Here is a 57671-nt window from a genome sequence, read left to right on the forward strand (position 1 = left end):
AAATATATATATCCAGCCTGGATATGAATTTTCTGTAAAGTCCGGCGGTTTTTTTATGGTCAGAATACGCCTTTGCCGGATGCAGACTGTTTGAGTTCGGAGATGGTTTTTCGGAATACGGGATGAAGCAGGCCACCCGCTATTTCGCTCAGCGGAGTCATGACAAACGCTCGTTCCGTCATCAGCGGATGCGGAAGTACAAGTTCCGGAGAGTTAAAAACAATGTTGTCATACAGAAGCAGATCAATGTCTATCACCCGGTCGGAATAAACGCCCTTCACGGACTTTTTGCTGCGTCCCATCGCTTTTTCTATGTCTTGTGTGAGGTGCAGTACTTCCAGCGGGGGGAAAGCCGTTTCTACGCATGCCGCTGCGTTCAGAAAGCTGTTTTCCGAGTCGAATCCCCAGGGGGCGGTTTCATAAAAAGAAGAAAGGGAAACAACTTTCCCTATCTTCTCTTTTATTGCTTCTATGGCTCTGAGCATGTTTTGCTTTTTGTCGCCCAGATTGGTGCCTAATCCTAAATAAACTTTTGACACGTCACCGTCATTTATCGAGAATCAACATAGCGTCCCCATACGTGCCGAAGCGATAGTCTTCCTTGAGCGCCACATCGTAGGCATGCATGACAAGTTCGTATCCTCCGTATGCACATACCAGCATCAGCATGGTGGAAAGCGGCATGTGGAAGTTTGTAACCATGGCGTTAGCTACAGAGAATTCGTAAGGAGGGAAGATGAACTTGTTGGTCCACCCTTCGAACTCTTTCAGATGGCCGTCTGTGCCCACCGCCGTTTCGATGGTGCGCATGACGGTAGTTCCTACGGCACACACCTTGTTTCCCCGGTCTTTGGCCTCGTTGACAATCCGGCAGGCTTCGGCATTGACAAACATCTGCTCCGAATCCATCTTGTGTTTGGTAAGATCTTCCACATCGATGTCGCGGAAATTGCCGAGCCCGGCGTGCATGGTGATGAAGGCAAAATCTATTCCTTTGATTTCCATGCGCTTCATCAGCTCGCGGCTGAAATGGAGTCCGGCTGCAGGAACGGTTACTGCCCCTTCATTTCTGGCGAATATGGTCTGGAAACGTTCTTCGTCGAGCGGTTCTGCCGGACGGTGTATGAATGGAGGCAATGGCGGTTCTCCCAAGGCATAGAGTGCTTTCTTGAATTCGTCGTGCGGCCCGTCATAAAGGAAACGGAGCGTGCGTCCGCGCGAAGTGGTATTATCGATAACTTCGGCTACCATCGAGTCGTCGTCGCCGAAATAAAGCTTGTTTCCGATACGGATTTTCCGTGCGGGGTCTACCAGTACGTCCCACAAGCGGAGTTCTTCGTTCAGTTCGCGGAGCAGAAATACCTCGATTCTGGCTCCCGTCTTTTCCTTGTTTCCGTACAAACGTGCAGGAAATACTTTTGTGTCATTAAAGATAAAAGCATCCTTGTCATCAAAGTAGTTCAGAATATCCTTAAAAATGACATGTTCTATTTCGCCTGTTGACTTGTGTACAACCATCAGGCGCGATTCATCCCTGTACTTTGCCGGGTAAAGAGCGATTTTCTCTTCCGGCAGCTTGAATTTGAATTGTGACAGTTTCATCTTCTTCCTTTCTTTCCTTAATCGTTTATAACATCTATTTCTTGTTGGTTGAGCCATTGCTCGAAGTCGTCCACCTTCATGCAGTTTTCCAGCTTCACATCACCCACACGTGTGCGTATCAGTCCGGTCAGGTGCGCTCCGCTTTCAAGCGCTTCGCCGATGTCGCGCGCCAGTGCCCGTATGTAGGTTCCTTTGCTGCATACCACGCGTATCTTTATTTCGGGCAGGTTGCATTCCAGCAGTTCAATTTCGTCGATGACAAGAACTTTAGGTTTCAGTTCCACTTCATCACCTTTTCTTGCCAGGTCGTAGGCACGCTTCCCGTCGATCTTGCATGCTGAGAATGCCGGCGGAATCTGCTCGATTGTGCCGACAAATTTTTTCAGCGCTTCTTCCACCGCTTCTTTTGTGATGTGCTCTGTAGGGTATACAGCGTCTATTTCTTTCTCAAGATCAAACGACGGTGTGGTGGCACCTAGCTGAAGGGTGGCGATATATTCTTTGGTATGATGCTGAAACTCTTCGATGCGCTTCGTTGCTTTTCCGGTACAGATTATCATCACGCCGGTTGCCAGCGGGTCGAGCGTTCCTGCATGACCGACCTTTATCTTTTTTACTCCCAGCTTTCTGCTGATATGGTATCTTATTTTATTGACAACCGCGAACGATGTCCATCGGTACGGCTTGTCGAAATACAGCACTTCTCCTTCCTTGAAATTCATCAAACCAATTCTAAATTATAACCCATTAATATCATGGCAAGTATTATTCCTCCTACGATAATCCGGTACCATCCGAAAGCTTTGAATCCGTATCTGGTGACAAAGTTGATGAAGAATTTGATGGCCAGCATCGCCACGATGAAAGCTACTACGTTTCCTACTATCAGCGCAGTGAGATTGGAGGTTATGATTTCAATGCCTCCGTCCATGAAAAGTTTGGCCATTTTATATACGGTGGCCGCAAACATGGTAGGAACTGCCAGGAAGAATGAAAATTCTGCCGCGGCTTTCCGTGTGAGCTTCTGTGCCATACCTCCTACGATGGTGGCCATGGAGCGTGACACGCCCGGTATCATTGAGATACATTGGAAAAGTCCGATGATGAAGGCGCGCTTTTCGGTCATTTGGGTATTTTCTTTTCCGTTTCCGAATATTTTGTCGCAGAACAGCATGAATACGCCTCCCACGATCAGCATGACTGCTACTACCGTTACGCTTTCAAGCATTTCGTCGATGAAGTCGCTGAAAAGCAGACCAAGAACGGCCGCCGGAATGAAAGCTACCAGAAGTTTCCAGTAAAAGTCATACTTGTGGAGAAAACGTTGCAATGCGCCGCTTCCTTCGGGAACCGGTGTGTGGTTCAGCCGGAAAAAGCGTTTCCAGTAAAGCACTACAACCGACAGGATGGCACCGAACTGGATGATAAAGGTAAATGCCTTTACGAACTCGGTGCTTTTTACTCCCAGCATGTTCTGTGCTATAATCATGTGTCCGGTTGAAGATACCGGAAGAAACTCGGTCAGTCCCTCAACAATCGCAATGATGATTGTCTGCAATAAATTCAAATCCCCTTCCATCATTTATCTGTTTTATTCGTTGTGTCTATATTGTCTGTTGTTTTGTCCGACGGTTTGCGCAGGATTCCGTAGATCATCGAGATAAATCCGATGAAGCATACGGCTGGCGCTACTTTGATGCGGCGTGCACTGAATATGTCCGGCTGAAAAGTAGTTTCTGTTGATCCGGGACCTGACATCAGCAGAAAGCCGATGATAATGACAATCATCCCTGCCGCAAGCAGGATGAAGTTTGTCTTGTCGAAGGCAAATTTTTTTCTGTCCATATTGTTTCTTGTTTTTATTGTTTTCTTTTGGAGTGCGTCTTGAATTTATAAGTTGTAAAGGTCGCCCACCTTCATCCTGAGGTATTTGTTGATGGAAAAGTAGGCGCAGAGCGAAGTGATGGCGATTCCGAACACGAACACCGCACCCATAACGGTCAGCATTACCGCAGGGGTGATGATTTCCAGCAGTCCCCTTTCGTATTTCACCAGAAAATAAGCCATGCCTATCAGCAGCGCGTCAGCCATGGCCGAGGCCAAAACTCCTATCCATATGTGTCTTGTCATGAAAGGCCTGCGGATGAACGACCAGCTTGCTCCCACCAGTTTCATGGTATGGATGAGAAAACGTTTGGAATAAATGCCCAGTCGTATCGTATTGTTGATGAGCGCAAACGAGATGAAGGTCAGCAGCGCGGCCAGTCCGAGAAGAAAGAAACTGATTTTCTTGATGTTCCGGTTCACCGAATCCATCAGTTCTTCGGGATAGTTCACTTCCATCACCTTCTTGTTTGCAAGCAGTTCTTCCTGAATCCATTTCAGGCTGTCGGTGTTGGCATAAGCTGAGTTCAGCTTGATTTCGATGGATGCCGTGAACGGATTGTATCCCAGAAACTCGGCCGGGTCGGTTCCCATCGCTTCCGTCTGTTCCTTCAGAGCCTGCGCCTTGGATATGTATGTGGTCTGTTTGACGAAAGGCTTCTGTTCGAGTTTCTTCTGGAAGCTGATGATTTCCGGTTCTTTCATGTCGTCGCTGAGCACAACAGAGCAGGAAATGTTTTCGCGCACGTATACAGAAAGGTTGTTTGCGGTCATTACAAAGAAGACCACCATTCCGAGCAGCATCAGCACCAGCATCGTGCTGATGCATGAAGTGATGAACTGCATGTCGAAAAATGTTCCGTTTTTTCTGCTCATACTTATTTCTTTCTAAATACATAAATGATAGAGCTGCTGCGTTCTTTCGTTGCCAGCGAGCTGAACAATCCTTCTGTTCCGCTTGCCATTCCTTTCAGGAAAGGCAATGCACTTTTCTTGTATTTTTCACTCAGCATGGACACATAGAATGCGTCGAGCGGCATCGGGAGGAATTTGGTAAGAATAAAACCATGTTTGGCTCCGAATTGTTGCATAACGGCCGGAGAAAAATGCCATAAATGCCGCGGCACATCGTATGCTGCCCACATTTCTTTGTATTTTTTTGCGTCGAACGAGGTCGGGTTCGGAACAGCCACCACCAGTATGCCTCTGTCTTTCAGAATGCGGTTCAATGTTTCCCATGTTTCATTGAGGTGTTCCAGATGCTCCATGACGTGCCAGAGCGTAATGACGTCAAACGACTTGTCCTCTTTCTGCTCCAGCGTTTCGGGAGGATCTATGTCGAGGCCGAAATGTTCTTTGGCGAATGCCCGTGCCTGGGGGCTTTTCTCGATGGCTGAAACCCGCCAGCCTTTTTTCTTCATATAATGAGGGAAGTAGCCCGTGCCTGTGCCTATGTCGAGCAGGATTCCGCGGCTCAGCCCGCTGTGCCGCTTGATGAGGCGTGCCTTGCGTGCGAGCATAAAGCGGCGCACCCAGTGATAGATACGGTTTGTGAGGCCCTTGTTCGTGTCACTGTGTGAAATATAGTCGGGTGATTCGTAGTAGCGTCCGATTTCGTTTTCGGCAGGAAATGATTGCGTGAACAGAAAACCGCACTTCTTGCATCGCCAAATGTCGAATGATTCCCCCGTGGCATAATGATCTATGCACGTCATTTCCTTTTCAAAATGATTCTCTCCGCAGAGCGGACATTTGTCTATATTTCGTAGATTCACTTTAATCCCTAATTTCTTGCAAAGAAACAAATAAAATGAGCATGGGTCGTTTTTCTTTAAAAGTTTTTAAGAGATTCGGTGGTTTTCAGCAGGTTTTTATTATCTTCGCCCTCATTATTGAAACAGATATTGATATGATATGGGAAATAAAAAACTGACACGCTCGAACAACCGCATGATTGCGGGAGTTTGTGCAGGAATTGCGGATTACTTTAACTGGGACATAACGCTGGTGCGTATCGTATATGTGCTGCTTACTTTCTTCACGGTATTTTCCGGAGGCATTGTCTACCTCGTTTTGTGGCTGATCATGCCGGAGGCCCCTCGGAGCGTGGAGTAAGAAGTTGACCCGGGAAGTCTTCCGGCCTGGCCGCCCAAGTCGGTTGACTTGCCGGCACAAATTGAAAAGCTTCCCGGGTCAGAATTTTTGGTCATTCGGTTATCTCCACGCCTTTCAGTGTAGCCGAACTTGCTTCGGTAATGCGTACCTTCACGAAGTCGCCGATACGGTGTGTGCCGCGGTCGAATACAACAACCTTGTTTTGTTCGGTACGTCCGAAGAGCTGTTCTTTCGAGCGTTTCGACACTCCTTCGGCAAGCACTTCGAATGTCTTGCCTACATCTTTTGCGTTGCTTTCTGCCGAAAGTCTGTTCTGAAGTTCGATGAGTTCGTTCAGCCGGCGGATTTTCACATCCTCCGGAACATCGTCCGGCAGGTGTTTAGATGCGTATGTGCCCGGACGTTCAGAATATTTGAACATGAAAGCGGAGTCGTATGCACACTCGCGCATGAGCGAGAGCGACATCTGGTGGTCTTCTTCCGTTTCCGAGTGGAATCCGGAGAAGATGTCTGTGCTCAGACCGCAGTCGGGAATGATGCGCCGGATGGCTTCCACCCGTTCCAGATACCACTCACGGGTATATTTGCGGTTCATCAGTTTCAGAATGCGCGAGCTTCCGCTCTGTACGGGCAGGTGGATGTGTTTGCATACGTTAGGCATTTCTGCAATCACGCGGAGCGTTTCGTCGCTCATGTCTTTAGGATGCGAGGTGGTGAAGCGGATACGCATTCCGGGCACTGCCATGGCCACGGTTTGCAGCAGAGTAGGGAAGTCCACCGTTTTTCCGTCCTTCTCGAAATGATAGGAGTTTACGTTTTGTCCGAGCAGCGTCACTTCCTTGTAGCCTTTTCTTTCGAGATCATGAACTTCGTTCAGGATGCTTTCCACATCACGGCTCCGTTCGCGCCCCCTTGTATAAGGAACGATGCAGTAGTGGCAGAAGTTGTTGCATCCACGCATAATCGAAACGAAGCCCGAAATATGGTTCCCGCAGATGCGTGAAGGGATGACGTCGCGGTAGGTTTCGCTTGTCGACAGCTCTACGTTGATGGCTTTTTCTCCGTGTTCTACCGATGCGATAAGGTCGGGGAGAGTGAGATAAGCGTCGGGGCCGGCCACAAGATCTACATGATAGTTGTCGATCAGGTTGTTTTTCACGCGTTCGGCCATACATCCCAATACTCCCACAATCAGATTCTTGCGCTTTTTCCGGAGCGAATGGAAAAATTCCAGGCGGTTCAGAATTTTCTGTTCCGCGTTGTCCCGGATGGAGCAGGTGTTCAGAAATACGGCGTCGGCTTCATCAAGCGAATCGCATGGAGAATATCCCGCCATCTGCATGATGGAGGCAACTACCTCGCTGTCAGCCACATTCATCTGACATCCGTAAGTTTCGATAAACAGTTTCTTGTTTTCGTTTTCAGTCGCAGATTTAAAGTCTGTTCCTGTAGTTTCTTTTGTCATACTGTATTTATATTAAATGATTCGGCCGCAAAGATACCTGTTTCTTGGTTAACTTCCATGAAAACGGTAGGAGATAATGGATTTTATTCGTATCTTTGACCGGAACCTCATATGATTGGCCTTATGGATTTTATAACGATATTGGTATTCATGCTGGTCATGGCGGCTGTTTTTTATCAGCGTGTGACCGACAACATCCAGAAGAAAGCTGCGAAGAAAAAAACAGCCTCTCCGCATCAGACCTTTCAGCCTGTTCAGGAAAAGCCGTTTGTGCAGACCGAAGGGGAATATTCTGTACCATCATACATATCTGTGGAAGAAGGGCTGAAAAATACTTCTGTACGGAAAAAGAAAGAACGTAAGAAACGGAATGAAATGCCGGCGGAAAGAAAGGAGCAGGGCAAAGAGAAAGGCAACGAAATACATCCGTTGCCGTCCTTGAAAAATGCTTCCGAAGCGCGCCGCGCGTTTATCTATTCCGAAATATTCAATCGCAAATATGATTGAAGATCCCTTACCTGAATAACTTTGACTGATAACACTAAAAACACATTAATACCATGAATTTCAATTTTATTTCGGCGGTTGAGGCCGCCCATGTGATAAAGAACGGGGATATTGTCGGACTTAGCGGGTTTACTCCTGCGGGAAGTCCGAAAGCTGTGATGGCAGAGGTGGCGAAAATGGCGGAAGAAAAGCATGCGAAGGGCGAGGAGTTTCAGATAGGATTGATAACTGGAGCCTCGACGGGCGATTCGTGTGACGGGACGCTTACACGCGCCCATGCCCTTAAGTTTCGCGCTCCTTATACAACTAACGCAGATTTCCGCAAAGCGGTAAACAACGGAGAAATCAATTATACTGACATTCATCTTTCGCAAGTGGCTCAGCGTTTGCGCTCCGGCTTTCTGGGTCATGTGAACGTTGCGGTGATCGAGGCCTGCGAAATAACAGAAGACGGACGGGTATATCTGACCGCCGGTGTGGGCATCACGCCAACTATTGCGCGTTTGGCCGATAAGGTGATTATCGAACTGAACGCGGCTCATAGCAAGAAACTTATCGGCATTCACGACCTGTATGAAATGGAGCGTCCGCCTTACCGCCGTCCGATTCCCATCGTGCGTCCGAGCGACCGTATCGGTCTGCCTTATGTCCAGTTGGATTTGAGCAAGCTGGTAGGCATCGTTGAAACGAACATGCCTGACGAGGCGCGCGGATTTCATGAGCCGGATGCCGTTACTGAAAAGATTGGCCAAAACGTGGCCGAATTTCTGTCGGCAGACATGAAGAGAGGAATCATCCCTTCTACTTTCCTTCCTTTGCAGTCGGGAGTAGGAAATATAGCCAATGCCGTGCTGAGCGCATTGGGAAAAGACCAAAGCATTCCGCCTTTTGAAATGTATACGGAAGTGATTCAGAATTCTGTTATCAAGCTGATAAAAGAAGGCCGGGTGAAGTTCGGAAGCACCTGCTCGCTGAGTGTGACGAATGATTGTCTGGAAGATATCTACGATAATATGGACTTCTTCCGCCATAAGCTGGTTCTCCGCCCGTCCGAAATATCCAATTGTCCGGAAGTTGTACGCCGCATCGGTGTAATAACCATGAATACGGCTATTGAGGCCGATATTTATGGCAATGTCAACTCTACGCACATCTGCGGGACGAAAATGATGAACGGTATCGGAGGCTCGGGTGATTTCACACGCAGTGCCTACATATCTATTTTTTCTTGTCCTTCAACGGCGAAAGGCGGGTGTATCAGCTCGATTGTTCCGATGGTTTCTCATCTTGACCATAGCGAGCACTCGGTCAATGTGATCATAACTGAACAGGGTGTGGCTGATTTGCGCGGAAAGAGTCCGATGGAACGTGCAAAATCCATTATTGAGAATTGTGCGCATCCCGACTACAAGCAGTTGCTTTGGGATTACCTGAAGATTTCTACCAAAGGACAGACTTGCCATTGCCTGTCGGCTGCATTGGGAATGCATCAGGTGTTCCTGAAGAAAGGGGATATGCGTCTGACCGACTGGGCTGACTTCCCTGCATGATTTTTTGTTTGAACGCAGAAAGGCAAAGAATCCCGGATGCCCGTCTTTCTGCGTTCAAACAGTTTTCAGTTCTCTTTAAATGCTTCCATGATGGCTGTAGGACGGCCGTTTTCTGTAAAGGCTCCCAATACATACGGAGTAGGCTTGCATTCGGGTTCCCAATAGAATACGCCCTTGCAATGTCCGTCCGTGTTGTTTTTTGCCTCCCGGATAATCCGGCTCAGTATTTCTTTTCCTTCTTCCGGTTTGGCTGATTCCATTCCGGTTTCCACTATCATTACGTCACATCCATATTTTCGGCTCACTTTGCGGATATTGTCCATGCACCGGACAATTGCTTCATCGGCCGACTTTACATGTTTGTACATGATCGACCAGTATGGATAAAGCGACATGCCGATCATATCCCATTTTCCTCCGTTGGCCTTCAGACCGTCGAAGATGTAATTGTACAGATCGTTGTTGAAGCCGTTGTCCAGATGGACAATGGCAATGACATCAGGAAAAACAGACTTGGCGGCATCGTATCCGGCTGTAGTCAGTCCTGCATATTGTGCCATCTGTTTGCTTGCACGTCCCATTTCCCAAAGAAACCCGTCGCTGGTTTCGTTTCCTATCTGCACCCATTTGGGAGTGATGCCATTGTCTTTCAATAATTGCAGCACTTCTTTCGTATGAGAGGCGAGCGCTTTCTTCATGTCTTCGTATGAAAGTCCTTTCCATGCTTCGGGTACATTCTGTTTGGCAGGGTCGGCCCACCAGTCGCTGTAATGAAAGTCGACCATCAGATCCATTCCGTTTGCCTTGGCGCGTTTGGCCAGAACAAGCATGTCTTCTTTGCTGCTCCATCCGTCTTTGGGATTTACCCATACGCGCAGACGGATGGCATTCAATCCCAGTTCTTTCATCAATGCTGTACATTCGCGTTCTTCTCCCTTTGAATTATAGAAACGATGTCCTTCTGATTCAAGTTGTGTAGTCCAGCTTATGTCAGCTCCTTTATAGAAAGTGTCCTCCACAATTTTCCCTGAAGAAGAGGAGGTCGTTGCGGTTGCTTGCGGGTATTCTGTCTTTATTTGGATCTGCCCGGCTTTAATGCCTTTGGCGGTAGCCTGTAGTTCCATTATACCGGCTTCCTCTTCGGCCTGTACGATGATTGTCAGCATCCCGTTGAATGCGTGCATTTGCGGGAGATGGAAAAGGTCGAGGCAAGCCGGATCACCATTGGCAGAAGCCCGGTATTTTCCCTTGCCTTTTACCTTGAAACTAACCAGCCTTCCGTCGGTAGGGCAGAGATTGCCGTTCTTGTCCACAATCCGCAATGTGACATATGCCAGATCTTTTCCGTCGGCTTTCAAAGTACTCCGGCTGCTTGTCAGTTCGATGTGATGAGGTTTTCCGGCCGTGCGGACTATTTTTTCGGCTACAGCCTTTCCTTTATCGTCGTAAGCCACCACTTTTACTTCTCCCGGAGTATAGGGTACGTTCATCCACATCAGGCGGTACCGGCGTTGCAGCCAGAGTGAATCTTTTCCCTGCAAAGCCTTGCTTTCCTCACGGGTGAGTTTGTGCTGTTTGCCGTAGCTTTTTCCATTGACGAAGAGTTCAGCTTCAGGATAGCTGGTGTATACAAATACAGGCGTATTTTCTCCTTCTCTTCCATGCCAGTTCCAGTGAGGCAAGACATGCAGGGTGGGCGATTCTTTATTCCAAAGACTGCGGTAAAGATAGTAGCGGTCTTTGGGCAGACTTGCCAAATCGATGATTCCGAAAAGTGAACTGTGGCTGGGCCAGGCATCGGTATCATAGGGAGAAGGCTCGCCCAGATAGTCGAATCCTGTCCATACAAATTGGCCGATGGTCCAGGGATAGTCGTCTGCCAAGGCGAGGTCTTCATCCGGGACATTGCTCCATGAACAATGTTCCAGGTCGTATCCCGTTGACTGGTGGTCGTCGTATATGGCTGTATGTTGTTTGATAACCGGAAATTTGTATACGCCCCGTGAACTGACCGTTGAGGAAGTTTCGGATCCCAGCACCAGATTTTGGGGCAGACGGTTATAGGCTTCCTGATAGCGGTGTGCACGGTAATTGAATCCGGGGATATCTATCATGGCAGCAAATCCATTGTCAAGCACACAGCTCACCTGATCCATTCCGCAAGTGACAGGGCGTGTGGGATCTTCCCGATGACAGATGTCCTGCAAGAATTTGGCTACTTTGTAGCCTTCCGGACTGCATTGGGTGGGCACTTCGTTTCCGATGCTCCACATTACTACACACGGGTTGTTGCGGTAATGATGCAACATGTTGATCATGTCTTTTTCCGCCCATTCGTTGAAATAGCGGTGATAGCCATTCTCGCATTTGGCGATGTCCCATTCATCAAAAGGTTCAATCATCATCATGAATCCCATTTCGTCGCAAAGCTCAACCAGTTCGGGGGCAGGCATGTTGTGAGATGTGCGGATAGCGTCGCATCCCATATCCTTCAGCATGACAAGCTGGTGGCGCAAGGCAGAAACATTGATTGCCGCTCCCAGCGGACCCAAGTCGTGGTGATTGCATACCCCTTGAAACTTGCGGTGCTTTCCGTTGAGGTAGAATCCCTTGTCGGCAATAAATTCGATGGAGCGGATTCCGAAACGGGTGGCATAGCTGTCGAGCAATGTTTCTCCTTTATAGATTTTTGAAACAGCACGATAAAGTGCAGGTGATTCGGGCGACCAGAGTTTCGGCTTTTCTACAATGAAATTCTGTGTGAAAGGTTGTCCGTGGTTGATATACCCTTTATTTTTCTTGGTGGCAACCGTTTTTCCTTCAGGAGAAATGATGTCCGTTATAACCGTCAGCTCCATGCCTTCCGCGTTTTCGATGGAAGTTTTCAGGCAAACCGAGGCGTAGTCTTCTGCAACATGAGGAGTTGTAAGCTGCGTTCCCCATACCGGCACATGGATTTTCCCGGTTGTTATAACGTGTACATTGCGGTAAAGTCCGGCTCCCGGGTACCAGCGTGATGATTGCGGACGGTTCTCCAGTCGGACAGCAAGCACGTTGTCTTTTCCATTCCCGTTGAGCAGAGAAGTGACATTGCAATGGAATGAGTTGTATCCCAACGGCCAGAAACAAGCCTCTTTTCCGTTTACATAGACACGCGCCTCACTCATGGCTCCGTCGAACACCAATGTGGTCTGTTTCCCTGGTTCTGAATTGAACGTTGTGCGATACCATCCCACGCCTACATACGGCAGTCCTCCCGTGCGTCCGGTTTTGACAGAAGCCTGCGTTTCGAAGTTTTGTGTTACGGCTACGTTCTGCAAGTCGTTGTTCCTGTCGAAAGGGCCGTAGATGGCCCAATCGTGAGGAACAGTAACTTCTTCCCATTTATCATCGTTGAATCCAACGGTCTGCGCGTTCTCTATATCTCCTTTCGTGAATTTCCAGCCTTTTTCCAAAGTCTGTTCCGAGCGCTGTGCGAATGTTGTACAGACGCATCCCAGAAAAAAAGCTGTCGCAAGCAGAAGTTTTTTGTGCTTCATGGTTTTAAAGTTTGAGTTGGTATAAAATTACGGAGAAACGTTCAGTTTTTCAATCCCTTTTAAATGCGTTCAATGAAGCCATCGGACGTCCGTCATCATCAAACATTCCTTTGTGATAGCTTTTCCAGCCTCCATAGCATTGGGGTTCCCATGCGAATACGCCCAGACAACCTTCTACTTGTTTTGCTTTGGTGATGAAGTCTGTGTAGAATGCTTCGGCTTCTTCGTAGTTCCATGGAATGCCGATTTCGCACATCATGACTTTTGTGCTGTATTTTTCGATGAGCGCTTTCATGTTGGCGATACAGGCATCGTTCTGTTGCATCCAGGTGTTTCCGTTTTCATCAATGGGATTCCACTCCGTCAGGCCGTTTGTATCGCTTGGGTCTTCGCCCGGATAGAGCGACATGCCGATGATATCCCATTTGGCATTTGCTGCTTTCAAGGCATCAAACAGCCCGTTGTAATATTGTGGCCGGTTGCCTTTGTCAATATGGATGATAACCTGTGCATCGGGGTATACTGTCTTTACCGCATCATACCCCGCATTGATGAGTTGGGCGAAGCTGGCGGCATTGCTATAATCATAATCCGTAAATCCGTCGTTCCAAAGCATTCCGTAACGGGTTTCATTGCCTACCTGTACCCATTCTACATCAATGTTCTGGGCTTTCAGTGCAGACAGGACATCTGTTGTATGGTCTGCTACAGCCTGTTTCAGTTCGGTAAGCGAATAGTTTCCCCATGCCACCGGTTTCTTTTGGTCACCCGGATCCGCCCATTCGTCGCTGTAATGGAAGTCAATCATCAGGCGGTAGCCTAACTGACTTGCTCTCCACGCCTTTACCAGTACGTCCTGTTTGTTGCACCATCCGTCGGTTGGATTTACCCACACGCGCAGGCGGACGGAATTCATGCCAAGTTCGCGGAGCAGTTCCATGCATTCGCGTTCCACTCCCGTAGAGTCGTAGAATCTGCGTCCGCTGGCTTCCATCTCGGTAAGCCAGCTTACGTCAGCTCCGCGTGCGAAGCCTGTCATGTCATAACCTCCCGTCGGGTCCGTGTTTTCCGGCTGTTCCGGGAAGGTCGGGTTATCATCATCGTTGCAAGAAACGGTTGTCAAGCCGCAAAGGAGGATGAAACTCATCCACCAGGTTTTTATCTTTTTCATAATGTAATTCTGTTTTTAGTTGTTTTCAGTATAACTCCATGTCATAGTGGTGAGATTGACTGTAATGGTAAGATTCGGTGTTACTCCCCATTCGTATCCGTAGATCCAAAGCGGACTTCCGAAACTGTTTGCTTCGAGCGATGTGCCATTCTGATTGGTTTCGCTCCATGTCGTTCCGTAGAGTGTTCCGTCTTCGCCAACGAACACAAAGTCAAAATCATAATAGCTGTTGAACGTGCCTGTAAAGATATTTTCTGAAGTTTCTTCTAGTTCAATGACCAAGTCACTTATTGTCCATGTATCTCTGTTGAATTTGTACATTGACATGTTGCCTGTGCCGGTTCCAACCGGTTCGTATCTCCATGTCATTTCGCTTAGGTTCACTGTGATGGAAACGGCTCCAGATCCGTCAAACCAGATATTCCATTTGTCATCGGCAGAAGAAAGTTTCGAGTTGTCGGTCGGATCGCATCCGTACCATACCCCGTTCGTTCTGTCCACTATGTTGATTTCACTGCGATATTCGCCGGAATATGTTCCGGTATAAATACCATTCGCACTATCAGTAAGACGAAGAGTTGTCATGAAGGTTTCGCTTCCATCATTAGAATAACATACAACATCCAAGGTTTCCGGATATGTCACAGGGATCTCTGCTCCACCTGCTTCAACCGTCACTGTCCAGTTTGTCGGGTCGGACAGATTCAGACGAATTGTACATTCTCCTGCCTGAGGAACTTCCACGTTGATGCTTCCTGCCGTTTCTGCAAGCGACAAACTTTCACCGTTCATAGCGAAAGCAATAGATGTTGATTGTCCTGAATCTGTTCCGGTAGTAGCATTGAACAGTTCCCCTTGTCCGGAAATAGTTATTGTCCGGCTTTCAGCTCCATCTGCTGTGAAGGTTGCCAGCCATTCATTGCTGCTTTCATTCAACGTCATGGCTACGTCCTCACCCGCAAGGCCGCTGACCGTGAGCGAAGAAACATGAAGCGCACTCCATTCTTCATCTTGTGTGTTGACTGTTACATAGTAACATCCGCTTGCATTGGGGTACCACATATTCCATTGGGTAGATTCATTTGAAAGAACGAAGGGCTTTCCATCTTCACCGATGTTTCCCCAAACCATTCCGTTTCCTTCGCGCATATAGAAGTTCTCCCAAGCATTAGCCACAATAAATCCTGAGTAAATGCCGTCTGCATTTGCCGAATAAAGAGTTTCGCCAGTAGCATTTTTGCTTGCGTCCAATATGATTCCTGTATTCATATCCATTTCATACGGAGTGACATTCACTTTCACCACATTGCTGTATGCAGAAGGTATATTGGTTCCCGTTGCACTTCCCAAACGGAAATAGATGGCATTCGACTGGCCGATTGTTGCACCTACCGTATTTGCGATTGTATTCAATTCTGCTCCTGTAAAGGCGTGTGACAAGGAAGTGGTTTCTGTTTCAGACACAGTACCGGAAAAATCTTCCGACAAAGACGCTTCAAGGCTGGCTACTACTTTGGCAGCCGTTCCTACATTTTCATCGCTGATTACGATTGTTTGGTCTGTCCATGCGAACGAGAGAACGATTTGCTGCGCAACGTCTGCGTTTAATGTCACATCGGTTGTGGATGCGATCAGTTCGTTGCCGCTCAAACTCTGCAAATAGATCTTGTCGCCGTCCTCCTCACACGATGTAAAGGAGAGCAAAGTTGCGATTACGGCAAACAGGTATTTTATCGTTTTCATTGTAACTTTGATTTATACGGTTAATAATTTTCGTTATACAGATTCGGATTTGCCGTAAGTTCAGTCGACGGGATGGGGTAGATGTTGAATTTGCTGTCCACTGAAGTCCCGCTTGACGAGCCTCCTTTCCATTCCCAAAGCTTGTCGGCTGTAGTGAATCGGTTGAAGCGTATCAGGTCTGTACGGCGTGTGCTTTCCCAATAAAGCTCGCGGCAACGCTCATCAAGATAGAAGTCGGTATTAAGGTCGGCTTCTGTCACGTTCTCGCTGGTGTTGCCGAACGCACGTTCACGCAATTCGTTCACATATCCCATTGCTGTTGTGGCGTTTCCTCCTTGTCCGCCTCTGGCAACGGCTTCACCATACATTAAATATACGTCTGCCAGACGGAAGAGCGGATAATCAGTGTTTGCACCGTTTTCTGCCGTATTTGATGCGGATTGGCCGTCATCGGTCAAATTGGTCCATTTCGTTACCAGCCATCCGGTTGACTGGTCGTCCATGGCCGTTACTTCCTGCGTCTGTCCTTCCTTGAAAAACATGCCTCTTCGGTCGTCGGGGTCAAACACCTCTGATGCCGTCTGACGGATTCTCATGTTTCCCCAGCCGTTGGCAGCACCATAGTCAGCCGGCTGCTGTGCGGTAGAAGTATTGCTGATTGCTCCGCACACCATATAAGTTCCCGCTCCCCATGAAACCGTAGTTGTAGCGTCAATCGGGAGTGTGAAGATGATTTCGTTGGTGCGCAAGTGATTGTCTGCATTGAAAAGCTTGCTGTAGTCTGTTTCCAGCGAGTATCCTTGAGCTATGGCATTGTTGCAGGCCGTGATGCATTCCGTGTATTTGGCTTCGTTGATATACACTTCTGCATTCAGATACATCTTTGCCAGCAAGGTATAGGCAGCACCTTTCGATGCACGTCCGTAGGGGCAGTCGGCTCTGTCGAGCAACAAATTCGAACCTTCAGTGAGGTCGGTAAGTTCATCCTCAATGAAGTCGAAGATCTGCTGCGCCGTATAGCGTGGAGGAATATAGCTTCCCACCGGATCATTTTCCGTAACGAAAGGAATGTTGCGGAAGAAGTCCATTGCGTGATAATAGAACAGAGCGCGGAGGAAACGGGCTTCCGCACGGTATTGGCGGATTGTGTTCTGATCTTCCGCGCTGAACGAAGCGATGCTTTCTTCCGTAGCGTTGCGCAGGAATTCATTGCAAAGCGCGATGTTGTAATAGATGCGGTAATACATGTCCGACACCCATGAGTCGTTTGCATCCCACGAAAGGTTGTTGATGTCAGTCAGGTTCTCGCCGCTCAGCCACGTATAAGCCACTTCGTCGGTGCAGACTTCCTGCAGGTTGAAGAAGCAGCGCGAATAGTCCTGGCCGTTATTGGTAGACAAGTCTGCACTTCCGTTTTTTTCTTGTCCGTTGGTCACCATGGACGTATAAATTTTCGCCAATACCTGGAAATAGCTTTCCGGAGTGTGGTAGATGCTTTCGGAGGTGGTTTCCGTATGCGGATACTGGTTCAAGTCGTCCACGCAAGAAGGAGTCAGTACCGCTGTGCAGCAGATCAGTGCTGTGTATAATATCCTTTTCATTTTAGTATCGTTTGCTATTGTTGATATTTGACCGTTGACAGCTAACAGCCAGCTGTCAGCAGCCGGTTATCAATTGTTGATTATCGGTTAGTTTAAAAATTGAGTCCCAGATTCAATGAATAAGTCCTTGGGCGCGGATAGAACGAGTTGTCCATTCCGTTGGGCACTTCCGGGTCTACGCCGCTGTATTTGGTAATGCAGAACACATTCTGGATCATTGCGCTGACATTAAGGCTGCATCCTTTGAATATTTCTCCGAAGTTATATCCCAAAGTCAGGTTGTCCATTTTCAGGAACGAAGCGTTTTCTACATAATAGTCCGACAAATACTGGCGTGTCTGGAATCCCGTTTCAAGATAACTTGTCGAGAGGTTGTTCAGCTGGTAGCTGTTGTAGCTCATTGTTTCAAACGCTCCCGTGTTCATAGCCATGCCGTTGTATACGTAGTTGCCGATATTGGCGCGGAAGCTCATGCCCAGATTCCACTGTTTCCAGCGGAGCGAAGTGCTGAGTCCCATGATATAGTCGGGAGCCGGCGAATGGTAGCGGTATAAGTCGTCCGAATTAATCGTGCCGTCATTGTTGAGGTCGGCATACGCGCCTTCAATTGGCTTTCCGGTTTTTTCGTCATAGAGCTGCTTGTAGACGTAGAACATGTAAGGTTCGTAACCTTCGGTTAATGTCTGGAACTGGTAGCCGTCGATAGAAGGTCCTACCGGTGTATTGGTTGCTTCGCCGCCCTGTACAAGCGAGAGGTTCTTTACTTTCATTTTCTGCCAGGTCATGTTGAAGCTGATGTCCCAGGTCAGGTCATCGGTCTGTATGGGAGTAGCGTTCAAGGAGAATTCGATACCTTGGCTGTCCACATTTCCCACGTTGGTGGTAATGGTTTTGTTGAAGGTAGATCCTGCGGCCGCGGGAACTGTGGCGATCAGATCTTTTGTCTGGCGGGTATAATAATCGAAGCTACCGGTCAGACGGTCATCCAGAAATCCGAAATCAAATCCGACATTCCATGAAGTAGTCGTTTCCCATTTCAAGTCTGAAACGTATGCTTCCGGACGGTAAGTGTAGACAGGTGTTCCGCCTACTATTCCCTGCGCTCCGTCCTGGCTCAGCGTATAGAGCGGAAGATAGTTGTAGTTCCCGATTCCGTCTTGCTGTCCGGTGACACCGTAGCTGGCACGGAGTTTCAGGTTGCTCAGAACTTTCTGGTCTTTCATGAACTCCTCTTCGGTCAATCTCCATCCCAGGGCGACAGAGGGGAAAGTACCCCAACGTTGGTCGGGTGCGAAACGGGAAGTGGCATCACGGCGCACGGTAGCGGTCAGCATATAGCGCGAGCCGTATGAATAGTTGATACGTCCGTAGTACGAAAGCAGGACATGACGGTAATCTGTAGCTCTGTAAGCGGTCTGAACATCTCCTGCCGCGTTCATGGATGCCGTGGCAGGAGAGCTTGACTTCCAGTATTGGTAATCGTAACCTGCCGTAATGTCGAAGCTGCTGTTTATCGAGTCGAAGAACTTGTTGTAGTTGGCATAGAGGGTCAGCAGCCGGTTGATGTTTTTCTGCGGCCCGTAAGGATAATAATATCCGCCCGTTGTGTAATATTGTGCGGCTTCCGGACTGACGTATTCAGAGCCTTTTCCTTCGGCATAGTCGTAGCCCAGTGTGGCGTGAAGCTTCAGTTCGGGAAGAAAATGCACCCGGTAGTCAATATCGAAGTTCCCGATAAAGCGCACTACCTTGCTGTGTGCGTCGCGCTGTTCCAGCAGTCCGACCGGGTTCACCAGCGCACCGTTTACCGGATTTCCGTCGCTTCCTATCGCTTCGTTGAACCCTCCGAAGGCATTATTGCCCGAATAGACGGGGATGGTGGGGTTCATGGTGGCTCCTCCCCAAATGGCTGAAGTGTTGGCAAACTGGTTTTTGTTGAGCGCTCCCTTTGCGTTGAGTGTCAGTTTCAGGTGGTCATCGAAGAACGAGGGCGAGAGCGAAACGCTTCCCGTGAAACGTTCTGCGTTGTCGGTTTTCAGCAGACCGTCCTGGTTGTAGTAGCCGATGGAAACTCGGATGGGCCAGTTGGGAGCGATGCGTCCCGAAAGGCTCAGGTTGTTGTCGGTTCCGTATGCGTTGTGATAAATCTGGTCGTTCCAGTCGGTGCGTGCTGTTCCGAGTAGAGCTTGCTGGGCTGCAGAACCTTGTGTGTTGACTACGTTGATAAACTGGTCGTAGTCGAGCATGTCGGCCAGTTTGGTTCTTGTCTGAATGGAATGGGTCGTGCTGAGCGAAATCTTCAGCTTGTCGGAATTTCCTTTCTTGGTAGTGATGATGATGACACCGTTCGACGCGCGCGATCCGTAGATGGCGGTTGATGAAGCATCCTTCAGGATGGTCATGCTTTCGATGTCATTCGGGTTGATGAGGCTGAGGAAGTTTCCGTCGTTGCCGCTGATTCCCCCTTGTTCCAGGGGAACTCCGTCAAGCACGATGAGCGGGTCGTTGCTGGCATTAAGCGAAGCTCCGCCACGTACGCGGATGGTGCTTCCTGATGTAGGAGAACCGCTGTTCGACATAATCTGTACGCCTGAAATTTTTCCGTTGATAAGCTGTTCGGGCGAACTGACAAGTCCTGTATTGAAGTCTTCGCTCGATACGTTGGTTACGGCACCGGTGAGGTCGCTTTTCCGTTGCGTTCCGTAGCCAATAACCACAACGTCGCTCAGCACCTGGCTGTCGGGCTGCAGCTGCACGTTCAATACGTTGCCTTTGATGGCAATTGTTTGCGAGGCATAGCCGATATAAGAGAACTGCAGTTCTTTCGCTCCGTCGGGTACGGTGAGCGAATAATTTCCGTCGAAGTCCGTAATGGTTCCTACGGCTGTTCCTGCTACAAGTACGTTTACGCCGATAAGCGGCTCGTTGGTGTCATCGGTTACTTTGCCTGTAATCGTTCTGCCTCCCGACTGGGCGAAGGCGGCTGACACGCAGACCTGCCAGAGGATGCAGAAAAGCAGGAGCATCTTGGCTTTGGTCACGGTTAAAAGGTTTGTTTTCATAAAGCGGTAATTAGATTAAATTTTGGTTTAATGTTTTCCATCAGAATTTCAGGTCCTTGAAACTCAATTACAAAAGTAGAGAATGGAAATATGGAACAACGACAAATATTGGACATATCAAGACAATTTTTGGACAAAAGCCTGTGGAGGGTGTCCGAAAGGCTTTTCGGGCTTGTGCAGCCTGGTCTGATTTGTGTGCAGGGAAGGTTCAAGCGCTTCGGATTGCCTTGCGGAAACCCGGCAAGAAAAATAGCGAAGCATTCGGGAGATACATTGTCTTCAGTCTAGAGATATGCATCTCCTGTCTGAGGATATGTATCTTTAGTCTGAAGATTTATATCTCCAGTCTGAAGATAAAGATTGGTTTGCGGTGCCCGGCTTTTGCCTTCCTGTGTCTGCTATGTTAAAAATAGAGTAAGGCTGCATTTATTCCGATAATAAATTCTATCTTTGCAGGCGAAATAAAAAAGTGGAAAGATTTGAGTAGCTTGCAACCACGGAAAAAAATGCTAAAACACAGACTTGTTTCCCCGATGATTACTTTCCTACTCTGTCCGTACACGGATAAACAAACAATCATTTTTTTAATTTATTCAGTAAAATGGGATACTTATTCACATCCGAATCGGTGTCTGAAGGACACCCCGACAAAGTGGCCGATCAAATATCGGACGCTGTGCTTGACAAACTGCTGGCGTATGACCCCAGTTCGAAAGTAGCTTGCGAAACTCTGGTGACTACCGGACAGGTGGTACTGGCGGGAGAAGTGAAAACCAAGGCGTATATCGATTTGCAGCGTGTGGCGCGCGAAGTGATCAATAGAATCGGATATACCAAGAGTGACTACATGTTTGAAGGAAATTCGTGCGGCGTGCTTTCTGCCATCCACGAGCAAAGCCCCGACATCAACCGAGGCGTGGAACGCGAAGACCCGATGAATCAGGGAGCCGGCGACCAGGGCATGATGTTTGGCTATGCCACCAACGAAACGGAAAACTACATGCCGCTTTCGCTCGATCTTGCGCACAAGCTGCTGATGGTGCTGGCTGAAATCCGCCGCGAAGGAAAGTATATGACTTATCTCCGTCCGGACTCGAAGAGCCAGGTTACCATCGAATACGATGATGACCGCCGTCCGGTGCGCATCGATACCATTGTGGTTTCTACTCAGCACGATGAATTTATCCGTCCTGCCGACGAATCTGCAGAAGCGCAGCTGAAGGCAGACGAGGAGATGCTTGAACAGATCCGCAAGGATGTGATCGAAGTGCTGATGCCTCGCGTGGTAGCTGAGATCCATAATCCGGAAGTGTTGAAGCTCTTTAACGACAAAATCAAATATTATGTCAACCCGACCGGAAAATTCGTTATCGGCGGCCCGCACGGAGATACGGGTCTTACGGGACGTAAAATCATCGTAGACACATACGGGGGTGCCGGCGCGCACGGCGGAGGAGCTTTCTCGGGGAAAGACCCCAGCAAGGTTGACCGCAGCGCGGCATACGCGGCGCGTCATATCGCGAAGAATCTGGTGGCCGCCGGTGTAGCCGACGAAGTGCTTGTGCAGGTTTCATACGCTATCGGCGTGGCACGGCCCATCAATATCTTTGTAAATACTTACGGCCGCAGCCATGTGTCTATGAGCGACGGAGAGATAGCAAAGAAGGTGGACGAACTGTTTGACATGCGTCCGCGTGCCATTGAAGAGCGTCTGAAATTGCGCTATCCGATTTATAGCGAAACCGCGGCTTACGGACATATGGGACGTGAACCGAAAATGGTGACCAAGCATTTTGAATCGGCTTACGAAGGCAACAAGGATATCGAAGTGGAGCTCTTCACCTGGGAAAAGCTTGATTATGTGGACAAAGTGAAGGAAGCATTCGGACTGAAATAAGAAAGGGCTCCCCAAAGGATGTGTCAAAACGGAAAATGACAGTCAAAAATCAAGGTCATTCTGGCATAGCGGAGAATCTCGTGTAAATCATTTGTCTTTTCGAGATCCTTCACTGCATTCAGAATGACGAAATGAAGGCTGGTTTTCGTTTTGACACAGCCTCTTGAATAAATGGTCATAATCTTCCTCTAGGAGGGGATTGGTTAGACTTTAAACCACAATTCCTATGAATGAAATCAAGAACGTATGCGTTTATTGCGCTTCGAGCACGCAGGTTGCGCCTGTCTATTTCGATGCCGCTTCCAGACTGGGGGAGATTCTTGCTTCTCAAGGCATCAACCTGATTAACGGGGCGGGATGCCAGGGGCTGATGCGCAGCGTGTCAGACGCGGTGTTGGCCGGAGGGGGAACCGTGACGGGAGTTATTCCCCGGTTCATGGTAGAACGCGGATGGCACCACAGCGGGCTTACCCGGCTTGTACAGACAGAAACCATGCACGAGCGCAAGCGGCTGATGATTGACATGGCCGACGGCATCATAGCCTTGCCGGGCGGATGCGGTACGCTGGAGGAACTGCTTGAGGCAATTACATGGAAACAGCTCGGGCTGCACCCGAAGCCTATCGTTGTGCTCAACACCAATCGTTTTTACGACCCCTTGCTTGAACTTCTGAGGCAGGCCGCTGATCAGAAATTCATGCGCGAGCAGCACATGAATCTTTGGCAGATGGCTTATACTCCCGAAGAAGCGGTAGATTTATTGTATACAATACCTTATTGGAGCAAAGAAATTTGTAAATTTGCGGCAATATGAATGAATATTGCCATACAGGTTTTTCACAGGTCAGGGTGCTTTATCAGCAGCATAAGGCAGAAACAGACAGCGCGTTGGTCCGGAGCATGGAAGCGAAGGACGCTTCGGGGATGCAGGGCGAGCCTTTGCCCTATTCGCTTTATGCCGACTGGTCTGTAACCTGTGTGATATTCTGCTGCTTCTTTTTGATCTTTTATGCCATAAGGAACGGAAAGAAATACCTGTACCAGCACTTTAAGGGCTTTTTCAAGCAGAAAGACCGCGCCAGTCTGTTTGATGATGATTCCGGCTACAATTTCAGATATGCGCTGGCTTTGTCGGCTTCATGCTGTGTGCTGTATGGCCTGTTCCTTTACGGTTATTTCACGGAAACCGCTCCTTCCCTCCTGCATGTCATGCCTCATATTCTTCTGCTGGGCATTTATATAGCCAGCGTTCTTTTGCTTGTCTGCATCAAGTGGGGGGCTTATCTTTTTGTCAACTGGGTCTTCTTCGAAAAAGAGCAGAACGCGCGCTGGATAACCTCTTATTTCGACCTTTTGGGGGGCTGCGGACTCATGCTTTTCCCGGTTTCTCTGCTGGCTGTTTATTTCGGTCTGTCTGCCGGATTTTCGTGCGGCATAGTTCTTTTTATATTAATTTGTGGCAAAATATTGTTATTTTATAAGTGCATTAGGAACTTTTTCAGCCGATTTCATGGCATTTTACATTTAATTCTGTACTTTTGTGCCCTCGAAATAGGACCTCTTCTTTTTCTTTGGAAAGGATTGGCGTATATAAACAACTTATTAATTCTAAATTTTTAGAACATTGAAGATAAAGAAAGTACTGGTTTCTCAGCCTAAACCGACGTCAGAAAAGTCACCGTATTATGACATCGCTGAGAAGTACGGAGTGAAGATAGATTTTCGCCCGTTCATAAAGGTAGAGAGTTTGTCGGCTAAAGAATTTAGACAACAGAAGATTTCTATTTTGGACCACACAGCTGTTGTGTTTACTTCACGTCATGCAATAGACCATTTCTTTAGTCTTTGTACAGAGTTGCGTGTGACCATTCCTGAAACGATGAAATATTTCTGTACGTCAGAAACAATTGCACTTTATATCCAGAAGTATGTGCAGTATCGCAAGCGCAAGGTGTTTTTCGGGTCTACAGGCAAGTTTGCCGACCTGGTTCCGCTGATGGTGAAGCACGGTGGAGAGAAATACCTGATTCCGATGTCCGACGTACATAATGATGAGGTGAAGAACCTGCTCGACAAAAATAAAATCCAGCATACAGAAGCGGTGATGTACCGGACTGTCAGCAACGACTTCACTCCGGAAGAGGAATTCAACTATGACATGCTGATTTTTTTCAGCCCGGCGGGAATCCAGTCGCTCATGAAGAACTTTCCGAACTTCGAGCAGAAGGATATCGCTATCGGCAGTTTCGGACCGACAACGGCGAAGGCTGTGAAAGATGCAGGCTTGCGTCTGGATCTGGAAGCTCCGACAAGCGCCGCTCCTTCCATGCCTGCCGCATTGGATATGTTTATCCGCGAGCATAACAAATAAATAAAAGAATAGCATTTTCGCCGCAGAGGCTGCAGAGGCGCACAGAGCTTTCATCTTTCTGTGAAACTCTGCGGCCTCTGTGGTGTATTGACAAGATATGAAAACATATGCGTTGCCAAAGAAAGAACGGCTGAACAGCCGGATACTTATCGAAAAGCTCTTTTCCGGAGGGAGCAGATCGCTTCCTGCCTTTCCGCTGCGTATTGTATACATGCAGGTGGAAGGGGAGAATCTTCCTGCGGCAAGTATTATGGTAAGTGTGCCTAAAAAGCGGTTTAAACGAGCTGTCAAGCGCAACAGGGTGAAAAGGCAAATACGTGAGGCTTATCGTATGCATAAGGATATCCTTCTTGACGCGCTGGAAGCGGCAGGACGCAAAGTTGCCGTCGCCTTTATCTGGCTCGACAACGAACTGCATGATTCGTCCGAAGTGGAAGCTAAGGTGAAAAAACTGTTGCAACTTGTAGCGGAACGCATTTCATGATCCGGAAATTCTTTATTTTTCTGCTTCTGCTTCCCATTTATTTTTACAGGAACTGCATTTCTCCGTTTACGCCTCCTTCCTGCCGTTTCACTCCGACCTGCTCGCAATATGCTGTTGAGGCGATAAAGAAGCACGGGCCTGTCAAAGGTTTGTATCTGGCCATACGCCGCATTCTGCGCTGTCATCCGTGGGGCGGTTCGGGATATGACCCCGTTCCATAACTTTTTCTTTTCCCCGATTATGTTGCTTGATGTCCATACCCATCATTTGCCGCCCTTGCCCGAAACGGCGCTATGGAGCTGCTGCATGCAGGACAGGGATCTGCCGGCGTTTGAGCAGGCCCGGTGGATTTCGCCGGGAATTCATCCGTGGTATCTTTCTTCCGGTACGCTTGACAGGCAGGCAGAATGGCTGGAGTCGCTTCTTGCCGGCGATGCGCGTGTGCTTGCGGTGGGCGAATCGGGCCTTGACCGGCTGTGCGGCACTCCTTTTGATGTTCAGCAGGAAGCGTTCAGGATATCTGTTTCCCTTTCCGAGCGTTACCGGATTCCGCTTGTTATCCATGCGGTGAAGAGTTTCAATGAACTTGTTGCGTGTAAAAAAGAAGCGAATCCTTCCCAGCCCTGGATCATTCATGGATTCCGCGGGAAAAAGGAGCTGGCCGCAAGTCTGCTCCGTCACGGTTTTTATCTGTCGGTGGGGGATAAGTTCAATGCCGAAGCGGTGAAGATTGTTCCTTCGGGACGTTTGCTGGCGGAAACAGACGATAAAGGCTGCAATATCTCAGAGGTAGTGCGTAAATTGGCTGAAGTGCGGGGCGAAACATGTCAGGCATTGTGCACAGTCCTCAGCCTCAATGCTGCGCATCTCTTTTTTAAGCGATAAAAATTGGTTATTCAGATAAAGTGTCGTATTTTTGCTTCCCACAATATATCTATAAAATCATAATATGTTAAATTAAGAAACTCATTCGATGAACTTTGTAGAAGAATTAAAATGGCGTGGAATGGTCCACAACATGATGCCGGGTACAGAAGAATTACTGGAAAAAGAAATGGTTACTGCTTATTTGGGTATTGACCCTACTGCCGATTCGTTGCATATCGGCCATCTGTGCGGAGTCATGATGCTCCGTCATTTTCAGCGGTGCGGCCATAAGCCTTTGGCATTGGTGGGAGGAGCTACCGGCATGATCGGTGATCCGTCGGGAAAGTCGCAGGAACGCAACTTGCTTGACGAAGAAACGCTGCGCCATAATCAGGAGTGTATCAAGAAGCAGTTAGGAAAATTCCTTGATTTTGAGTCGGATGCACCCAATAAGGCGGAATTGGTGAACAATTACGACTGGATGAAAGACTTTACTTTCCTTGAATTTGCGCGTACGGTAGGAAAACATATCACTGTGAACTATATGATGGCGAAAGAATCGGTTCAGAAACGTCTGAACGGTGAAGCGCGTGACGGCCTTTCGTTTACGGAGTTCACTTATCAGCTTTTGCAGGGATATGACTTCCTGCATTTATATGAAACTAGAAACTGCAAACTGCAGTTGGGCGGTTCCGACCAGTGGGGGAACATCACGACAGGTGCCGAGCTGATCCGTCGTACGAATGGAGGAGAGGTCTTTGCGTTGACTTGTCCGTTGGTGACTAAGGCTGATGGAACAAAATTCGGCAAGACCGAGTCGGGCAATGTATGGCTTGACCCTAGATATACTTCTCCTTACAAGTTCTATCAGTTCTGGCTGAACGTGAGCGATGATGACGCAGAGCGTTACATCAAGATTTTCACTTCGCTTACCAAAGAAGAAATAGACGCGCTGGTTGCTGAGCATAAACAGGCTCCGCATCTGCGTGTGCTTCAGAAGCGTTTGGCTAAAGAAGTGACCGTGATGGTTCATTCAGAAGAAGATTACAATGCTGCGGTGGAGGCATCGGGCATTCTCTTCGGCAACTCAACCTCTGAAGCGTTGAAGAAACTGGATGAGGATACGCTTTTGTCGGTATTCGAGGGGGTTCCTCAGTTTGAAGTTGCCAAGGCTGAAATAGAGGCTGGTATCAAAGCTGTTGATCTCTTTACAGAAAAAGCGGCTATTTTCCCGTCAAAAGGGGAGATGCGCAAGCTGGTGCAGGGAGGCGGCGTTTCGCTTAACAAGGAAAAACTGTCTGCTTTCGACCAACTAATCACTGCTGCAGATTTGCTGGATGACAAGTATCTTCTGGTTCAGAAAGGAAAGAAAAACTATTATCTGGTTATTGCTAAATAAGCAGGCAATAGTTGCAGATATATTCCGATAAAAGAGATTGTGCCAATTTATAGGTTGAATCTATAATTGGCACAATCTTTTTGTTTTTACGGCTTCTTGTCCAGCTCTTTCAACAATTCGTCAACTGCGGCTTTCAGTTGCGTGTCTTCACCTGTCACTATCGTTTCGGGAGCATTCAGCACGTAAATGTCCGGTTCGAGCTGTTTGTTCTCCAGGTAGCTTCCGTCCGGCAGCTGGTAGCCTATAACAGGGATTCCGAATATTAGCGACGGGTCTTGCAGCCGTACCCAGTTGACACTGGTCATGGTTCCCGGTACCGGTGCTCCTACCAGTTTCCCGATGTTCCGGTGTTTGTAGACCCAGGGCGTACCGTGTGCGTTCGAGTAGTTCGCTTCACACTGCAGCATGATGGAAGGTTTGTTCCAGCGACGGCTTGGCATGTCACAGGCGGCACGTCCGCGGATTACCTGAGTCAGGTATTTTTTTCCGCTGAACAGCACTTCAATGTCTTCATGCAGGCGTCCTCCTCCATTGAAACGCGTATCGATGACGATACCGTCGCAATTGTTGTATTTGCCCAGGATGTCTGAATATACGGTGCGGAAACTTCCGTCGTCCATCGATTCGATATGTACATAGCCCAGCCGTCCGTTTGACCATTTTTCTACATCGGCGGCGCGCTGTTTTACCCAGCGTTCATAAAGCAGCCCGTTCATTGTTCCGCTGCTTACCGGTTTCACAACCTCGTCCCAGCGCTCCTTGGTTGCCGGATTGCAGAAAGAAACCAGTACTTTTTTCCCGGCTTTCCCGTTCAGCAAAGCTGTGCAGTCGGTTGTGCCGGTCAGTTCTTTGCCGTCTATTTTTTCAATGACAGTGCCGGCTTCCACTCGTGAAGATTTTCTGTCGAAGGGGCCTTTCTCAATCACTTCAGCCACTTTCAGACCGTTATCCGTGTAGTTCCAGTCGTAAAGCAGGCCGAGGCTGGCTGTTTTCTCTCCTCCAGACTTGCTGTAGCGCCCTCCGGTGTGCGACACATTCAGTTCGCCCAGCCATTCGCTCAGCAGCTCTGCAAAGTCGTAATTGTTGGTGATGTGCGGAAGAAACTTGCGGTAGGTGGCCGTCATCGCTTCCCAGTCAACCCCGTGCATGTTCTCATCGTAGAATCTCTTCTTTTCCTCTTTATATACATAGTTGAACATGAATTCCCGTTCGGCCGCCAGATCCATCTTCATTTCTGCGCGATAGCTGATCGGTTTCAGTGCATCCGAAGCCAGATCCATTTTCTGCATGGCACTTCCTCCCAGAATGAACAGGTTCTTTTCTTCCTTATCTAGCTGCATGCCTCCCCATCCGGCATTCATCTTGTGGATGAGCTTGGTGTCATGCTTGCGGAGATTCATTTTCCACATGTCGAATCCCCCTTCGAAAGCCGACAAGTAATACAGCGACTCGCCGTCTTTGGGTATGATGGCCGAAGCGATGCTTGATGAATTTGGGGTCAGACGCACGATGCGGTCTTCGATGCCGTCGAGTTCTACCACAATGTCTTTTGTTTCTTCTTTCTTGGCTTCATCTTTCTTGCCGTCATCCTTTTTCTTCTTGTCTTGCTTCTTTTCAGCTTCTGCCTTTGCTTTTTCCTGTTCTTTTTCAAGTTCTTTCTGCAGTTCGTAGTCCTCTTTGCTCAAACGGAACTTGTCGTAGGCATCTTGATTGACAAATGCAAGCATCACGTCATCGAGCGATCCCCATGAGGCATGGTTGCGCATACCGTACCGTTCGGTTGTGAAAAGGATGGCGTTTCCTCCCATCACCCATTGGGGAGAGCCGCTGGTATATCCGCTGTTGGTGAGGTTGACCGGAGATCCTTTTCCGTCGGCACTTGCAATTGCTATATCGGTATACGGGTCGTGGTGGTTTGCGACGAATTCGAACGTGAACCATTTTCCGTCGGGCGACCAGGAGTAGCTGAACGGGCTTCCCAGGCTGTACCATGTAGACCCGTCTGTAATCTGGCGCACCTTCTTCGATTGCAGGTTAACGACTTTCAGGCGGAGCCGGTCTTCGATGAAAGCCACTTCTTTCCCGTCGGGAGAAAAAGAGGGATGCGTTCTTTCAACCGTTTTCGAAGGCAGCAGCGCTTCTTCTTCGATCAGCGTGGCGTTTGGAAAGTTGAGGTCTTCCTTGCGCGATATTCGGGCAATGTACATTTCCCAATTGCCGTTGCGCAGGCTGGAATAAACCAGTGAGCGGTTGTCGGCACCGAACGACAGCCCTTCTTCTGCTTCGGGAGTATGGGTGATCTGTTTGGTCGTTCCGTACTCGACGGAGGTAACAAACACATCTCCGCGGACGATGAACGCCACCTGCTTGCCGTCGGGCGAAACCACCGCTTCGCTGGCTCCTCTGGTGAATGTCAGTGTGGCCGGGATGTCTTCATCGTCGCGTGTAAGCGAAATGTTTACTTTTTTCGGTTTTCCTCCGGTTTGCTGTGTATAGATTTCTCCGTCATAAGTATAGCAGAGCAGGCCGTTGTTTCCGGCGGAAAGGAAACGCACCGGATTGGTTTTGAATGCGGTGAGCTGTTCTGTCTGTTGCGGATTGTCAAGAGAAGCTTTGTATACGTTGAACGAGCCTCCGTTGCGTTCGCTCAGGAAATAAAACGCATTCTCGTCGCCGGTCCATACCGGATTGCGGTCCTCTCCTGCATGGTTTGTCAGATTGGTATGCTTTCCCGTCTGGGTGTCGTACATCCAGACGTCGCGGGTGATGGACGAAGTATGGTGCTTGCGCCATTCGTCTTCGAATCCCTTCCTGTCCTGGTAAAGGAATCTGCTTCCGGCCTTGTCAAAGCAGACAAGTTCGGCTGGAGTTCCAAGAATCTGTTCTGTCTTTCCTCCCTCTGCCGGCACTTTATACAGTTCGGTCATGGCAGAGGTCGGGAAGAGAGCACTGTTGGCCGGGTCCTGTATGCTGGCTGAGAACACCACGTACTTTCCGTCGGGAGTGAAAGCCGAAGGAGTTTCTGCGGCCGAATTCATTGTCAGCCGTTTAGCCGACCCTCCTTCTGCCGGCATTACGAAGATGTCGGCGTTTCCGTAGCGGTCGCTTGCAAAGGCGATTTGTTTGCCGTCAGGGCTCCACACGGGAGAGGATTCATACGAATTTTGCGTTGTGAGCCGCACGGCTTCTCCGCCCGTTGCGGCTACCTTATAAATATCCCCTTTGTAACAAAACACAATATTCTTTCCGTCGGGCGAGATTCGCACGTCGCGCATCCAAAGAGGGGTGGCTGCCGTGGCTCCTGCCGTAACGGTTCCCAATACAAGGCTTAGCAATAGTTTCTTCATTTTGTCTGATAAATTTAAATTTCCGTTTACAGCGCGGAAAGTTATCAAAAATAACCGAATCGGCAAAATCAGTTTTTGAATGTTGTGCAATTTGCCAGCTCAGGGGCAGACCGACGGGCATTGGCTGGTGACCTGCGGGCGGAAAGGAAGGTTGCGCAACAAAAAAAGTGAAGATTTATTTGGAGCATATTCTAAAAAACATGTATCTTTGCACCGTTTTCTGAGGAAAACGCATGAAGTTTGGACTATGGTGTAATGGTAGCACAACAGGTTTTGGTTCTGTTTGTCCAGGTTCGAATCCTGGTAGTCCAACAGAGATTCTCCGAAAAGCTTTGCTCTTCGGAGAATCTTATTTTGAGGGCACTCTTGATATGCCTTGTCCGCCGCTGGAAGATAACAGGCAACTTAAAAAAATGAGCCGTCATCTTGTCCAACCTGTCCCATCATCTTAATCGGTTTTTCCCATCATATTTTTTCAGGTTGTTTTTATTTTCCGAATACGCATGGCAAGAAACTTGTGCCTGTAAAAGATTGTTACATAATTCATGCAAAAGTAATCCGAAAGAAACCGTTCTGTAACATAAAACAGCGACTTTTGTGCAAACTAAAATCAAGAGGAGGACACAGACAATGGAAACTATCGGAAACAAATACGTAGTGGAATGCACTTCGGGCGGAGAGTATTATGCTTATCTGTTGAATCACGAACAATGCTGCGCTTTCGGGGAAACGGCAGAAGAGGCCATTGAAAACCTTGAAGAGGCCGCCGAAGAGTTCTTCAGCGAAATCAATTCGGTCTTCTACATCGAAGACATCGCGTGAGAGGAAAGCTCTAACACACCAAATAGATAATTGCCAATATTTTTTAGTCATTCGGCCATCTCTGTGCGAACAGCGATGGCTTGTTTTTTGAAATGCCATATTAACTCGGCAGACATATCTCTGTAATATTATCGGGCTATTTTTGTATGTCGTTAAGAGAAAAACATAGATATGGAAGGAAGACCTTATTACCGGACCATTGTAGTTTCGGACATTCATCTGGGTACATCCCATTCGAAGGTAAACCAAATCAGCGATTTCTTAAGAAGGGTTGACTGTGACCGGCTCATCCTGAACGGGGACATCATCGACGGCTGGCATCTGCAGAAGTCGGGCATCGGCAAATGGAAACAGGAGCATACGCACTTCTTCAAGATCATCATGAAGATGATGGAGAAGCACGGGACGGAAATCATTTATGTGAGAGGGAACCACGATGACTTTCTCGACAATCTGGCTCCGCTGCGCCTTGCCAATCTCCATATTGTAAAAGATTATATGCTGGAGAGCAACGGGAAGCATTACTTCGTGACGCATGGGGATGTTTTCGACAAGGTGACGACCGAAATGAAATGGCTCGCCAAGTTGGGCGATATAGGCTACACCCTGCTGCTCTGGCTCAACAGCCTGTATAACAAGTATCGCGTGAAGCGGGGAAAGCCTTACTATTCGCTTTCGCAGGCCATCAAGCAGAAAGTGAAGTCTGCCGTATCTTATATTTCTGACTTTGAAAATGTGCTGGTTGATTTTGCGCGTGCGCGCCAGTGCGAGGGAGTGATTTGCGGACATATCCATCACCCTGAGAACCGGATGATAAACGGCATCCATTACCTTAATTCGGGCGACTGGGTAGAAACCATGTCGGCTCTGACGGAAGACGTGGACGGAGAATGGAGGGTTGTCTATTATTCAGACCTTGCCGGAGCGGTTCCGCCGGAAGAGGAGAGCGAACAAGAAAATGTATTACCTTTAATATCTATAGCTTCATGAAAGTACTGTTTGTTGTTCAGGGTGAGGGCAGAGGACATCTTACTCAGGCTATAACAATGGAAAAGTTGCTGAAAGGCAACGGGCACGAGGTGGTTGAAGTGCTGGTCGGAAAAAGCGAGTCGAGGCGTCTGCCTGGATTCTTCATCCGTTCCATGCATGCTCCCATCAGGCAGTTTACGAGTCCGAACTTTTTGCCTACGCATGCCAACAAGCGGGCGAATCTCTCCCGGAGTGTGGCGTATAATCTGCTGAAGCTTCCTGAATACTTCGAGAGCATGTGCTATATCCGGCAGCGCATAGAAGAAACCGGTGCGGAGCTGGTCATTAACTTTTATGAGCTGCTGACGGGGCTGACTTATTTCTTTCTCCGTCCCAATGTGCCGCAAATCTGCATCGGCCATCAGTATCTTTTCTTACATAAGGATTTCAAGTTTCCCAAGGCCAACCGTTTCAGCCTTTTTTTCCTGAACCTTTTTACGAAGATGACTTCGCTGGGAGCATCCCACAGGCTGGCTCTTTCGTTCCGTCCGATGGACGAAGACGCAGAAAGGCATATCACGGTTGTTCCCCCTCTGCTGCGTTCGGATGTGTTCCGTCAGGAAAGCAGGCAAGGCGACTATATTCACGGGTATATGGTCAATTCGGGCTTTTCGGAAAGCATTATGAAGTGGCACAAGATTCATCCAGAGATGCCTCTCCGCTTCTTTTGGGATCATTGGGAAGAAGAACCGGTGAAGAAAATAGACGGCACGCTTTCGTTTTACCAGCTTGATGACGTGGAGTTCTTGCGTCAGATGGCGGGATGCAAGGCTTATGCCAGCACGGCGGGGTTCGAGTCAATCTGCGAGGCCATGTATTTGGGGAAGCCGATCATGATGGTTCCGGCCCATATCGAACAGGAATGCAATGCCTTCGATGCAGAACAGAACGGAGCCGGCATCATTGACGGGAACTTCAATCTGGACAATCTGGTTGACTTTGCCGGCAGATTCCGGCCCAACAGAGAGTTCCGCAGATGGGTTGAATCGGCCGAATACATCATTTTGAATGAAATCGAGCGTTTTGCTCCGCAAAATTCTTTGCATCAGATGTATATGGTAGAAGAATTTGTGTAAAAAAGTCTAAAATTCTCTGTTGAAATCATCTTGTAACATAAAATCGTTTATTTTGCAAAAAAAGTGATTTTATGGCACAGAAGAAGAAAGAAAACCCTTATCTGGAAAGGGATATCAGTTGGATGTATTTTAACAGACGTATTTTGCAGGAGGCGTGTCGCCCGCATGTTCCTATTCTGGAACGTATGGCTTTTCTGGGGATCTACTCGAACAATCTTGATGAATTTTTCCGCGTGCGTGTCGCCACACAAAGCCGTATTGCCGAGTGTATGGACCGCTCGGCTGCGGCTGAGAGGGAAAAGGCGAAAAAGCTGCTCAAGCAGATCGGAAAAATAAACTCTCATTACGTAAAGGACTATGAAGAAGCTGTGCATAATGTAACTGCCGACCTGCGCAAAGACAACATTTATCTGGTTTCAGACGCGGAAGTGACTTCCGAGCAGTTGGAATTCATACGCTCGTTCTATAAAGCTAAAATTTACGGATTTCTGATTCCCGTATGGTTCTCGGCAATCAAGCTGCTTGATTATGAAAACGACGAGAATATCTATCTTGCGGTGAAGGCAACGAAAACAGGGGAAAAAGCTGTGTCGGACTATGCCTTCTTGGAGCTTCCGGTAAATATCTGCGGACGCTTTGTGCGTCTTCCGGACAGCGGCGACAAGAGTTATCTGATGTATCTTGATGACGCAATCCGCTGCTGCCTGCCTCTGGTGTTTGAGGGGCTGGGCTTCGACAAGTTCGAAGCGTATGCTTTCAAGTTTACGCGTGACGCAGAAATGGAAATAGACAACGACCTGCGTACGGGTACGCTGCAGAAAATTTCGAAGGGTGTGAAAAGCCGTAAGCGCGGTGAGCCGCTGCGTGTGATTTATGACTCGAATATGCCGAAAGACTTGCTGAAACGGGTATTGAAGAAGCTTGATCTCGACAGCATGGACACGGTAATCAGCAGCGGACGCTATCAGAACCATAAAGACCTGATGAAATTCCCTGACTGCGGACGTCCGCATCTGAAATATCCTTCCTGGCAGCCCATTCTGAAGAAAGAGCTTGACGGCTCGGACAGCCTGCTGCACAAGATTCAGGAGAAAGACCGATTTATCCATGTACCTTATCACAGCTTTGATTCATTTATCCGTGTGCTTCAGGAGGCGGCTGTGAGCAAGGAGGTAGAAAGCATCAAGATTACCCTCTACCGCCTGGCCAAGGAGTCGAAGGTGGTGAAGGCTCTTATCGGTGCAGCCCGGAACGGGAAAAAAGTGACCGTATGCATTGAACTGCTGGCACGGTTTGACGAAGCGTCAAACATCAACTGGTCGAAAAAGATGCAGGATGCGGGAATTAAGGTGATTTTTGGTGTGGAAGGCTTGAAAGTGCATTCCAAGATCACGCATATCGGCATGAAGAAGGGGCCGGATATAGCCTGCATCAGCACCGGCAACTTCCATGAGGGCAATGCGCGCATGTATACCGACTGCATGCTGATGACCGCTTATCCGCGGCTGGTAAGGGACGTTGACCATGTATTTGATTTTATCGAACGCCCGTATACTCCCATTAGATTCAAGGAACTGCTGGTTTCTCCCAACGAGATGAAGAACAAGTTTGTGGCGCTCATCAATAATGAAATAAAGAACAAGAAGGCGGGAAAACCGGCTTACATCAAGATAAAGATCAACCATATCACCGACCCGATTATGGTGAACAAGCTGTATGAAGCGTCGCAGGCCGGTGTCGACATTGATCTGGTGCTCCGTGGCAACTGCTCGCTGGTGACTGGAATTCCCGGAATCAGCTCCAACATCAGAATTCACGGAATTATTGACCGTTATTTGGAACATTCACGTATCTTTGTATTTGCCAACGGCGGTGAGGAGAAGGTGTTTATCGGTTCTGCCGACTGGATGCCGCGCAACCTCGACAACCGCATTGAAGTGATCACTCCTGTCTATAATCCGGAAATCAAGGAGGAGATGAAGCTCATCGTTGAATACGGGCTGAAAGACACGATGCAGGGACGCATCGTCGACGGGCACGGAGAAAACAAGTTCTGGGGAGAGGAAGAAGAAGGCGCCCAGCCTTTCCGCTCTCAAGAAGCACTTTACAACCATTATGTGGCAGAGAACATGAATGACTAAATAATTATGGATTTGAAAGACAAATTTGAAAGCTACGGCTTCAACTATGCTGCAATTGACATCGGTTCGAACGCAGTCCGTCTGCTCATCAAGCATGTGGAGGAAGACCGGAACGGAAAGGCGACTTTCTCGAAAGTGCTTCTTTTGCGCGTGCCTCTCCGTTTGGGATTTGATGTGTTTGCCATGGGGAAGCTCTCCGAACGGAAAGAGAAAGACATGATCCGGTTGATGGACGCTTTCCAGAATCTTATGAAAATTTACGATGTGGAGGATTATCGTGCCTGCGCCACTTCGGCCATGCGTGATGCCAAGAACGGAAAGGCAATCATCAAGCGCATCAAGAAGAAAACGGGCATCAACATCGAAATCATTGACGGACAGGAAGAAGCGAAGATGGTCTACAATAACCACATCGAATGCATGGAAGACCGGAACGGAAACTATATGTATGTGGATGTGGGCGGCGGAAGCACCGAAATCAACTTGCTTTCTCAGGGAGAACTGGTGTGCAGCCGTTCGTATAACATCGGCACGGTAAGAATCCTGAACAAGGCGGTGAAATCCAGCGAATGGGAACGCCTGAAAACCGACATGGCTGACATTGCCAAATCATATCCCGGAACAAACATTATCGGTTCGGGAGGAAATATCAACAAGATTTACCGTCTGGTTGAAAAGAAAGACAAGAAAGAGCAGAAAATGCCGGTTGAGGCGCTCCACGAGCTGCACGACAGTCTGAAGGTGCTCTCGGTGGAAGAACGTATGGAGAAATACCAGTTGAAGCCCGACCGTGCGGATGTTATCGTGCCGGCAGGGGAAATATTCACGACCATTGCCGACATTATCCATGCCAACTATGTATACGTGCCGGTAATCGGTTTGTCTGACGGCATCATCGACGGACTGTATGCGCACCATCTGGAAGAGGAAAAGGCTGCGTTGGGCGGCAACTGAATGCGTGTGGGGCTTCCCGTACCAAACCTTTTCTGAAAGGATAAAATCTCTTGCTCCAGGCTAAAGATACATATCTCCAGCCTGGAGATACATATTTTTAACCTGAAGATGCATATCTTTAGGCTGAAGACAGAAATGTGGCTGGCATTTCTGTCTTTTTGTATCCGGAACTTCCGGAGTGTTCTGCCCGGCGCATCCTCCTTTTTCGTATGCCCGAGAATTTCGCCGTATCATAAAATCACGTATCTTTGCAGGAGTTTTTCATTTACGTCGAACACAACAAAAAAGAAAGGGAAACATTGTGGCTAAAGATAATGAAGTGGTATTGACCCCGATGATGAAGCAGTACTTTGAACTGAAGGCGAAGCACCCGGACGCGATTATGCTGTTCCGGTGCGGTGACTTTTATGAAACTTATTCGGAGGATGCTGTGACTGCTGCCGATATTTTGGGAATCACGCTGACCCGGCGCGCCAACGGACAAAGCAAGACTGTAGAAATGGCGGGTTTTCCTTACCATGCGCTCGACACTTACCTGCCCAAGCTGATACGTGCAGGCAGGCGTGTGGCTATCTGTGACCAGCTGGAGGATCCGAAAACGACGAAAAAGCTGGTGAAGCGGGGCATCACGGAGCTGGTGACACCGGGAGTAGCCATCAATGACAATGTGCTTTCTTATAAAGAGAACAACTTTCTGGCAGCCATACACTTCGGGAAAACCGCTTGTGGTGTGGCTTTTCTAGACATCTCGACCGGAGAGTTTCTCACGGCGGAAGGTCCTGCGGACCATATAGACAAGCTGCTGAACAATTTCGCTCCGAAGGAAGTGCTTTTTGAACGCGGAAAGAAGCCGATGTTCGAAGGAAACTTCGGCAACAAATTCTTCACCTTCGAGCTTGAAGACTGGGTGTTTACCGAAAACTTCGGGAGAGAAAAGCTGCTGAAGCATTTCGACACCAAGAACCTCAAAGGGTTCGGTATCGAGAATCTTCATAACGGCATCGTGGCTTCGGGAGCTATCCTTCAGTATCTGGAGATGACGCAGCATTTCCAGATTGACCATATCACTTCGATCACGCGCATCGAAGAGGAGCGGTACGTGCGTCTTGACAAGTTTACGGTGAGAAGCTTGGAGCTTGTAGGAAGCATGAATGACGAAGGAACCAGCCTGCTCGACATTATCGACCGTACGGTCAGTCCGATGGGCGCGCGTATGCTGAAGCGCTGGGTGCTGTTCCCTTTGAAGGAGATACGGCCGATAAACGAGAGGCTGGATGTGGTGGAGTATTTCTTCCGGGAACCGGATTTCAAGGATTTTGTTGAGGAAAAGCTGCATCTGATCGGCGATTTGGAACGCATCATCTCGAAGGCGGCGGTAGGACGCATTTCGCCGAGGGAGGTGGTGCAGCTGAAAGTGGCTTTGCAGGCAATCGAACCGATCAAGAATGCATGTCTGAATGCGGACAACGAGAGCCTGCGGCGCATCGGCGAACAGCTGCAGCCCTGCGCTGAGCTGCGCGACCGGATTGCCAGAGAGATAAAGAACGATCCGCCGCTGCTCATCAATAAAGGCGGAGTGATTGCGGATAACGTGAACGGAGAGCTTGATGAACTGCGCAAGATTGCTTATTCGGGAAAAGACTATCTGCTTCAGATACAGCAGCGGGAGATCGAACAGACAGGCATTCCCAGCCTGAAGATCGCCTATAACAATGTGTTCGGCTATTATATTGAAGTAAGGAATACCCATAAGGATAAGGTTCCTTCCGACTGGATCCGCAAGCAGACGCTGGTCAATGCGGAGCGTTACATCACGCAGGAACTGAAGGAGTATGAAGAAAAGATTCTGACAGCGGAAGAAAAGATTCTGATTCTGGAAACCCGCCTGTATAATGAACTGGTGGCCGGACTGACCGAATACATTCCTTCCATCAAGGTCGACGCATCGCATATTGCGCGGCTGGATTGCCTGCTTGCATTTGCCGGCGTGGCGAAGGAGAACAGATACATCCGCCCGGTAGTGGCTGACGATGACATTCTTGATATCAGACAGGGACGCCATCCGGTCATTGAGAAGCAGTTGCCTTTGGGAGAGAAATACATAGCCAATGATGTTTATCTGGATACGGAGAAACAGCAGATCATCATTATTACCGGACCGAATATGGCCGGAAAGTCGGCTTTGCTCCGGCAGACCGCATTGATCACGCTGATGGCTCAGATCGGATGCTTTGTGCCGGCGGAAAGCGCGCATGTGGGGCTGGTCGACAAGGTCTTTACACGTGTGGGAGCAAGCGACAACATCTCTGTCGGCGAGTCAACCTTTATGGTTGAGATGAACGAGGCTGCCAATATCCTGAACAACCTTTCTCCCCGCAGCCTGGTGCTTTTTGACGAACTGGGGCGAGGAACTTCCACTTATGACGGCATCTCGATCGCGTGGGCGATTGTGGAGCATATCCACGAGCACAAGCGCGCCCGTGCCCGCACGCTTTTCGCTACGCACTATCATGAGCTGAACGATATGGAGGCTAAGTTCTCGCGTATAAAGAACTACAATGTTTCGGTGAAGGAAGTGGACAACAAGGTAATTTTTCTCCGCAAACTGGAACGGGGAGGCAGCGAGCATTCCTTTGGTATTCATGTGGCGAAGATGGCCGGCATGCCCAAGTCTATCGTGAAGCGGGCGGAAGAGATTCTGTGCCAGTTGGAAAAAGAGAACCGTCAGGAGGGTATTGCTTCCAGATCGGTTGCAGCGGCGGCGGCATCACGTCCGAAACCCGGAGAAGGAGTGCAGTTGAACTTTTTCCAGCTTGATGACCCTGTATTGTGCCAGATACGTGACGAGATTCTGAATCTGGACGTCGACAATCTGACTCCGCTGGAGGCTCTGAACAAGCTGAACGACATAAAGAAAATCGTGAGGGGAAAATAGTTCTTCGCAACCCTTCCTGCGGCAGCCGTTTGTCTATGATTCTGCGGTGTATTGTCTGGGTGTTTTGCCGAAAGCAGCCTGGAAGCATTTCGAGAAGTAAGACGGGTTGGAGTATCCTACCATATACATGACTTCCGCGATGCTGAACTTCTTTTGTTTGAGCAGCATGGCAGCTTTTTTCATCCGGATGGACTTGATGTATTCTACGGGACTCATGCCTGTGAGCTGTTTCAGTTTGCGGTAAATCTGTTTGCTTCCCATCCCGGACAGTTCGCAGAGCGAGTTTACGTTCAGGTCTGAATCCGAAATATGGTCTTCAATGAGCTGGGTGATGCCGGCCAGAAATTTTTCGTCCTGCGAAGCGATGTTGTCCGGTTCCTTGGGAGTGGACAGGCTGTCAACTCTCGCTTTGGTTTCATAGGCTGCTTTGTTGTCAAGAAGCTGTGCCACCTTGTATAAGAGCAGCTCAGCGTCAAAGGGTTTGGAGATGAAGGCATCTATTTTTGATTGCAGGCTTTCCCGCCGCGTTTCCCTGTCGTCTTTGGCCGTAAGCAGAATGATGGGGATGGTGGACGTGTTTATGTTCTTTTTCAGGATATCGCTCATTTCGATTCCGTCCATAACCGGCATCATAAAGTCTGAGATAATGAGGTCGGGCATGTGGCTTCCAACGCTCGACAACGCTTCTTTTCCGTCCGATGCGTACAGGCAGTTGTAGTGACCTGTCAGGATATTTCCTATCATATCCCTCATCTCGGCATTGTCGTCAACGACCAGAACGGTTTGTTTGTCCTCATCTTCCGTATTCTCAGCTTCTTCCGGCTGAAGGTTGATTGTCCGGTCGGCGGGAAAAGACAGGGTAAACGACGTTCCTTTGCCGTCATCAGAAGTCACGGAAACAGCTCCATGGTGCATTTCTGTATAGGTCTTGACCAGATATAGCCCGATGCCTGTGCCTTCCTTGACGTGCTTGGTGCGTGACGACTGGAAGAATCGCTGGAAGATGTAAGGGAGTTCGTTTTGTGGAATGCCGATTCCGGTATCTGAAATGGTTATGGATACTGTTTCCCGTTCTTCGTCATAATGGATGGCGACTGATACGCTTCCTTCTTCCGGCGTGTATTTGTTTGCGTTTGACAGCAGGTTATTGATGATCGAGTCAAACTTGACAGCATCCATGTCCATATAAAGCTTGTCCGTGTCGCTGATGAATTTCCATTCGTGCTTGTGCGTTACGTCAGCTTCGGCAAATCCCATGTATATGCTTCTGACGCGTGAAACCAGTTCGATTCGTGAAGTTATCAGAAACGAATCCTCCTTGCTGCCGATGCGGTTGAAGTCAAGCAGCTTATGAATCATTGCATTGAGTGACATGGCGTTCCGGTATACGCTTTCCAGCATGGCCTTTTGCCTGGAGTCTTTGGTGTCTATGATCAGCTTGCTTACCGGTGCGATAATCATGCTTACCGGATTTTTCAGATCATGCGAGATGTTTGAAAGAAAGTTGATTTTTCTTCGCGACTGTTCCAGTATCTGTCTTTTTTCGATGCGTTCCAGCCGAAGCCGGTTCTTGACAATGAAAAAGTTGATGATCCATGCAATAAGCGCGCTTGCCAGCATGAAGTAGCATATTTTTGCCCAAAGAGTATAGTACCATGGCGGGAGGATGTTGACAGTCAGAAGATTGTCTGTTTCTTTTCCGCTTTCCATGTCTTTCACCGACAGTTGGTATTTTCCGTATGGCAGGTTGTTGTATACGATTCGGTTTGAATGTCCGTTTTCCAGGTGCCATTTGCTGTCGAGCCCTTTCAGTCTGTATGCAAACATTTTTCTTTCCGTTTGCGAATAGGGAAGGTCGGAAAACTCCAGGATCAGGTTGTTTTCCGTATGTTTCAGGCTGACTGTTTCACTGTAGCGGATGCTCTTTTCTGTCTTGAACGGATGGTTGTTTACGTAAATGCCGGTCAGGCGCACGGTTGTGGGCATCTGTTCGGGTTCGTTGACTATCGACTGGCTGCAAATGCCTATTCCGTCGTTTCCTCCGAGAATCACCCGGCGGTTGGTCTTGTCATAGTAAAGACAGGAAAACGGGCGGTCGGCAATGCGCAGCCGGGTAGCCTTGCACTCGCTTTTGCATATAGTCCAGAGCCCTTTGGAGGTTGAAATCCAGATAGCGTTTTCCACCTCTGTCATCGACAGTATTCCGCAGTCGTGTGATTCTTCAAGAGGGATGAGGTCTGTGTGCTCCGTGGCCGGGTCGATACGGAGTATCTGATTGTGGCATCCTATCCATACCAAGCCCTCTGAATCGGTCATGAGAAAGTCTGGCTGTGTCCCTGAAAGCGAGTCGGGGAGGTTGAATGTAGAGATGGCATTTGTTTCAGGGTTCAGTTTCTGGATCCCGTTATTGTAGAGCATGAGCCAGATATTTCCGGTTTTGTCTTGCACGATCTGGTTCACGAACATGCTTTTCAGTCCGTCGGCCGATGTATAGTTCTTGTCTGCGATAAGATAGTTGGAGCGCGATTCTTTCAGTTTCTTCATGCTGATGCGGAAGATTCCCCCGAGGCAGGTACTTATCCAAAGGTTTTTCTGCTTGTCTTCAAACAGATAGTATGCCCAGTTTGCGTTGTAGGTATGGGTGCTGTCGGTTATGAAATAATGCACGAACTGTCTGGTCTGTTTGTCGTATCTTTCAATGCTTCCGTCCGTAGCTATCCACACATCTCCGTCGTTGTCTTCATAGATATGCCGGATGCGGTTGTGCGCCAGAGGGAGTGAGGTGTTTACCTTGAACCAACGGACTTGCGGTTTCTCTTCGTCCAGGCTTGTCAGTTGCAGCAGTCCGTCCGTACCTCCTGCCCAGTAGGTTCCTTTCGAATCATGCAAGATTGAGTAAAACTGGTTTCCCTCTCCGCTGTCGGTCAGTTGCCAGATCGGCATGAATCGGTAGTGTCTGGAGTTTTTTGCCAGCGATACTCCATTGTCGGTCCCGATCCATACGTTGGCGTTTGCATCAGCAAACAGACTCCATACGATGTTGTTTGGCAGGGAGGCTGTATTTCTGGAATCATGGCGGAGGTGGGTGATTTGCCGTGTGGATTTGTCGAAAATATACATTCCATTGTCTGTTCCGAGCAAAAGATTCTTTTCCGTGTCGAAGGCCAGCGATTTGATAGAGTTCCGGTGAAACGATTCGATTCGTTCCGTTTTTCCGTCCGGCTTATACTTCATCAGTTCACCTTCGGTTCCTATCCAGATACACCGCTCTTCCTTGTCTTCCAGCAGAGCGTTGATGAAAAGGTTCTTGTGTTCGTTGGGATTTTGGATGTTTATCTGTTTGAAGTCATTCTTTTCTTCGTCGAAGCTGCACAACCCGTTGTAGGTGCCTACATAGAGCGTACTGTCTGATGATAGCAGCAGTGAATAGATGGTGGGGTGCGGAAGATTGCTGTTGCGGGGAGTGAACTGGCGGAGGCGTTTTGTGTTCAGGTCATAGAGAAACAAGCCGCTGAACGTGCCTATCCAGAGCCGGTCTTCCTGGCGGGCAATGCTGCGCACATCGGGAGGAAAAGAAACCGGTGCGGGCAGATAATGGTCTGTTTTATAATTGTATATCAAGATGCCGTTGTCTGTTCCGAGATAGAAACAGTCGCCGATGCATATGCCGCAGTAGATGCGCACGTTGTTTTCCGTTCCGTACTCAAAATGGGCGTGGGCGGTGTATCCGTCGTAGCTGAGCAGGCCTGCGTTTGAGCCAAACCATATCAGGCCGCTGGGATCTTGCAGGAAGCAGCTGGTGATGGACGATTCGGTATCGTTGTGAATCCTTTCAAGTTGCAGGTAAGAAATCTGCTGCCCGAAAGCAGAAAAAAGGCTTTGCAGAATCAGGGTCAGGAGCAGCAGAATATGTTTTTTCATACGGAGTGATTTTGGGTAAATGATACATTAGCAAAGGTAACAAGATTTTTTAATTTGTAAATGCCTATAAACCTGTTAACTTTCATTATCTTTGCACGTCTGATGGGAAATAAATAAAAATCAAATATATAATTACTCGCTATGGAATATAATTTCAGAGAGATTGAGAAGAAATGGCGGCAGAAGTGGGTGGAAAATAAAACCTACAAGGTTGCTGAAGATGAAACAAAGAAAAAATATTATGTGTTGAATATGTTTCCTTACCCTTCGGGTGCAGGACTGCATGTGGGACATCCCTTGGGATATATCGCCAGTGACATTTATGCGCGCTATAAAAGGCTGCAAGGGTTCAATGTGTTGAATCCGATGGGCTATGACGCTTACGGCCTGCCTGCCGAACAGTATGCCATCCAGACCGGACAGCATCCGGCGATCACTACTGTCAACAACATCAACCGCTATCGGGAGCAGCTTGACAAGATCGGCTTCTCGTTCGACTGGGACCGGGAGGTTCGCACATGTGATCCGGAATATTACCACTGGACGCAATGGGCGTTCCAGAAGATGTTCAACAGCTATTACTGCAACCAGGAACGGCAGGCGCGTCCTATAAGCGAACTGGTCAAAGCTTTTGAAACAAGCGGTACCCAAGGGCTGGATGTGGCTTGCAGCGAAGAGCTGGACTTCACGGCAGAAGAATGGAAGGCCAAGTCGGATAAGGAAAAGCAGGAAACGCTGATGAACTATCGCATTGCTTATTTGGGTGAAACGATGGTGAACTGGTGTCCGGCCTTAGGCACGGTGCTTGCCAATGACGAGGTTGTTGACGGTGTGTCGGAACGTGGCGGCCATCCGGTGGTGCAGAAGAAAATGCGCCAGTGGTGCCTGAGAGTTTCGGCGTATGCCCAGCGTTTGCTTGACGGTCTGGACACTATTGACTGGACTGATTCGCTGAAAGAAACGCAGCGCAACTGGATCGGTCGTTCGGAAGGTGCGGAAGTGCGCTTCAAGGTGAAGGACAGTGACATGGAGTTTACCATTTTCACCACTCGTGCCGATACGATGTTTGGCGTAACATTCATGGTGCTGGCACCCGAAAGTGAGCTGGTTTCTCAACTGACTACCGACGAGCAGCGTGCTGAAGTGGAGGCTTACCTTGACCGCACGAAGAAACGTACAGAGCGTGAACGCATTTCTGACCGCCGTGTGACGGGTGTATTCAGCGGTTCGTATGCTGTCAATCCGTTTACGGGTGAAGCTGTGCCTGTCTGGATCAGCGATTACGTATTGGCTGGATACGGTACGGGAGCCATTATGGCGGTTCCGGCTCACGACAGCCGTGACTATGCGTTTGCAAAGCATTTTGGCCTGCCGATTGTTCCTTTGGTGGAAGGATGCGATGTAAGCGAAGAAAGTTTCGATGCGAAAGAAGGCATCGTATGCAATTCTCCGAAAGAAGGCGTTACGCCATATTGTGATCTGAACTTGAACGGACTGACCATCAAGGAAGCGATTGCAGCGACCAAGAAATATGTGAAGGAACATAACCTGGGGCGTGTGAAGGTAAACTACCGTCTGCGTGACGCCATCTTTTCGCGCCAGCGTTATTGGGGCGAACCGTTCCCTGTGTATTATAAGGACGGGATGCCTTATATGATTGACGAAAGCAAGCTGCCGCTGGAATTGCCGGAAGTAGACAAGTTCCTTCCGACAGAAACAGGCGAGCCGCCGTTGGGGCATGCAGCCAAGTGGGCCTGGGATGTAACGAAGGGCGAAGTGGTGGAGAACTCAAAGATTGACAATGTGAATGTGTTCCCGCTCGAACTGAATACCATGCCGGGATTTGCCGGTTCAAGCGCTTATTATCTGCGCTACATGGATCCGCACAACAGCAAGGAGCTGGTTTCTGAGAAGGCAGACCGTTATTGGCAGAACGTGGATCTGTATGTCGGCGGAACAGAACATGCGACGGGACATCTGATTTATTCCCGTTTCTGGAACAAGTTCTTGTATGATTTGGGTGTAAGTGTCAAGGAAGAGCCGTTCCAGAAACTTGTGAACCAGGGCATGATTCAGGGACGAAGCAATTTTGTTTACCGCATCAAGGATACCAATACTTTTGTTTCGCTGGGACTGAAAGATCAGTATGATGTGACTCCGCTGCACGTGGATGTAAACATTGTATCGAACGACGTTCTTGACATTGAAGCCTTCAAAAACTGGCGTCCGGAATACAATACGGCGGAATTCATCCTGGAAGACGGAAAATACATCTGCGGATGGGCCGTTGAGAAGATGAGCAAATCAATGTATAATGTCGTGAATCCGGATATGATTGTAGAAAGATACGGTGCCGATACGTTGCGCATGTATGAGATGTTCCTTGGTCCTGTAGAGCAGTCCAAACCTTGGGACACGAACGGCATCGACGGTGTTCACCGCTTCCTGAAGAAGCTTTGGAACATGTTCTACGACCGTCAGGGCAATTTCATGCCGGCAGAGGGAGAGGCTTCCAAAGAAGAACTGAAATCGATCCATAAGCTGATCAAGAAGGTGACGGCAGATATTGAGGTGTTCTCTTACAATACATCTGTAAGTGCATTCATGATTTGCGTGAACGAACTGACTGCACTGAAGTGCCGCAACAAAGCCGTGTTAAGCGACTTGATTGTGCTTCTGGCTCCGTTTGCTCCTCATCTTGCGGAAGAGTTATGGGAAGCGCTCGGACACGACACAACCGTGTGTGACGCAACGTGGCCGCTGTGCAATGAAGAATATCTGAAGGAAGACTCTGTAAAATATACGGTATCGTTCAACGGAAAGGCTCGTTTCACGATGGAGTTCCCGGTAGATGCAGACAATGATACCATTCAGGCTGCAGTAATGGCCGAAGAACAGTCGCAGAAATGGATTGACGGCAAGACACCGAAGAAGGTGATTATCGTGCCGAAGAAGATTATAAACATCGTATTGTAATTTTTTCATTCATCGCAGAGGGCGCAGAGGGACACAGAGAAAGACGATTGATCTTTGTGCTCTTTGTGTCCTCTGCGGTGATTTTTTTATATCGGTTTTTATGGAATCATCATTGTTAATCAAGAAATTGGGCCGTGAGTCGAAAGACTATCTGGCCATTACGTTCGGTCTGATCTGCTATTCGCTTGGTTGGGCGGCTTTCCTTCTGCCTTATCAGATTACTACCGGGGGAGTGACAGGTATTGCAGCTATCATCTATTATGCCACAGGGATAGAGATCCAGATTTCTTATTTCATCATCAACGCCGTCTTTCTGGGATTTGCCTTGAAGATTCTGGGCCCGAGATTCAGCGTGAAGACTGTGTATGCCATCTTTATGCTGACTTTTCTGCTTTGGTTTTTCCAGATGCTGCTGAAGGACGAAAACGGACATTTGCCGCAACTGCTCGGCCCGAATCAGGACTTCATGGCCTGTGTTATCGGGGCAGGTCTTTTGGGTTTCGGCATAGGCATCGTGTTCTGCAACAACGGTAGCACGGGCGGAACGGATATCATCGCATGGATTATCAACAAGTATAAGGACGTGACGCTGGGCCGGATGATGATGTACTGTGACATTGTCATCATTTCTTCCTGCTATTTCATTTTTCATGACTGGCGCAGGGTGCTGTTTGGCTTCTGTGTGCTGTTTATCATGAGCATTGTGATCGACTACGTTATCAACAGTGCCCGCCAGTCGGTGCAGTTCCTGATCTTTTCGCGCAAATACGAAGAAATCGCTGAAGGAATAGCCACGAAGATTGACCGCGGCGTGACGCTGCTCGACGGGAAAGGATGGTACAGCAAGCAGGAAATCAAAGTGGTGGTGGTGCTGGCTAAGAAAAGCGAGTCAATAGACATTTTCCGTCTGGTGAAGGATATAGACCCGAATGCTTTCGTTTCCCAGAGCAACGTGGTGGGCGTGTACGGCGAAGGGTTTGACAAGCTGAAAGTGAAATAGGGGAGTGTGCCGTGAGCGGAGAGGTTCTCATACAAGTGTCCTATCCTCACGGACCGGACACAGGCAATGTATATGATAATGAAAAGAAAAGTGTGTCCCTAGCTGTTTCCTCCGCCTAAGGCATGATAGAGGCTGATGACGCTTTGTATCTCATCGTAGCGGTCGGCTATCAGTGTCAGGCGGGCTGACAGCAGCGACTGGCGCGCGGTAAGAACTTCCAGGAAGTTTGTTGTTCCGTGTTCCATCAAGAGCTGCGTGTCGTGTACCGTGTTTTGCAGGTGTTTAACCTGTTCGTCGTTCAGGCGTATCCGTTCGCGGGCCGTCTGCCATTGCGACAGGGCGTTGTTCACTTCTTCGCCGGCATCAAGCAGCGACTGCCGGAAGCTGAGCAAGGCTTCTTCTTGCTGAGCCTTTGCTATTTTCAGGTTAGCAATGTTTTCTCCGCGGTTGAAAAGAGGCTGTATCAATGATCCGATGGCCTGCAGAAGCCATCCGCCCGGATTGGTTATGGTTGTCCCTCCATTGTTTGTCCATCCTGCCGCACCGTTTAGCGTGATGCTCGGATAGAAGGCCGCCCGTGCGCTGTTGGTTGTATAGAATGCCTGCTTTAATGCGGCTTCAGCCTGCCGGATGTCCGGACGGTTTGCGAGCAGGTCGAGCGGAACTCCCGTGCTGAGGTTTTGCGGAAACGACTGGCGGCTGAGGCTTCCCCGTTCGATATGCCTTGCTGTTTGTCCCAAGAGGGAAGACAGCGAGTTTTCCGTTTCTTTTATGCTTTGCTGAAGGCTGAGCAGCGAGGCGGCTGCATCGGCGCGGCTGGCTTCTGCCTGACTTACGGTCGAGCGGTCGGCCTGTCCGGCTTTCATCAAGGAATAGAGCGTTTGCACGTATTCCTTCCAGTTTTCCACGGTTTCGGCAGTGACATTTGCTTGTTCGTCAAGCATCAGGAGTGTATAGTAGCTTTCGGCTACGGTGGCGATGAGCTGTGTTTGTACGGCTTGCCGGTAGGCATCGCTTTCTTCCAGTGCAGCGCGTGCGTTTCGCTTTGCGTTTGTCAGTTTGCCGAAAAGGTCGGCTTCCCAGCTTGCCGATGCTCCCAGCGTATAGGTTTTGGCCGGTTTGCTTCTCTCAAAACTGCTCAGGCTTCCTTCTGGATCAAGTTGCAAGGAAGGGAGATAGGCGAGTTTGGAAGACATCAGCGAAGCTTGTGCTTCCTTGACTTTCAGGCGGGCTATGCGGAGATCCGTATTCGTCCGGAGTGCCTGGCTTATCAGATCCTGCAGTTGAGGGTCGGCAAAGAGTTCTTTCCATGAGAGTTCTGCCAGCGATGAAGCGGTGTCGGCAGCCAGTTCTTCACGAAACAGGCTGTCGGTTGTGGCTGTAAGATCGGGTTGCTTGTATTTGTTGTAGATGCCGCATCCTTCAAGCAGGCATGTGGCAAATAGGGCAAACAATATCTTTTTCATATGCTTTGTCATTTTTGTCCGGATTTTCTGCTTTTGCCGGTGTTTATTGCTTATTTGTATGATGGTCAATGTCTTCTTTATATATACGTTTGGGCATCAGCCGTTCCTGCATTGCCTGGAACACGATGAAGAGGGCCGGAACGGTGAAGAGCAGGGCGATGGTTCCTATAATCACGCCGCCCACCACGCCTGTGCCAAGCGAGATGTTGCCGTTGGCCCCTGCTCCTGACGCGAATATCAGGGGAAGCATGCCGATAGCTATGCAGAGCACGGTCATCAGAATCGGACGCAGGCGGACGGATGCGGCAGAAACGGCAGCTTGGGCGAGGCTCATTCCCTGGCGGCGGCGTTCGGCGGCGTATTCGGTTACCAGAATCGCAGTCTTGGCCAGCAGTCCGATAAGCATGATCAGTCCCGTCTGCATGTAAATGTTGTTTTCCAGTCCGCACAGATTGCTCAGGGCGAAGCTGCCCAACAATCCGAAAGGTACGCTGAGCATTACCGCCAGTGGGACGAACAGGCTTTCATAGAGAGCGCAGAGAATGAGGTAGACGAATACAATGCAAATGGCAAACACGATGACCGTGTTCGAGCTGCTTCCTGCTTCTTCGCGGGTGATACCTCCGTACTCGTAGCCGTAGCCCACGGGCAATGTGCTCTGCGCCACCTCTTCTACAGCCTTTATGACATCGCCCGAACTGTATCCGTCGTTCATCATGGCATTGATCTGGATGCTGTTGTAGAGGTTGAAGCGGGTCAGCGTTTCCGGCCCGTATGTCTTGGTAAGGGTGACGAATTGTCCGATGGGAGCCATTTCTCCGGCATCTGTGCGTACGAACATGTTGTCAAGCGCACCGGTGTTCAGACGGAAGTCTTTGCCGGCCTGCACATAAACGCGGTAGAGCTTGGAGAACCGGTTGAAGTTGGACGAATAGCTTCCTCCTATGTATCCGGACATGACGTCCAGCACGTCGGTGGGTGATACGCCCATCCGTTTGCATCGCGCGGCATCCACCTCCACGCGGTATTGCGGATAGTTTATGTCAAAGGTAGAATAGGCTGTCTGTATTTCGGGGCGTTTGTTCAGTGCCGCGATGAACTTGTCTGTATATTCCTTCAGTGTCGAGATGTCGCCTCCTGCGCGGTCCTGCACATAGAGCTCCACGCCGCTTCCTGTGCTGTATCCCATGATGGTGGGTTGTGCGAAGGCGAAGAGCTTGGCACTGTGTATATTGGCCGTACGGCGGTATATTTCTCCGATGACAGCAGTGATGTAGTCTTCTTCCTTTTGCCGTTCTTCCCAGTTCTTCAGTTTGATGATGAGCATTCCGCCGCTGGCAGCCTGTCCGCCCAGCATGCTGTATCCGGCTACGTTGGAGTAGCGCATGATTTGCGGTATGTCTTTGATGCTGGCTTCCACTTCGGCCATGGCCTTGATGGTTCGTGAAAGGCTGCTTCCGGGAGGCGTGGTGACGTTGACGAATACAGTGCCCATGTCTTCGTCGGGCACAAGTCCTGTTTTAGTGGACTTCATCAGTACGGCAAGCAGGACGATGGATGCCGCAACACCGGCTCCGATCAGCCACTTGCGGCGGAAGAACCATTTCACCCCGCTTTTATAGCGTAGCAGGAGGCGGTTGAACGAAGCCTCGAACGCCTGATGGAAACGCGAAGAAAAGCTTAGCTTCTGGCCGGTGGATGCATCGGTGTGCGGCGTCATGATCAGTGCGCAGAGTGCAGGACAGAGTGTCAGCGCATTGATGGCGGATATGCCTACCGCCACTGCCATTGTCAGTCCGAACTGCATATAGAACGTTCCGCTGGTTCCTCCCATAAACGAGGTGGGTACAAACACAGCCATAAATACCAGCGAAGTGGTGACGATGGCCGTGGCGATGCCGTCCATTGCCCGCGTTGTGGCCTGATAGGGCGAGCGGATTCCTTCATCGAACTGCGCCTGCACCGCTTCTACCACCACAATGGCGTCGTCTACCACCGTACCGATGACCAGCACGAGAGCGAACAATGTCAGCAGGTTCAGTGAAAATCCGGCTACATAGAGGAATGCAAAGGTTCCTACCAGCGATACGATGACCGATATGGCAGGAATGACGGTCGACCGTATGCTTTGCAGAAAGACGTAAACCACGAGAATGACGAGAATGATTGCTTCGACCAATGTTTTCACAACCTCGTGGATGGAAGCATCGAGAAACTCTTTTGTGCTCATCAGGTCCGCCAGCACCAGTTCTTTGGGAAGTTCTTTGTTCACTTCTTCCATCAGTTTGTCTATTTCGCTGATAATTTCGTTTGCGTTCGAGCCGGCTGTTTGTGAGATCATAGCCGTGGCTCCCGGGTGTCCGTTTACCTCACTGTTGTGCGAATAGCTTTGCGTGCCCAGTTCAATGGTAGCGATGTCTTTCAGGCGCAGCACTTCTCCGCCTTCCAGGGAGGTGATGACCAGATTTCCGAATTCTTCGGGTTTCTCATAGCGTCCGCGGTATTTTAAAGTGTACTGGAATGTGTTGTCCGAGTCCTCGCCTAACGTACCGGTGGCGGTTTCTATGTTCTGTTCGTCAAGAACGGCAGTTATGTCGGCAGGCACCAGCCCGTATTGCGCCATCTTTTGCGGATTGAGCCAGATGCGCATGGCATAGTCGTCCCCCATCACGTTTACGTTTCCCACGCCGCTGATGCGTGACAGCCGCGGCTCGATGTTTATCTTGAAATAATTGTTGATGAATGTCTGGTCGTAGCTGTCGTCGGGCGAATAGAGTGCGATGATTTTCAGCATGCTGTTCTGCCGCTTTTCTACGGTGACTCCGATTTGGGTCACTTCGGCCGGCAGCAGTCCCTCGGCCTCGCTCACGCGGTTTTTTGTATTGATAGTCGCCATATCCGGGTCGGTGCCTTGCTTGAAATAGACGGTAATGTCGCCTGCACCGGTATTGGTGGAAGTGGATGTCATATAGATCATGTCTTCTACGCCGTTGATGGCCTCTTCCAGCGGTACGACAACCGATTTCTGTACGGTTTCGGCATTGGCTCCCGTATAAGTGGTCGATACCATAACAGTAGGCGGTGCTATGTCAGGATATTGTTCCATCGGAAGGTTGCTTAGTCCGATAAGTCCTACCAGCAGGATCAACACCGATATTACGCCTGCCAGGATGGGACGGTTTATAAAGGTCTGTAATTTCATAATGCTTTAGTTGATATTGTTTGTTGTAAGAATAGTCCAATCATACTTGTTTGTCGTTTTTGCTTTCATGGCTCTTTCAGGTCTTTTCGTGTCCGCTTTCAATCAGTGTCCCCTCTTGCAGCAGGCCTGCTCCTTCGGCCACGATCACGTCACCGGCCTTCAGTCCTTGCTCTATAATGTATTCTTTTCCGTTGTCAACCGGAAAGACGGTTACGGGAGTGGATGTCGCTTTGCCGTCTGTCACGCGATAGACAAAGATTTTGTCCTGTATTTCGTAGGTAGCCTCTTGCGGTACGACAAGCACATTGTCCATCTGATACGGAAAGACCACCGTTCCGCTTCCTCCGTTGCGCAGCATCCGTTCGGGGTTGGGAAAGGTGGCCCGCAGGCTGACGCTTCCCGTTCCGGTATCGATTGTGCCGCTCATTGCATCTATTTTCCCTTTGTGCGCATACATCAGTCCGTCGCTCAGCCGTAATTCTACTTCAGGCATCTGCTTCATGGCTTCTTCCAGCGTTCCGTTTTCTCGTATCAGCGACAATACCTGATTCTCGGTCATCGAGAAGTAAACATACATTTCCCCGTCGTCCGAAACCGTGGCAAGCGGTGTGGTTATGGAAGCATCGACCAGTGCGCCGACACGGTATGGAATCATGCTTGCCACTCCGTTGACCGGACTTTTCACTTCTGTGTACGAGAGGTCATTCCGCGCGCTGATTTCGGCTGCTTGTGCCTGCTCCAGCGCGGCTTCCGCCTCAAGCAGCTGGTTGCGTGCCGTTTGCAGGTCAAAAGCCGATACGACATGCTCGTTGAACAGCTCTTCTTTGCTGCTTGCAGTCATCCGTGCAGTTGCCACAGCAGCCTCTGCGCTTTTTACGTTGGCCACAGCCGTCTGCAAGGCAGCTTTGTATGGCACCTGATCGATGATGAAGAGTGTTTGTCCTTTAGTGACTTTTGCTCCTTCTTCGATGCATACTTCTGTTATTGTGCCGCTGACTTGCGGCCGTATTTCCACGCATTGCCTTCCGGTGATGACCGCAGTATAGTTTTGGTTGAGCGTGCGGCTTTCGGCGGTCATGGTCATCGTGTTGTATCTGCCCGTTTCGGCAGTATGCGGTGTGTTGCTGCAGGATGTTGCCAGCAGCAGACATCCGATTTCTGTGTATAAAAACAACTTCTTCATTTCTTTAATTTGATTTTTGTTTTTAAGTTAATTCTGACAGCAAAAGTAAGAAGTGCGCTTTTCAGAGTTCGGGTTTCATTCCGTTTTTTGTTGGTTTGAATTTGCTGCTTAATGTTTTTAAACGCTAGTTGCAGAATGTTTTGATCTTTGCAGGCAGGATGGAACGCAAAGAGGCGTATGGCAGAAAAATTGTCAGAATCCGAAAAGAAATAGTTTCAAACCGATGATTATATCTTTTTTCAGTTTACAAATTATAAAACATTGAAAATGATTTCTGCCGTTGGCCCGATCTGTCTATTTTTATGGGCAAAATGTCAGATAAGCATGAAATGTAAAGTTTTTTCAGAGTGGATTTCGCCTGAGGCCGTGACTAACGGACAGGTGACAGAGAAGGCCTCCAACAGCAGGATGAGCATACTGGAACTTTCAGGCGAGCATGTGTTTCTTTTGGGGGGCGTGTCGGAGGAATCGTGTGAAACTTCTTTGCTGCTCATGGAGGGGGAGATTAGCTTTTCGATACGCGGAGAACGCGTTGCGGTTCTTGCTCCGGCGTACATCGATTTTATCCTTGTCAGCAACAGGTGGAGCGACATAAAGACGAATGCAGCCTTTAAAGGCCGCCTGATTCTGTCAGACAAGATTTTCTTTAAGAAAACGATAGACAATATCCGCTTTAATTTTTCGGAAGTCATCTATTGGTATGCGCAAAAGCCTTTTGTTTCGTTCGGCGACGAGGAGAGCAAGCGCATGATTTTGCTTACAGATCTGCTGATTGACATCATCAATAAGCCGGACCATCATTTCTGCGAGGAAATTCAGAAAGACTTCTTGCAGACCTTGCAGCTGGATTTGTGGAACATCGTTTTCAAGCTATACAAGACAGGTTCTGGCAGCGAAAGGTATGTGTGGGCCGATATGCTCGGACGTTTTCTCCATCTGGTGCAGACTCATTGCCGTGAACACCATGAGGTGAAATGGTATGCCGAGCAGCTTTGTGTTTCGCCGGATGTGCTTTCCACCAGGTTGCGCAAATTCTACGGGAAGAACGCCAGCCAACTGATTGAGGAAGAGCTGCTCCTGGATGCCAAAGGCTGTTTGCTCGACCCGGAAAAGTCGGTTCTGGATGTGGCAGAGCCTCTCAATTTCTCCGACCAGTCTGCTTTCTGCAAATTTTTTAGACGGTGCTGCGGAGTTTCTCCCGGTGCGTACAGAAAAAATGAATGCATCGAGAAAGAGTGACGTATCCTTATTGCTCTGCAGACTCCGACTCTTTTGTGTATTCTTCGATGCGGAACTGGTTGACGGTTATGTTGATCGAGTCGTAGTTTGTGCGGTATACGACGGTGCGGATAGCCATGCCATCGTTCGCCTCAAGAATATACTCGTTGGCATAATTGCTGTTCATGCGGTACCACATGCCGTTCTGGCCGTATAGAAAGCGGACTACATTCTTTTCCGATTCATAGTCCCAGCTGATTTTGTATGTCATTGTTTCTCCTTTGTTGAACGAAAAAGTGCAGGACTGCTCGTCATAGTCGATGTAGTCGAGATCCGTGACTTCTTCTTTGTAGAAGTTCAATACTGCTGCGCTTCCGAGCGAGTCGTATGCCATCTGGATGTAGTTTTCCGGCACGCAGAGGTATCTGAACGTTTCTCCCAGGTGGATTTTCGGAAGTGGAGTGTATTCGCCTGTTTCGTATTTGTCGCAAGCCTGGGCGATGAAGGGAAGCAATATGGTGAATGCGATTCTTTTAAGTCCCGTTCTATTCATCACGAACCGGACGGGCATATATGATAATGAAAAGATGTTTTGATGCAGAAATATAGTTGTCATGGCTTCTATCGTAGTTTGTATAAGTTGAAGCAGAGTCTGGAGCATGGTCAGTGGATGCTGATTGTTCCGTCTTCTGCTGTATCCGTATTGTTTTCTGTTTCTTCTTCCTGGTTCTCTTCAGAAATGTAGTAATCTCCTTCTGTGACATACGTTCGTTCTTTGCCGTGTCGGTCATACCATGGATATTCCACAATCACATGCGTCTTCTCCTTTGTTGCGAGTGTGTCGATGTGGAACGAAGCCGTGACCCTGCCTGTACGGGTTTTTAGGGTATCCCCGTATGCATTGTGGCGCAGACTGAACCGGAGGGTGTCGTTTGTGCTCAGCGTGTCGTTGTAGACAAGATTCAGCAGGTGAGAGATGCCTGATGAAGGATTATAGTACATTTCAGCCTGCAGGTTCAGGCACTCTCCTCCGAACCATGCCCTGAGGATATTGACGGCATCGTGTCCCAAGGTGTCGGTATCGGAAGGCATGGTGATATAGCTTTTTTCCAAGAGCTGGTGGTATTTGTTCACTTTCACCAGATACCGTGTTTCGCTTTCCCTGTCCAGTATTTCTCCGCTGATGAACACCCTTTTTCCTTCTTCAAGTTCGTGTTCGACCGACGTTTCGTCTATGATAAGCGTATTTCCCTTGTCGGTCAGGATTTCGCCGTCTTTTACCGTACCCATGCTTATGCATCCGGTGCTGTGCGCCGGATAGTAGATTTTCCGGCAGTTGTCGTTGTCATCGCAGGCGGCCAGTCCGGAAAATGCCCATATAAGCGCGACGACATGTTTCCAAGAAATCAGATTCGTTTTCATAACCTCATTGTTTTGTGTTGTACAATTTTTCTGGAACTTGTCTTCGTAGCAATGGTTTTCTTTATGGTGCAAAGAAAAGCACTGCCGGCGGAAATTTGTTTGTCTGAAAGCCGAATAGATTTGTCTGAATCCGATGGGAAAGAAGAAAAAGCTCCGGCATATTCTTCAAACGGCGATGTGGTTTATACAAACGACGATGTGGTTTATACATTCAACATCGTGGTTTATACAAACCACATTGTTGGCTGAAGTATTAATCCCGGAATTTTATGGTTTCCGCCATGCCGTTTCCGGAAATTATCCGTACCTTTATCCCGATTAAAACGGTTGACGATATGAGGAAGAAACTGGTCTTTGCAACGAACAATGCGCACAAGCTGGACGAGGTGCGTCAGATATTGGGTGAAAAGGTAGAAGTGCTGAGTCTGAATGATATCAACTGCCATGCAGATATTCCGGAAACCGCCGATACGCTGGAGGGGAATGCGAGGCAGAAAGCGGAATATATTTATAAGAATTATGCGATGGACTGTTTTGCAGACGATACAGGGCTGGAAGTGGAGGCTCTGAACGGCGCACCGGGAGTTTATTCGGCACGCTATGCCGGGGGAGAGGGACATGACTCTGAGGCGAACATGAAGAAGCTTCTTGCTGAACTGAGCGGGGAAACGAACCGCAAGGCTCAATTCCGCACCGCCATCTGCCTGATTGAAGGCGGCACAGAACATCTCTTTGAAGGCATTGTGAAAGGCCGTATAATCGAAGAAAAACGCGGAGGATCGGGATTTGGCTACGATCCGGTGTTCGTGCCCGAAGGCTATGACGAAACTTTTGCCGAAATGGGCAACGAGGAAAAGAATAAGATCAGTCACCGTGCCCGCGCGGTGCAGAAGTTGTGCGAGTATTTGAAATAAAGAGTTTCCTTTACAGAATTTTGATATGTTATTATAATAAGCTAAATTTGTAATCGATATGGAAAGGCGTTTCCGTATCAATTAAATAGGGATAAATAAAGAAGAAGCGTTATGCTTATCTTGTAGTTTGGAAACGTAGGAAATTTACAAACTTAGATACAAGGAGGGCATGATGGTTCTCACGCTATAGCGTGGGCTGCCATTACTACATCTGTATTTAAGGGTTTCTCCTACGACCTCCAAACTACGACGTGGTAAACATTGCAGTTCCACGCTTCTGTGATTTTTAATCGCACCTATGGTAACTGGTGTGCGTTTTTTTACAAAAATATTTTATATGAAGAAGTTTTTATGTCTTTTTGTATTTATGTTTTCCCTTTTTTCAGTCCATGCACAATCTCAGGACACGCGAGAAGGAATGCAAATGCTTGTTCAGAGGATTGATTCTCTTGAGCATGAATTGTCATATCTAAAATTAACTTACGCAGTAAATACACTCAACTCAGACATAGCAGTGTTTGCAAACGAAGTGTATGCTAAATCTATTGCAATACGGTTAGACATCTATAGTCGAAATTTTGATTCTAAATTAGGCGATTCGTATCAACAATATTATGAATCATGCCAACATAAAAAGCAATCAATTTCAGAACTTATTGAAGTTAGGAAAATATCCTTTACTCTTAGTGTTATGACGCATCCTTATTCCGAGAATGAATTGGACATGTTAAAGGCAAGTTATGGCGTAGTTGATCATGGATATGACGCATTGGAAGGCTCAATGGATTTGTTGAAACTCACTATAGAT

General features: G+C 48.7%; 43 protein-coding genes, 1 tRNA gene and 1 pseudogene (1 of these 45 running past the window's edge). 24 read left to right on the forward strand and 21 right to left on the reverse strand.

Annotated elements, in window-relative coordinates:
- Nucleotides 1-59: 59 nt before the first annotated feature.
- From folK to NW212_RS03455, 7 genes are read right to left on the reverse strand one after another with little or no spacing between them, the layout of a single operon-like run.
- A complete protein-coding gene (gene folK, locus NW212_RS03425; protein ID WP_258337244.1) occupies nt 60-539 on the reverse strand; it encodes a 2-amino-4-hydroxy-6-hydroxymethyldihydropteridine diphosphokinase in 480 nt (159 codons plus the stop codon).
- Between the two features lie 7 nt (nt 540-546).
- On the reverse strand, nt 547-1602 hold the full coding sequence (gene queA / locus NW212_RS03430; protein ID WP_258337245.1) for a tRNA preQ1(34) S-adenosylmethionine ribosyltransferase-isomerase QueA: 1056 nt from the start codon (nt 1600-1602) through the stop codon (nt 547-549).
- 17 nt (nt 1603-1619) lie between these two features.
- Nucleotides 1620-2324 carry a tRNA pseudouridine(55) synthase TruB gene (gene truB, locus NW212_RS03435; RefSeq protein WP_258337246.1) on the reverse strand — a complete coding sequence of 235 codons (705 nt, stop codon included), beginning with the start codon at nt 2322-2324 and terminating at the stop codon, nt 1620-1622.
- Nucleotides 2324-3184 carry an undecaprenyl-diphosphate phosphatase gene (locus NW212_RS03440; protein ID WP_258337247.1) on the reverse strand — a complete coding sequence of 287 codons (861 nt, stop codon included), beginning with the start codon at nt 3182-3184 and terminating at the stop codon, nt 2324-2326. Before NW212_RS03440 ends, truB begins: the two co-directional genes overlap by 1 nt.
- The gene (locus NW212_RS03445; RefSeq protein ID WP_258337248.1) at nt 3181-3447 is read right to left on the reverse strand and encodes a DUF3098 domain-containing protein; all 267 of its coding nucleotides are present in this window, start codon (nt 3445-3447) and stop codon (nt 3181-3183) included. Before NW212_RS03445 ends, NW212_RS03440 begins: the two co-directional genes overlap by 4 nt.
- Before the next feature lie 45 nt (nt 3448-3492).
- The gene (locus NW212_RS03450) at nt 3493-4362 is read right to left on the reverse strand and encodes an ABC transporter permease (protein ID WP_258337249.1); all 870 of its coding nucleotides are present in this window, start codon (nt 4360-4362) and stop codon (nt 3493-3495) included.
- Between the two features lie 2 nt (nt 4363-4364).
- Nucleotides 4365-5201: a bifunctional 2-polyprenyl-6-hydroxyphenol methylase/3-demethylubiquinol 3-O-methyltransferase UbiG gene (locus NW212_RS03455; RefSeq protein WP_258337250.1), complete on the reverse strand. Its 837-nt coding sequence runs from the start codon at nt 5199-5201 to the stop codon at nt 4365-4367.
- A 199-nt stretch (nt 5202-5400) separates the two neighbouring features.
- Between NW212_RS03455 and NW212_RS03460 the strand changes: the two genes are divergently transcribed.
- Complete coding sequence (locus NW212_RS03460) at nt 5401-5601, forward strand: PspC domain-containing protein (RefSeq protein WP_258337251.1); 201 nt, start codon at nt 5401-5403, stop codon at nt 5599-5601.
- A 91-nt stretch (nt 5602-5692) separates the two neighbouring features.
- On the opposite strand, the gene miaB is transcribed toward NW212_RS03460, so the two are convergent.
- Entirely contained in the window at nt 5693-7066 is a 1374-nt protein-coding gene (gene miaB / locus NW212_RS03465) for a tRNA (N6-isopentenyl adenosine(37)-C2)-methylthiotransferase MiaB (protein WP_258337252.1), read from the reverse strand.
- Between the two features lie 123 nt (nt 7067-7189).
- Here miaB and NW212_RS03470 point away from each other — a divergent pair, with 123 nt between their 5' ends.
- A complete protein-coding gene (locus NW212_RS03470; protein WP_258337253.1) occupies nt 7190-7573 on the forward strand; it encodes a hypothetical protein in 384 nt (127 codons plus the stop codon).
- A gap of 53 nt (nt 7574-7626) precedes the next feature.
- Nucleotides 7627-9123: an acetyl-CoA hydrolase/transferase family protein gene (locus NW212_RS03475; RefSeq protein ID WP_258337254.1), complete on the forward strand. Its 1497-nt coding sequence runs from the start codon at nt 7627-7629 to the stop codon at nt 9121-9123.
- 65 nt (nt 9124-9188) lie between these two features.
- Here the strand turns inward: NW212_RS03475 and NW212_RS03480 are convergent, their stop codons facing one another.
- The 6 genes and pseudogenes from NW212_RS03480 to NW212_RS03505 form a co-directional block, all read right to left on the reverse strand.
- Nucleotides 9189-10142 carry an arabinogalactan endo-1,4-beta-galactosidase gene (locus tag NW212_RS03480; RefSeq protein ID WP_258337372.1) on the reverse strand — a complete coding sequence of 318 codons (954 nt, stop codon included), beginning with the start codon at nt 10140-10142 and terminating at the stop codon, nt 9189-9191.
- 45 nt (nt 10143-10187) lie between these two features.
- Nucleotides 10188-12662 (reverse strand): annotated as a pseudogene (locus NW212_RS03485) (glycoside hydrolase family 2 TIM barrel-domain containing protein); the annotation flags it as partial.
- Between the two features lie 49 nt (nt 12663-12711).
- Nucleotides 12712-13833 carry an arabinogalactan endo-1,4-beta-galactosidase gene (locus NW212_RS03490; protein ID WP_258337255.1) on the reverse strand — a complete coding sequence of 374 codons (1122 nt, stop codon included), beginning with the start codon at nt 13831-13833 and terminating at the stop codon, nt 12712-12714.
- 15 nt (nt 13834-13848) lie between these two features.
- A complete protein-coding gene (locus NW212_RS03495; protein WP_258337256.1) occupies nt 13849-15576 on the reverse strand; it encodes a DUF5114 domain-containing protein in 1728 nt (575 codons plus the stop codon).
- Between the two features lie 20 nt (nt 15577-15596).
- On the reverse strand, nt 15597-17177 hold the full coding sequence (locus tag NW212_RS03500) for a RagB/SusD family nutrient uptake outer membrane protein (RefSeq protein ID WP_258337257.1): 1581 nt from the start codon (nt 17175-17177) through the stop codon (nt 15597-15599).
- Between the two features lie 92 nt (nt 17178-17269).
- A complete protein-coding gene (locus NW212_RS03505) occupies nt 17270-20203 on the reverse strand; it encodes a SusC/RagA family TonB-linked outer membrane protein (protein WP_375337944.1) in 2934 nt (977 codons plus the stop codon).
- A gap of 637 nt (nt 20204-20840) precedes the next feature.
- Here NW212_RS03505 and metK point away from each other — a divergent pair.
- From metK to tyrS, 8 genes are all read left to right on the forward strand, one after another.
- On the forward strand, nt 20841-22136 hold the full coding sequence (gene metK, locus NW212_RS03510) for a methionine adenosyltransferase (protein ID WP_258337259.1): 1296 nt from the start codon (nt 20841-20843) through the stop codon (nt 22134-22136).
- 226 nt (nt 22137-22362) lie between these two features.
- On the forward strand, nt 22363-22950 hold the full coding sequence (locus NW212_RS03515) for a TIGR00730 family Rossman fold protein (RefSeq protein WP_258337260.1): 588 nt from the start codon (nt 22363-22365) through the stop codon (nt 22948-22950).
- Entirely contained in the window at nt 22947-23756 is an 810-nt protein-coding gene (locus NW212_RS03520; protein ID WP_258337261.1) for a DUF4271 domain-containing protein, read from the forward strand. Before NW212_RS03515 ends, NW212_RS03520 begins: the two co-directional genes overlap by 4 nt.
- A gap of 4 nt (nt 23757-23760) precedes the next feature.
- Complete coding sequence (locus tag NW212_RS03525) at nt 23761-24507, forward strand: uroporphyrinogen-III synthase (RefSeq protein WP_258337262.1); 747 nt, start codon at nt 23761-23763, stop codon at nt 24505-24507.
- Nucleotides 24508-24604: 97 nt separating this feature from the next.
- The gene (locus tag NW212_RS03530) at nt 24605-24991 is read left to right on the forward strand and encodes a ribonuclease P protein component (RefSeq protein ID WP_258337263.1); all 387 of its coding nucleotides are present in this window, start codon (nt 24605-24607) and stop codon (nt 24989-24991) included.
- On the forward strand, nt 24988-25212 hold the full coding sequence (yidD, locus tag NW212_RS03535; RefSeq protein ID WP_375337941.1) for a membrane protein insertion efficiency factor YidD: 225 nt from the start codon (nt 24988-24990) through the stop codon (nt 25210-25212). Before NW212_RS03530 ends, yidD begins: the two co-directional genes overlap by 4 nt.
- A gap of 19 nt (nt 25213-25231) precedes the next feature.
- The gene (locus NW212_RS03540) at nt 25232-25876 is read left to right on the forward strand and encodes a TatD family hydrolase (RefSeq protein WP_258337264.1); all 645 of its coding nucleotides are present in this window, start codon (nt 25232-25234) and stop codon (nt 25874-25876) included.
- Nucleotides 25877-25964: 88 nt separating this feature from the next.
- The gene (gene tyrS / locus NW212_RS03545) at nt 25965-27257 is read left to right on the forward strand and encodes a tyrosine--tRNA ligase (RefSeq protein ID WP_258337265.1); all 1293 of its coding nucleotides are present in this window, start codon (nt 25965-25967) and stop codon (nt 27255-27257) included.
- A gap of 86 nt (nt 27258-27343) precedes the next feature.
- Here tyrS and NW212_RS03550 read toward each other — a convergent pair whose 3' ends face one another.
- On the reverse strand, nt 27344-30604 hold the full coding sequence (locus NW212_RS03550) for a S41 family peptidase (RefSeq protein ID WP_258337266.1): 3261 nt from the start codon (nt 30602-30604) through the stop codon (nt 27344-27346).
- A gap of 241 nt (nt 30605-30845) precedes the next feature.
- Between NW212_RS03550 and NW212_RS03555 the strand changes: the two genes are divergently transcribed.
- The 7 genes from NW212_RS03555 to mutS all read left to right on the forward strand — a co-directional run bounded on the left by NW212_RS03555 (nt 30846) and on the right by mutS (nt 39561).
- Nucleotides 30846-30916 (forward strand) — tRNA-Gln (locus NW212_RS03555).
- A 318-nt stretch (nt 30917-31234) separates the two neighbouring features.
- On the forward strand, nt 31235-31426 hold the full coding sequence (locus tag NW212_RS03560) for a type II toxin-antitoxin system HicB family antitoxin (protein ID WP_258337374.1): 192 nt from the start codon (nt 31235-31237) through the stop codon (nt 31424-31426).
- Nucleotides 31427-31597: 171 nt separating this feature from the next.
- Nucleotides 31598-32416 carry a UDP-2,3-diacylglucosamine diphosphatase gene (locus NW212_RS03565; RefSeq protein WP_258337267.1) on the forward strand — a complete coding sequence of 273 codons (819 nt, stop codon included), beginning with the start codon at nt 31598-31600 and terminating at the stop codon, nt 32414-32416.
- Nucleotides 32413-33531 carry a glycosyltransferase family protein gene (locus tag NW212_RS03570; RefSeq protein ID WP_258337268.1) on the forward strand — a complete coding sequence of 373 codons (1119 nt, stop codon included), beginning with the start codon at nt 32413-32415 and terminating at the stop codon, nt 33529-33531. Before NW212_RS03565 ends, NW212_RS03570 begins: the two co-directional genes overlap by 4 nt.
- A gap of 71 nt (nt 33532-33602) precedes the next feature.
- Complete coding sequence (locus NW212_RS03575) at nt 33603-35672, forward strand: RNA degradosome polyphosphate kinase (protein ID WP_258337269.1); 2070 nt, start codon at nt 33603-33605, stop codon at nt 35670-35672.
- A 6-nt stretch (nt 35673-35678) separates the two neighbouring features.
- Nucleotides 35679-36626 (forward strand): Ppx/GppA family phosphatase, encoded by a 948-nt coding sequence (locus NW212_RS03580; protein WP_258337270.1) that lies wholly within the window; start codon nt 35679-35681, stop codon nt 36624-36626.
- Between the two features lie 334 nt (nt 36627-36960).
- The gene (gene mutS, locus NW212_RS03585; protein WP_258337375.1) at nt 36961-39561 is read left to right on the forward strand and encodes a DNA mismatch repair protein MutS; all 2601 of its coding nucleotides are present in this window, start codon (nt 36961-36963) and stop codon (nt 39559-39561) included.
- Between the two features lie 33 nt (nt 39562-39594).
- On the opposite strand, the gene NW212_RS03590 is transcribed toward mutS, so the two are convergent.
- Nucleotides 39595-43482, reverse strand: a complete 3888-nt coding sequence (locus NW212_RS03590) for a hybrid sensor histidine kinase/response regulator transcription factor (RefSeq protein ID WP_258337271.1) — start codon at nt 43480-43482, stop codon at nt 39595-39597.
- A gap of 141 nt (nt 43483-43623) precedes the next feature.
- Here NW212_RS03590 and leuS point away from each other — a divergent pair, with 141 nt between their 5' ends.
- Complete coding sequence (gene leuS / locus NW212_RS03595) at nt 43624-46458, forward strand: leucine--tRNA ligase (protein WP_258337272.1); 2835 nt, start codon at nt 43624-43626, stop codon at nt 46456-46458.
- 100 nt (nt 46459-46558) lie between these two features.
- Nucleotides 46559-47458 (forward strand): YitT family protein, encoded by a 900-nt coding sequence (locus NW212_RS03600; protein WP_258337273.1) that lies wholly within the window; start codon nt 46559-46561, stop codon nt 47456-47458.
- 98 nt (nt 47459-47556) lie between these two features.
- Here NW212_RS03600 and NW212_RS03605 read toward each other — a convergent pair whose 3' ends face one another.
- From NW212_RS03605 to NW212_RS03615, 3 genes are all read right to left on the reverse strand, one after another.
- Nucleotides 47557-48924, reverse strand: coding sequence for a TolC family protein (locus NW212_RS03605; RefSeq protein WP_258337274.1), 1368 nt, complete (start codon nt 48922-48924; stop codon nt 47557-47559).
- A gap of 43 nt (nt 48925-48967) precedes the next feature.
- Nucleotides 48968-52126 carry an efflux RND transporter permease subunit gene (locus tag NW212_RS03610; RefSeq protein WP_258337275.1) on the reverse strand — a complete coding sequence of 1053 codons (3159 nt, stop codon included), beginning with the start codon at nt 52124-52126 and terminating at the stop codon, nt 48968-48970.
- A gap of 76 nt (nt 52127-52202) precedes the next feature.
- Nucleotides 52203-53309 (reverse strand): efflux RND transporter periplasmic adaptor subunit, encoded by a 1107-nt coding sequence (locus tag NW212_RS03615; protein ID WP_258337276.1) that lies wholly within the window; start codon nt 53307-53309, stop codon nt 52203-52205.
- A 324-nt stretch (nt 53310-53633) separates the two neighbouring features.
- Between NW212_RS03615 and NW212_RS03620 the strand changes: the two genes are divergently transcribed.
- Nucleotides 53634-54548 (forward strand): helix-turn-helix transcriptional regulator, encoded by a 915-nt coding sequence (locus tag NW212_RS03620; RefSeq protein WP_258337277.1) that lies wholly within the window; start codon nt 53634-53636, stop codon nt 54546-54548.
- 7 nt (nt 54549-54555) lie between these two features.
- Here the strand turns inward: NW212_RS03620 and NW212_RS03625 are convergent, their stop codons facing one another.
- Nucleotides 54556-55080 carry a hypothetical protein gene (locus NW212_RS03625; RefSeq protein ID WP_258337376.1) on the reverse strand — a complete coding sequence of 175 codons (525 nt, stop codon included), beginning with the start codon at nt 55078-55080 and terminating at the stop codon, nt 54556-54558.
- Nucleotides 55081-55190: 110 nt separating this feature from the next.
- On the reverse strand, nt 55191-55949 hold the full coding sequence (locus NW212_RS03630; RefSeq protein WP_258337278.1) for a NigD-like C-terminal domain-containing protein: 759 nt from the start codon (nt 55947-55949) through the stop codon (nt 55191-55193).
- A 63-nt stretch (nt 55950-56012) separates the two neighbouring features.
- Between NW212_RS03630 and NW212_RS03635 the strand changes: the two genes are divergently transcribed.
- The 3 genes from NW212_RS03635 to NW212_RS03645 form a co-directional block, all read left to right on the forward strand.
- Nucleotides 56013-56198 (forward strand): hypothetical protein, encoded by a 186-nt coding sequence (locus tag NW212_RS03635; protein ID WP_258337279.1) that lies wholly within the window; start codon nt 56013-56015, stop codon nt 56196-56198.
- 86 nt (nt 56199-56284) lie between these two features.
- Entirely contained in the window at nt 56285-56863 is a 579-nt protein-coding gene (locus NW212_RS03640) for a non-canonical purine NTP diphosphatase (RefSeq protein ID WP_258337280.1), read from the forward strand.
- Between the two features lie 337 nt (nt 56864-57200).
- A protein-coding gene (locus tag NW212_RS03645) for a hypothetical protein (protein ID WP_258337281.1) crosses the window boundary here: on the forward strand, nt 57201-57671 show its 5' portion. The gene runs 21 nt beyond the window's last position; the window shows 471 of its 492 coding nt (coding positions 1-471); the start codon lies at nt 57201-57203; its stop codon lies off the right edge, out of view.

The organism is Bacteroides sp. ET225, assembly GCF_024733745.1.
Taxonomy (GTDB): Bacteria; Bacteroidota; Bacteroidia; order Bacteroidales; family Bacteroidaceae; genus Phocaeicola; species Phocaeicola excrementipullorum.

Excerpts from the sequence above, each read along its gene's own strand:
- tyrS (WP_258337265.1), top strand. The coding sequence starts at position 25,965 with ATGAACTTTGTAGAAGAATTAAAATGGCGTGGAATGGTCCACAACATG.
- NW212_RS03470 (WP_258337253.1), top strand. The coding sequence starts at position 7,190 with ATGGATTTTATAACGATATTGGTATTCATGCTGGTCATGGCGGCTGTT.
- NW212_RS03515 (WP_258337260.1), top strand. The coding sequence starts at position 22,363 with ATGAATGAAATCAAGAACGTATGCGTTTATTGCGCTTCGAGCACGCAG.
- leuS (WP_258337272.1), top strand. The coding sequence starts at position 43,624 with ATGGAATATAATTTCAGAGAGATTGAGAAGAAATGGCGGCAGAAGTGG.
- NW212_RS03625 (WP_258337376.1), bottom strand. The coding sequence starts at position 55,080 with ATGAATAGAACGGGACTTAAAAGAATCGCATTCACCATATTGCTTCCC.
- NW212_RS03640 (WP_258337280.1), top strand. The coding sequence starts at position 56,285 with ATGAGGAAGAAACTGGTCTTTGCAACGAACAATGCGCACAAGCTGGAC.
- NW212_RS03600 (WP_258337273.1), top strand. The coding sequence starts at position 46,559 with ATGGAATCATCATTGTTAATCAAGAAATTGGGCCGTGAGTCGAAAGAC.
- truB (WP_258337246.1), bottom strand. The coding sequence starts at position 2,324 with ATGAATTTCAAGGAAGGAGAAGTGCTGTATTTCGACAAGCCGTACCGA.
- NW212_RS03495 (WP_258337256.1), bottom strand. The coding sequence starts at position 15,576 with ATGAAAACGATAAAATACCTGTTTGCCGTAATCGCAACTTTGCTCTCC.
- NW212_RS03530 (WP_258337263.1), top strand. The coding sequence starts at position 24,605 with ATGAAAACATATGCGTTGCCAAAGAAAGAACGGCTGAACAGCCGGATA.
- NW212_RS03460 (WP_258337251.1), top strand. The coding sequence starts at position 5,401 with ATGGGAAATAAAAAACTGACACGCTCGAACAACCGCATGATTGCGGGA.
- NW212_RS03575 (WP_258337269.1), top strand. The coding sequence starts at position 33,603 with ATGGCACAGAAGAAGAAAGAAAACCCTTATCTGGAAAGGGATATCAGT.
- NW212_RS03560 (WP_258337374.1), top strand. The coding sequence starts at position 31,235 with ATGGAAACTATCGGAAACAAATACGTAGTGGAATGCACTTCGGGCGGA.
- metK (WP_258337259.1), top strand. The coding sequence starts at position 20,841 with ATGGGATACTTATTCACATCCGAATCGGTGTCTGAAGGACACCCCGAC.
- NW212_RS03605 (WP_258337274.1), bottom strand. The coding sequence starts at position 48,924 with ATGAAAAAGATATTGTTTGCCCTATTTGCCACATGCCTGCTTGAAGGA.
- NW212_RS03500 (WP_258337257.1), bottom strand. The coding sequence starts at position 17,177 with ATGAAAAGGATATTATACACAGCACTGATCTGCTGCACAGCGGTACTG.
- miaB (WP_258337252.1), bottom strand. The coding sequence starts at position 7,066 with ATGACAAAAGAAACTACAGGAACAGACTTTAAATCTGCGACTGAAAAC.
- mutS (WP_258337375.1), top strand. The coding sequence starts at position 36,961 with ATGATGAAGCAGTACTTTGAACTGAAGGCGAAGCACCCGGACGCGATT.
- NW212_RS03450 (WP_258337249.1), bottom strand. The coding sequence starts at position 4,362 with ATGAGCAGAAAAAACGGAACATTTTTCGACATGCAGTTCATCACTTCA.
- NW212_RS03620 (WP_258337277.1), top strand. The coding sequence starts at position 53,634 with ATGAAATGTAAAGTTTTTTCAGAGTGGATTTCGCCTGAGGCCGTGACT.
- NW212_RS03540 (WP_258337264.1), top strand. The coding sequence starts at position 25,232 with ATGTTGCTTGATGTCCATACCCATCATTTGCCGCCCTTGCCCGAAACG.
- NW212_RS03490 (WP_258337255.1), bottom strand. The coding sequence starts at position 13,833 with ATGAAAAAGATAAAAACCTGGTGGATGAGTTTCATCCTCCTTTGCGGC.
- NW212_RS03590 (WP_258337271.1), bottom strand. The coding sequence starts at position 43,482 with ATGAAAAAACATATTCTGCTGCTCCTGACCCTGATTCTGCAAAGCCTT.
- NW212_RS03615 (WP_258337276.1), bottom strand. The coding sequence starts at position 53,309 with ATGAAGAAGTTGTTTTTATACACAGAAATCGGATGTCTGCTGCTGGCA.
- NW212_RS03580 (WP_258337270.1), top strand. The coding sequence starts at position 35,679 with ATGGATTTGAAAGACAAATTTGAAAGCTACGGCTTCAACTATGCTGCA.
- queA (WP_258337245.1), bottom strand. The coding sequence starts at position 1,602 with ATGAAACTGTCACAATTCAAATTCAAGCTGCCGGAAGAGAAAATCGCT.
- NW212_RS03565 (WP_258337267.1), top strand. The coding sequence starts at position 31,598 with ATGGAAGGAAGACCTTATTACCGGACCATTGTAGTTTCGGACATTCAT.
- NW212_RS03440 (WP_258337247.1), bottom strand. The coding sequence starts at position 3,184 with ATGATGGAAGGGGATTTGAATTTATTGCAGACAATCATCATTGCGATT.
- NW212_RS03445 (WP_258337248.1), bottom strand. The coding sequence starts at position 3,447 with ATGGACAGAAAAAAATTTGCCTTCGACAAGACAAACTTCATCCTGCTT.
- NW212_RS03505 (WP_375337944.1), bottom strand. The coding sequence starts at position 20,203 with ATGCTCCTGCTTTTCTGCATCCTCTGGCAGGTCTGCGTGTCAGCCGCC.
- NW212_RS03630 (WP_258337278.1), bottom strand. The coding sequence starts at position 55,949 with ATGAAAACGAATCTGATTTCTTGGAAACATGTCGTCGCGCTTATATGG.
- NW212_RS03520 (WP_258337261.1), top strand. The coding sequence starts at position 22,947 with ATGAATGAATATTGCCATACAGGTTTTTCACAGGTCAGGGTGCTTTAT.
- NW212_RS03610 (WP_258337275.1), bottom strand. The coding sequence starts at position 52,126 with ATGAAATTACAGACCTTTATAAACCGTCCCATCCTGGCAGGCGTAATA.
- NW212_RS03570 (WP_258337268.1), top strand. The coding sequence starts at position 32,413 with ATGAAAGTACTGTTTGTTGTTCAGGGTGAGGGCAGAGGACATCTTACT.
- NW212_RS03635 (WP_258337279.1), top strand. The coding sequence starts at position 56,013 with ATGGTGCAAAGAAAAGCACTGCCGGCGGAAATTTGTTTGTCTGAAAGC.
- NW212_RS03455 (WP_258337250.1), bottom strand. The coding sequence starts at position 5,201 with ATGACGTGCATAGATCATTATGCCACGGGGGAATCATTCGACATTTGG.
- NW212_RS03475 (WP_258337254.1), top strand. The coding sequence starts at position 7,627 with ATGAATTTCAATTTTATTTCGGCGGTTGAGGCCGCCCATGTGATAAAG.
- NW212_RS03550 (WP_258337266.1), bottom strand. The coding sequence starts at position 30,604 with ATGAAGAAACTATTGCTAAGCCTTGTATTGGGAACCGTTACGGCAGGA.
- yidD (WP_375337941.1), top strand. The coding sequence starts at position 24,988 with ATGATCCGGAAATTCTTTATTTTTCTGCTTCTGCTTCCCATTTATTTT.